The following is a 57,671-nucleotide window of genomic DNA, read 5'->3' on the forward strand; positions in this document are numbered from 1 at the left end:
ATCCACGCCTATCTGCCAGCCTCCGCCTCAATTCATCATATCTATTTACGCAACGCCGCTGGCTTGCGTCCCGACTGGAGTTTGCCCCAGTCTTTACAAACATCACAGCCAGCAGTTAAGTCAAAAGTGTAAATTATTTAGGATATATAAAAAACAGCACAAAATAAGTTACTACGGCGATGATGAGGCTGCTCAACCTGTTGCTATTGGCAGGAAAGTAAGCTAATCGTCATTCATTTTTTCAGAATGATTCGCTTCTAGTAAGCAGCCGCATCTCTAGTTTTATATAACTTATAATGCTCATTAGCTTATTATTAGCTTTTTGTAATCATTTCATATACAAAAGCTATTGCTCTTAAGTAGGTAGGCACGAGAAAACCAATATATGTTTATTTTTGTAAAAACAGTGAAATAAGGAATTTGTAAGGTATCTGTCGAATTTAGATTTCGTTACATACTTGGAAATTTTCTCGCACACTTACTTATCCAGAAATTTTCCGTCTAATAACCACTTAGATCGTAGAACTGTTTGGGAATAGTAAGGAGAATAGTTCTTGAAATAACATGCGGAGAGTATGTATGGGCATCTTCCTTGCAATCTTACTTTTTGTAGGGTTCGTTATCCTTTTGATTTCTATGAGTAAAGATGTAAATACATCTAATCCACCACAATCCTCTACTACTCCAAGCTCGTCTTCTAGCTCTCCTGCTCTAGAATCATTCTCTAACAAAGCAGTTAAAGCAGATTGGAACACATCAATTTTTGGAGAAGATGCGTTGAGGAGGGGTAATGGGCTATATCGACAAGGAATAAATATATATCAAGTTTCACCGGAAACTGCTTCTCAATATTTCAGAGATGCTTTTAACTCCATTCAAACTCTTGCTAGTAGATACTCGAATAATCCAATCTTTTACCTCAATATGCTGGAGTGCGCTATGGGGTTTGATTACGATGTAGCTATTGTTAGTGGGAACAAATTTTTTGAACTGGTAGAGTATGGAAATTTTACTATTGAACAGATGGCTACAATCTATGATATGTCTCGTAAAATGTACAAACTATTAATTGCACAAGGACAATTTGAAGCAGGCAAGCGTTTTGCGAGTAAGACTGTATCTGTTGCTAATGAAATACTGAAATAGACTTATAATGCAGGGTTAGAAAAAGAGAGAGACATCGCAGCATATTTTTATGGCAATCTTTCTGAGGGAAATCACAATGTTAAGCGTAACATAACACATGGTTTAGATAGTCCAGAACCTTAGTGTAAATTCGATATAATGAACGAGCCTGAAATGCTTAGAAAAATTCAAGGTTGGGCAAGAGAGGCTCTCAACTCAGGCAATTATGGTCTAACAGCTTCAGAGTTCATCAATCAAATCCAATACTTCTTGTTCAACTACTCTGGAACGAAGAATATCTAGAGCATCCTGATCTGCCAGTTCAATAATCTCTGCGAGACATTGTTGCAATTATTGAGCAATGTTAGGTTGCCATTGGCGTAGTTTTGTGTCAAGTTCTTAGACTAAAGCATTCATTTCAAGTTTCTTTTACTCTTGAGTTCCTGAAACTACTATCAAGCTATTCGTTGCATTCGGTTGAAATTCACTGGAATATTCTGTTTGAGTGAATTCATCAAACAATTTGAAAAACTGATCTAGTGCAGTGTGTTCATCTTGGGAGAAAAATAAAATAATCTGATCCCAAGTCTGATTGGAAGTTAAATTAAATCTCTGCTGAATCCAGGTTTGAAATTCTGAAAATTGCTGTTCTTGTTGTGTTTGAGGGATTCCTATCTGGCGACGAGCAAAGCAGTAACCTGCCAGAAAAGTGCGGAGGTTGGAAATGGAAGCTCGTCCTAAATACATGGCAGGACGTTTCTTTATATTGCAGATTAGGTCATATAAATCAACCATCTGTCCCTCTAGCTTAAAATTCGATTTCGGTGATTTGGAAATTGCCGCCTAAATCTTGGGCAGGGCAGTATAGGTTATTAATCCAGTCTACTCTTGAAATTCCTTCGGGGTGGATGTTGTCAAAGATGAGTTCTTGTCCATCAATTTCAACGGCGATCGCTTCATGTCGTCCGTTAATGGAGATATTTTGTCGGAGGCGTTCATGGTAAATGTTGCAGAAGGGATCTTCTCTACTACCTGTGAACAGGCTAATCTGTTTACCAGAAATGTTTTGATCAATTAGGAATTAGCGCAAGGCGATCGCACAGGGAACACATTCAAAAATCTGGAATTGTGCAGCGATCGCACTCAGTTGACTATGAACGCTAGCCTTGCTCATGATGTACTTTTGTCAATTCCCCAGTGCTAGCTATTAGTGGGCGATCGCTTTATGCAACAACTCTATTCTTTGTGGTGATCAAACCGAATTCCTAAAAAAATGTCATAAACAAACTCAAAAAAGTCCTTTTTTTGTAACAATCCTGAAGTTTGATAACAGCCTTTTTTATCTAAAAGTGGCTTCATCACATAGTATGCAGGCTGGTAATTATACCAAGGAATAGAAGGCCACAGATGATGAATTAAGTGGTAATTCTGTCCCATAATCAGGATATTCAGAATTGGGTTAGGATAAACGCGAGCATTTTTCCAGCGATCGCGCTCCGCAAAAGGACGATGGGGCAAATAGTCAAAAAAGAATCCCAGTGCTATCCCCACCACGAAAGCCGGTATAAACCAAAAATTGAGAATATAACCCAAAAAGTGGTATTGCACTGATATATAAACAATTACACCGACAATCAAGCGGCTGATGAACCATTCTAGTAGCTCATATTTACGCCACAGTCGCCGTTTAAAGAAAAACACCTCGTGGTACAAAAACCGCACTGCAATCAGCCACAGCGGCCCACCTGTAGATACATAATGATCTGGGTCGTCCTTGGGATGGTTGACATGGCCATGATGCTGCAAATGCACCCGCGTAAACACTGGAAAAGCAAAAACTAGCATCAACGCACTGCCATGCCCCAACATCGCATTCATCACCCGGTTGCGATGGGCAGATTGGTGACAAGCGTCGTGAATTACAGTCCCAGCACAATGCAAGGCAATAGTGTTAACACAAAAGCACAACCAGTGCGGCCATTCCCAAAGCCAGTAACCAAAGCTAGATAACACCAGCATTGTCACAGCTACGAAAAACAGCAGTAGCGTGCGATTGAAATCACCAGGAGGCGCTAAAAATTCCTTGGGTGGGATTGTCAGTGGCTTTTGTGCCTCCGATGCGATCTTCTCTAACATTGACTCCTTCTTAATCAAACATTACAAATATACGATAAAGATGAGGAAAGAATAAATTTTTGTAAAGTTTTGTATAGCAATATTTATCTACAGCTTTGCATATCAGCAGATGAATAACGCTATGATTCCAGACAAAGCCTAGTCTTTACTGACAAGTAGGGGATGAAAATTCGCAAGAAGTTGATCGGATAAACTCCTTTGTCGGGAGGATGGATACAAGATTGATGTACTATATCTAGTCTATCCCACAACCCCCACTCTCCCATAAACCCTCTCTAACTGCTTATATCTATTGATATAGCAGTGACTGAAAAGGAGATGCCACTCAAGTTACGATGACTTCCCAGATAGCTCCCTAACTTCAGCCCCTATGCAATTAAGAGATTCTCTGCGCCGGACAAAAATTGTCGCTACTATTGGCCCCGCCACTAGCAGTCCTGAAATGCTCAAGGCGATTATTGAAGCGGGAGCCACGACGCTGCGGCTAAACTTCTCCCACGGAACTCATGCCGACCATCAGCGTAGTATTCGCTTAATTCGGCAAACCGCCTTTGAACTAAATCAGCCAGTGGCTATTCTCCAAGACTTGCAGGGTCCAAAAATTCGCTTGGGGAAGTTTGACAACGGGTCTATAGTTGTGGCAAAAGGCGATCGCTTCACCTTGACAAATCGTCCGGTGGTTGGTACGCACGAAATTAGCTGCGTCACCTACGATTATTTAGCCGAAGAAGTCCCAGTTGGCGCAAAAATCCTCCTCGATGATGGACGAGTAGAAATGGTTGTGGAGGAGATTAACCGGGACAAAGGTGATTTGCATTGTCGCATCACCGTGCCTGGAAAACTTTCTAATAATAAAGGTGTAAACTTTCCCGGCGTTTACCTGTCAATTAAGGCAATGACCGACAAAGACCGAGAGGATCTGATGTTTGGTCTGGATCAAGGCGTAGATTGGGTGGCACTTTCCTTTGTCCGCAATCCGCAGGACATGATCGAAATTAAAGAGCTAATTTCCAGTACAGGCAAGCAAGTGCCAGTGGTTGCCAAAATTGAAAAGCACGAAGCTATTGAACAAATGGAGGCGGTTCTGGCTTTGTGTGATGGCGTCATGGTTGCCAGAGGCGATTTGGGCGTGGAATTGCCAGCCGAAGATGTCCCTGTACTCCAAAAGCGGCTCATTGCTACAGCAAATCGCTTGGGGATTCCCATCATCACCGCCACCCAGATGTTAGACAGCATGGTGAGCAATCCCCGTCCCACTCGCGCGGAAGTGTCGGATGTGGCAAATGCGATTCTAGATGGCACAGACGCTGTAATGCTCTCCAATGAAACTGCTGTCGGCGACTATCCAGTAGAAGCAGTGGCGACGATGGCACGAATTGCCGAGCGGATGGAGCAGGAGGAAGCCCAACACTCAAACCTACGTTCTTTGAGAGATACCCGGCGCTCCATTCCTAACGCTATTAGTCAAGCTGTAGGTCAAATTGCCGAACAACTAGGCGCAGCGGCAATCATGACGCTAACGCAAACTGGGGCAACAGCTCGCAATGTCTCTAAGTTCCGCCCCCAGACACCGATTTTGGCAGTGACACCCCACGTGAATGTGGCGCGGCAGCTACAGATGGTGTGGGGAGTAAAACCGCTGTTGGTGCTAGGATTACCTTCCACTGGTCAGACATTTCAAGCTGCGATCAACGTGGCTCAGGAACTTAAGTTACTGTCTGAGGGAGATTTAGTAGTAATGACTGCTGGCACACTCCAGGGAATTTCCGGCTCCACAGATTTGATTAAGGTTGAGGTGGTGACGGCAATACTAGGTCACGGAATTGGACTGGGACAAGGTTCAGTGAGTGGTCGCGCCCGGGTGGCTAATACTGGTATGGATGTTAGTAACTTTAATCCGGGAGACATATTAGTTGCACCCCGCACTAGTGCCGATTTTGTTGAGGCAATTCGGAAAGCTGCCGGGATTATTACCGAAGAGGAAAGTCTCACAAGTCATGCAGCAGTAATTGGCTTGCGTCTCGGTGTGCCAGTGATTGTCGGCGTGAAGCAGGCAACGCAGGTGATTCGGGATGGAGCGATTATAACGCTGGATCTGCAACGGGGTTTGATTTACTCTGGGGCGGTGAGAACGCCTTAGCACTGGCGACTGGGGACTGGGAAAAAATTTTCCTAATCCCTAATCCTTTATCAAACAGTTGCGATCGCTACCCCAAGCCATCCAGCAAAGTTTTGCTGCTGCATGGAGTCAGGATGCTCAACAGGTTTTACCTGATATTGAGTCGGACGTGGTGAGGCGAGGATGATGGAATAGGTACGCAGTTCGTCTTGGTGGAAAACTGTGACTTCAATTGTATCACTTGGTCGGTAATCTTTGAGGCGATCGCTTAAACTATTCCCCGTTACTTTAATCCGATCAATTGCTAACAACTCATCACCTGCATCAATTCCCCCTATTTGTGCAGGCGAACCAGCCTGCACAAACTTAATGATTTCCCGCCCATTCTCTGTATTTATTCTTACACCCAGGTAAGGTTCTTCCTGCTGATCAGCTACCAACTCCAAGCCAAAGGGTTCTAAGTACTGATTCAAGGGCAAATCGTCAGTGCCATCAATGTAGCGTTTAAAGAAATCAGTCAAATCGATTCCTGCAATAGATTCTATAACTTCCTGCAACTGTTCTGGAGTATAGCCAATTTCAGCTTGCCCAAATTGCTGCCACATTTTCAGCATCACGTCATCGAGGGAGCGCTGATTATCGTGAGTAGAGCGAATCAGTAAATCCAGCAACAGGGATACCATTTCTCCTTTTAAATAGTAAGAAATTTGGGAATTACCGCTATTGGCATCCGGGCGATAGAGTTTTATCCAGGCATCAAAACTCGACTCGGAAACGGGTTGTACTTTGCGCCCCGGTGTCATTTCATATCTGGTAATTTCCTTGCCCAAGTTATTCAAATACGACTGAACATCAAAAATTCCTGCCCGCAAAGGAATTAACAAGTCGTAGTAACTAGTAGTACCCTCACAAAACCACAATGATGGTGTGTAGTTTTCCTGGTCGTAATCAAAAACCTCTAATGCTTTGGGGCGAATTCGCTTGACATTCCACAAGTGAAAGAACTCGTGTGCTACCAATTGAATAAAGCGATCGTACTTATCCTGAGCGCGAAACCCAAAACGCTGGTAAATTAAGGAGCAAGAGTTTTTATGCTCCAAACCGCCAAAAGCTTGGCTAAATAAATGTAGTAGAAACACGTATCGTTCATAGGGCAAACCGCCGAACATCTGCGCTTCTACCTGGACAATTTTTTGGATATCAGCAATCATCTGCTGGGCTTGGAAATTTCCCTGTCCCCAAATTGCCAGTTCATGGGGCTTTCCCAAAACCTCAAATTTATACAATTGGTGGCTACCAATCTCAAACGGAGTATCAACAAGAGTATCAAAATCACCAGCCAAGAAAGTATTCGTTTCCTCACCAACGGGTGGCAAGGCAGTAGTTACCTGCCATTCTAGGCGTGGCGGTACGATAGTGACGCGAATGGGTTGCTTCTCCCAGCCCGTTATTCTAAAAAATAGTGCTGCACCGTTGAAATAACCGTGGGTAGCATCTAGGTGATTTGTCCGTACCGATAGCTCATTCGCAAAAATGCGGTAACGTACAGTTAATTCTGAAACAGCCTTTTTATCTACCTGCCAGTGATTTTTACTGATCTTCCGCCAAGGTAAAGGTTTACCCTCTGCAAAAGCCCCAAAATCCTGTAAATTCTTGGCGTATTCGCGGACTAAGTAGGAACCAGGTGTCCACACTGGTAGCTTTAAATCGAGAATCGGCGAATGGTAATCCATAAGGCGTAAAGTCACCTCAAACAGATGGGTTTCTGGTTGAGACATTGCCACCAGGTAATGAATCGTTGGCCCGGTTTCCTGAACATAGATATTGGGACGAGTTGCTGTTGCTTCAGTCATCTTGTGTGCTGAGTTAATACTCAATGGTTAATGGGATTGGTGATTTCTCCTATCATGACAAATTCGCCTTTTAACTTTTGAGTTCAAATCAAGACGGCGGCTATTTGCTGCGGCTGGTAGTCAGAACCAAGTTTATTGGCACAAAAGCCAGTATCCCGTACTTGATTTGGTTCAATTATTTTTCCCCAGTCCAAAGGAGTCACTAGATACTGTATCGCTCCTTGCTGCTTAAAATCTGCGTTCCAAGAGTTATTAATCTTAGCTTGATTCATCTGAAACGCCAGTTGCCAGTTGTTAACCTTGATATTGCCCTGATTTGTAATTTTAAACCTGACACAAAATCCGGTTTCCCAGTTGGAATAGATGTCAGTAGTAACTTTTAGTTGGGCAGCACCAGTAGGAGATGGAGAGACAGAAGGAGTAGGAGTTGGGGAAACAGGAGGATTACTCGGTTGATCTGGCTGTTGAAGTTGTACAGATGGAAGCAGTTGGGACAGTAATTGCTGCTTGGGTAGATCAACACTTTGCCAATCATCTAGTAAAATTCCGCCTGTATCACTACTATTAGGATTCCAACTCCAGTAAGTAAAGCTCAAGTTATTTTTTTGAATGTATTTCACAAACTCATTTTGCCAAATTCCTTCTTGGGAATTTAAGTCTACTTTTCGTCCCCCAAACTCCCCAATTAAGATGGGAGCAATATTCTCACTAGCGATATAGTTAAATCCTATTTGCCAGCGTTCAATTAGATTTTGAGGGAAGTTAGAGGCAGAAAAGTAGGGCTGATTGTACACCCCAGCGCCGTACTCATGAGGAGAATAGACTAGCTTATGAGAACGAGATAAACGTACCGGGTAGCGTTTCACACCTTCTAAATTTCCACCATGCCAATGCTGTGGCAGTTTTTGACCGAGGACATTCTTTTCCACTCCTTCAACGACAATCAGCCAATTAGGATTAACACTGAGAATCGCATTGCCTGCGCGTTCTGCTGCTAATCGCCAGTCAGTATTAATGTTGTTATCACCCCAGCTAGCTTTGCCGTGAGGTTCATTTTTTAAGTCTGCGCCAATAACGTTAGCTTGATTTTTGTATCTGATGGCTAACATTTTCCAAGTATCGATCCAGTCTGCTTCCGTAAAGCCGTCTCCATACCACAACTCTGGAATTTGCTGGTCGTTAAGACGGTGGCTGTCGAGCAGAATTAGCAATCCTTGACGTTCCGCTTCCTGAATAAGTAAGTCCATTACCTCCAATGGGGTTTTACCTTGAAGTTCTTTGTTGCTGCCAATTCCAAAGTCAATGCCACTTACATTAAGCGATCGCAATCCTGCCACAGAATAAGGTAACCGGATGAGGTTATATCCCAAGCTTTTAATCTGCGCCAGCATTTCTTTATAATCTCGTTTCCATAAACCGTCAGGGGCGTGCGTATCAGTCTCCATGCCAAACCAGTTAACACCTCTGGGCAATACAACCTTGCTTTTCGCATCCACAATTGTTCTACCAATTGTTGAAAGTGGTAGCTCTATTGGCGTTGCAGCCATAGAAGCATCTAGTTGAATATTAGCAGGTGCCTTAGTCAAAATAATTACTAAAAATACTACTAAACTTAGGCAAAATATCAGTAATTGCTTATGTAACCTCAATCTTCTTGGTTTATTTTTATGGATAACTTGCATACTATTACTTTTATTGGAGGATAATATCTAAGTCAAATTAACAGAAAAATATCTAATGGTTTCTACAACAGAATAATTTTTACAGTATCTTTACGTAAAAAGTATTTTTGTAAATCTGATTTTTAGCTGACGAGAAATGTTCGTAGTCTGATTAAAATGCATTTATTTTCCAGCTTTTTGTATTACTTAATTAACCTTCCATACGTTTAACCATCCTAATAGTATTAGAGCAATATTTAGCTACTATTGTTTCTGTATCCGCAAAAATTGGATAGTGGAAATCAAAAACGCTAAAATCTTTGACTGGTAATACGGATAAATTTATATCTATGTTTTGCATTTCCCTTTATACAATCTACGGTAGTTACTTAATTTACAGAAAATTTACGGAATTTACTGACTTCTTCATGAGTTGTCTATTGAAAACATCTCGTATCGAGAATAACTTAGATATTAAGGCAGTACAGATATTGACTGACCGGAAAAACTCTATACAAGTTAGATGTTACAAGCGGTAATTAAATCTTCTGCAATCTGTCCATAGCCTTTTATTTAACAAAAGTTTTCTGAATATGACACTTTCTGCACTGCAAAAATTCTTAGTACTACCTGCGATCGCTTCTCTAAGTGTATTTTCTTTAATGTCATTTCCCCTTGCTACACTAGGTGATAAGCAAATAGCCATCAAATTTCAGGAAGAACCTATTTTTGACGGGAAACTTAGAGATATTGCTATTCCTTACGTAGTTTTTGCAACTGTACTTAGTATAGGGTCTGGAATTTCAGCACTTGCTTTTTGTGGTTGGCGAAATTCTTCTTCCAAATCAGCAAAAATTCAGCAGGAATTATCTAATCTAGATCTGCACTTACAGCAAAAGGAAGCATTACTAAAAGAATGGCAAGTTTCCGAGCCTCGGTTGCAAGTTTCTGGATTAAGCGCTTTTTTAGATGACGAGATACCTTTTGATCAAGCTTTCAGTTCAAAAAGCTTTGCAATAACTGGATCTCAACCTGTTGAAGCGCAAATGCCGATGCACACACAGCTGATAAATCCTGTACCAGAGGTTGCAACTAAACAAAATACTACCACCATGACAAATGTTGCTGCTACTTCTGCGTTTGCATCCGACCAAACTTTCCTTAGCTATGCTCAAGAAAATCCGAATAGCACCAAAGAAGTTGCTGCTGCTCGTGAAGTAAATCAAACAGTAATCATGCCATCAGAATTTGAAGAGTTGCAAAAACAAATTAAAGAGATGATGTTACAGATGCAGGTAATGCAGGACAATTTGCAACTAACACCTCAAGCAACAAATGCTGAAGTAGAATCCCCAGCTAAATTTCAGATATACTATAATACTGTTCTTTAAAATCTGCTCAAATCTGTTTATCAAAGAGCAAAAACTGAAGAAAAACAGGTTTAATGTTTATTACCTACATCTTTGCGTCATAGACAAATAAAAGAAACAAGGGATTAGAGAAGCAGAGGAGAAGATTTAAATCACTCAACAGCATCGGAGTATAGAGCAAGTGCCTTTAGGTATGAATTTCCTCTCTGTCTCTTTTGTGAAGCTTCTAAAATTACCACAACTCTCTTAATGAGGACAAGCACTTTTCTTTACAGACAATGCCCACTCAATTAGTGGTTATTGGGTAATTAATATCTGGATGCCAGCGCTCATATTGAGGCTGGTATTCCAGTTTTTATCTATCAAAAAGAGAGCGATGGAGGGCTACAGTACCCCGTCCTTAATCAAGTAGGAAGTAGGGTAGGGGTACATAGATATAGACAGGATATTTTATAGGTTTGATGCCCATCTTAATTCTCACCTGAGAAACTCTGAAGGAGTAACATAGGCATTCGTTTGCCTATTTTTAACTGATGGAAGTAGGGTAGTTTTAGAAGCTATCGATTGCGGCGGGATTTGATATCGGTTTCCCCAACCACCATTGAAGTCTTCCGGTTGTAGACGAGGTGGTATTGTTTTCCCTATAGGTAGGGGTATTGTTAAGGTTTGGCTAACTTGTAAATATTTTTCACCTTCGTTAGTAAAACGAATCAACTTGCTTTCAATCTTTTCAAGCTTTTCTAGCTGTTGATTTTCTGACTTTAACTTTTGAGAGTTTTGATTATCTGGCTGTTCCCACTGACTAGCAGGATCGAAAATAGCTACAAATGTAACGCCACCTTCTGGAAACAGTCGTATTTGTGCTGGATTTGCTTGCCAAACTTCTTGGAAACTACCATCGGGTGAAACTTGCCACAGATTTAGCGCAGCCTCCCATTGTCCCTGTTTCACTTCCACAATTTGACGAGCCAGAATTGAACGGTTAGTATTCGTATCTGAGTTCAGCAAAGCTTCTGCTTGTCCTGATACTGGACGCAAATAACGCACAGCAACCACTGTAATCTTGCTAGATTCAGGCAGATTGGTACTACCAACGACGTTGTATACACCTTTACTTGATATAGGTTGTACATTTCTAATTTCCATCCCCACCTTTTCTTGTGCTTTTTGAACACAGCCATAACTGGCAGCTAAAAGCATAAGACAAATAGCTGCCTGGAGATTAGCAGGAGATAAAGCTTTAAAATTGGGAAAAATAATCTTTAAATCAAGATTTTTCATCATAATAGGCAGTTTTTTGGGTTTCTTTCCCAATAAAATCAGTTTTTTACCTATTATGCCCAATTTATTTTCATAAATAACAAGTTTTATCGACTCCTAATTGAATTAATTGAAAATTACAAAATTTATTGTGTGTAGTGGTTACTACCCATTTAATTTGCTAAAGTGGCGACATTCTATAACCTAAATATGTAGTTGTTACCCAACTAAGCTGATGAGGCAACCAGTATTCGATTGTTATAAATTTACTTTTTCAATTCAGTACCACAAGGTTTATCCACTGCTTTGCACTGTCGTCATCTCGATTTGCTGGGTACTGGCAGTGAGCGAAAAGTCTTCAGCTCAAATCAACCCATCTCAGTTACAGAGTAGCGACTACCAATTGGGCTTAACAGAACCCCTACCAGTACCTAAATTACCTGTCAAGAAGAGTCAATCGCAGTCAGGGTCACAAACATTGACTCCTCCACCCGTAACGACTGGTGTCGCAGTTGCACCGGTCGCCAATCCAGTGGCCAAAGTTGTGGAACCCAAACCAGTCAACAATCTCCAACAACTGGAGAGTGTCTTCATCCAGCAGCAAGTAACTGGAAAAGCCCCGGCAGCAGCACATAGTTCTGTTGCACCACGAGTGGCAGCAGGTGGGGACACTTCTGACCTTAATTTAGGATTGCAGGGACAGATAAACGGCCCGGAGCCAGTAACTAGCTCAGTCGTAGCTCCACTGCCACCGCTCGCCAACTCGTCTGCAACACAAGAATTCACTGCACCCGCAGCACCAACTTTTAATCAACTACTCAGTTCCCAAACAGCCCCCCTGCCGCCACTTCCCAACTTGCCTGCAACGCAAGAATTCACTGCACCAACAGCACCAACTTTTAATCAACAATTACTCAATCCACAGACAACACCATCAGTCCCTAGTCCAACTCCCACACCAAGCACAGCAGTATCAGTAACTACTCAACAACGCCGCCAGCTCACTAGCAGTAGTTTAAGGGAACCCTCTTTACAATTCCAAGGAGTTTATATCACCCAAGGCAGCGACACCTCAGCCCGGGCGAGACTTACGGGAGTCTACCCACTTTCTCCCCAAGCTTTAGTTGGGGCAACTCTGGACTTAACAAGCCAAGGCAGCAGCTTGGATGACTCCCGAAACGAGGGTTTGAACATCAACGAGCTTTATTTGGCGACTTCACTAGCAGGAGTACCTAATCTGCGATTAGTGATCGGTCAAATAGATTTAACGTCTTATTTTGATAACAACAGCTTTGCTAAAGATGGGGCCAGTCAATTCTTTAATCCGGTGTTTCAAACCAACCCAGCACTGGCGGCGACAGGGATTAGTTCACGCACTGGTTTGTTAGCCGATTGGAGTATCACCGACAATATTGAAGCCAAAGCAGCAGTCTTTTCATCAGCAAACAAAATCGGTGAATTTTCTTTAGATGGATTTGCTGGAGAAATCGGCATCCGTTATGGCAATGCGATTATTCGTGGTACTTATGCCAGCGATCGCGACGCTGGTGTTCGTGATAGCTTCCTCGAAAGCTTTAGCATTCCCAGAGGTGACAATCAATTTGGCCCTGAAGCAAACGATCGCGAAGAAGCATATGGTGTCAACGCCGAAGTCTTTATTCCCAATCTGAAATTAGGTTTGTTTGGGCGCTATGGTCGTTACGAAAATCGCACTTTAGGAGAGGGTGCAAATACTTACGTTTTAGGAGCTAGTTTTTTAGATCTGTTTACCCCAGATGACAAACTAGGAATAGCTTATGGACTTCCTCTCTCTAACGATCGCCTCCGTCGTGGAGACCGTCCGAATGTATTGGAAATGTTCTATGATTTTAAATTTATTTCCAATCTCCGGATAGGTTTTTCGGTTCAGGCACGTGATGATTTCTCCGAAACAGTCTTCGGGATCAGGGTGAAATCAGATTTTGATGTCACTCCCAGAGGGAGAATTGCTCAATGAGTCAAAGCAATATAGATAAAAGGCAAAAGGCAAAAGCTAAAAAAATTAAATATCGTTCTCTTTTTACTGGTTCATTTTTCCTTTTAACTTACTTATTAACTGTGCCGCCTTTGGGCAGCATTGCCCCTGCTCAAGCACAGAACTTATCAGCATCGGCACAAAAAGGTTTTGCATTATTAAAAAAAGGCTGGATTAATGATGCGATCGCAGCCTTCCAGCAAGCCCTCAAAAGTCAACCGCAATCTTCGCCAGTTAGGTTAGGACTAGCGATCGCTTATCGCAAGGCCGGACGTATTCCTGAAGCTTGGAGTGCTTATCAACAAGTACTGGCGGTAGACCCCAATAACCAACTAGCTTTAAAGACAGTTGGTCTACTGGCTACTTATCGTTCTGAGTGGAACTTAAAAGGAATTGAGGCTCTAACAACTTTATTAGAGTTAAATCCTAATGACTCAGAAGGTCGTGGTTACCGTGCTCTACTCTACTCCTATCAAGGACGATTAACCGAGTCCCTGGCAGACTACCAAATCGCGCTGAACAACAACCCCACACCAGAGGCAGTCGTTGGTGCGGCTCAAACTTATAGTTACAGTGGGGATTTTCCGAAAGCACTGGAGTTATTTAACCGCTATCGCTCCAGTGGCAAAGCCATTACAGGCTATGCAGCAGTAGCCTACGGTCGCAGCTTACGAGAAACAGGCAATCCTGGAGGAGCAGTACAGGTGTTAGAAGCGCAGTTACAGCGCTCCAATAAACTTGACTCAATGGGGATTGAAACTCGTAAAGAACTGGCTGTAGCATACCTTGTCAATCAACAACAAGCCCAAGCGTTGGCAGTCTTAGATGTATTACAGGGCAGACCAGATGCGATTTTGCCCTTAGCGCGATCGCTCAATGAAATTCGCAAGTACACCAATAACCCCACTCTCACCCAGCAAGTTTTTAATCTCTATCGTCAAGCCCTCCAAACCGATCCCAACCCTTCTCCCAAGCTACTGCGGGAAGTCGCTGATGTCTTTAGTGGGTTTCCTGAAGGACGACAAACAGCGCTGCAATTGTATCAACGGGTGGCGTCAGAATTTCCCAACGATCAAAGTTTGCTGGTGCAGCAATTAGCTTTGGAAAATCAGTTAGGTTTACTCGGTAAAAATGACTTGAGACAGCGTTTGGCGACTGTAATGCAATCATTGCCGAGCGATCGCGTGCAGTTGCAACAGCTAGCTAATGCCTTAGTGAACATTGATCTTCCCGACCCAGAATTTTTACCTGTATACCAAAATCTTTTACAAATGGGGGTTAACGTACCGTTTTTGAATTTCCGGGTGGCACAAATGTATGTGCAGCGCCAAGATTTGAATGGCGCAAGGCTTGCCTTGGCAGCTTACACAGCTACCCCCGCAGGTGCTAAAGACCTCGCACCCCAGTTGCTAGCAGCAGAAATTGAGCGTCGTGAGGGTAGTCTGGAAGCTAGTGCCCAGCGTTACCAAGCTGTGCTTGCTAGCAAGCCAAATAGTAGCGATATTATTAATGCTGCTTTGGGCGGACTGGCTGGAGTACGACTGCAACAAAAGCGTTTTGATGAGGCTGTGACAGTTTATGACCAATTGATAGCTGGCAATCCTCAAAATTTGTCGATTCAACTAGGGCGTGCTAGTATCGCCTATCAAGCCAAGCGAATCTCCCAACCAGAAGCAGAGGCAGTTCTCAACAATTGGTTAGCTACACAACCTGCAACCAATACTCCTCCAGAACTATATAGTTTGTTAGAAGCGCTGCCTGCTGATCCGCAAAGAGAAGCTTTATATAGTTACCTACTAGAAACTGACCCTACTTCCATACCACTACAACTGCGCTTGTTACAAGTGATAGCAAAACGTAATCCAGCCCAAGCACAAGCACGGATGAAGCAGTTGATTGCTCGCATTCCCAACACTCCTAACTCATCCCAGTTGCAGGCAGAGTTGGCTCGATCTGTAGGTGATTTGAATTTGGCTAGCAGTACCTATCAGAATATTTTGGCGCAGCAACCAGATAACATCGATGCCCTAGCGGCTTTGGGCGGAATTCGCTTTGAACAGCGCCGCTTTGAATCGGCACAGGAGATTTATGCTCAAGTGTTGGCACAAAAACCGGAAGACAAAGACGCACGCCGCGCCCTGGCTGGATTGAATGCGATTTTAGATCAGCCTTTGACAGCATTAGCACAGCTAGAACGATTGCAACTAGAAACAATCGCCGAAGGAGGAACCGATAGTGATGCATCTCGGCAAATACAGCAAATCCAAACAGACTTTTTGCTCCGACGAGGATTTCAACCCCCTTGGCAAGACTATCAACGTCGAAACAGGAATTAGCGCTCGCTTAAATTTCTTCATGAAAGTTAATTTTGAACAACTACAAGGGAACAATAAGGGCAGGAAAATGGTACTCTCACAGTCTCCCTATCGGCTAATATTTTACAAATCAAACTGTTCTTAGGATGTGGCACTTCCCAAGAGTGGCAGCTATTGCCAGCCTAATTGGTTTATCTGCCTGTGTCTCTAGTTACTGGGCAGCAAAACCGAAAACACCGGATGATCGAACTCCGGTAGCAAACGTCCCCACTGAAGGTAGTAGTCAAAATCTGACTGGATTGTTAGCTGATCTTCCTGAATCTACCCCCAACCGGGAATTACTAGCTCAAAGCTGGGATAACTACCGCCAAAGATTTATTCAGTCAGACGGACGGGTGATTGATTACCAAGCAAGCGATCGCTCAACTAGTGAAGGTCAAGCCTATGCTTTGCTACGAGCAGTACTGATTAATGATCCGGCAACTTTTGCCCGGACTTTAAACTGGTCGGAAAATAACCTCCAGCGCCAAGCGGGTGGTAAAGGCACAGATACTTTGTGGGCTTGGAAATGGGGACGAAAGAAAGATGGTAACTGGGGTATCATCGACACCAACTTTGCCAGTGATGGAGATATAGATGCGATTACTGCCCTAATTTTGGCATCACGGCGTTGGCATCGACCCGAATACTTGGAACTGGCAAAACTTAAACTGCAAGATTTATGGAACCTGTCCACTATCTCAGAACCACAAGGTAAGCGCTACCTATTACCAGGGCCTGTGGCTGCATTTGTCCCGAATGCATCTACCTTTTACCTGAATCCCTCTTATTTTGCTCCTTATGCTTTTCGGATCTTTGCACAAGTTGACCCCCAACATGATTGGTTGAGTTTGGTAGACAGCAGCTATGAAGTGCTAGAAAATTCGGCAAAGCTTTCTAGCGTAGGTTTACCCAGTGACTGGGTAGCTCTAAATACCAAAACAGGACAATGCCAAATCCTCCCAGCATCTAGCACTCTGAAGAGTTTGTATGGCTTTGATGCCTATCGAGTCTGGTGGCGTTTGTCGTTGGATGCTGCCTGGTTCAACTCACCCCAAGCGCAACGCTATCTAGCGACATCCACTCAGCACCTGCAAAAACTGTGGAGTAAACAATCGAGTCTACCAGCACGCATTGATCTCCAAGGCAAACCATTAGTGGATTACGAAGCTACATCCCAATACGCCATGTTGTATGCCGCCATGCAGTTGCTGGAACCAGCAATAGCTCAAGAACTGCTTGTGAAAAAAATACTGCCTGAATACAAGCAGGGAATTTGGGGAGACCAATCTGCTTATTATACCCAGAATTTGGCTTGGTTAGGATTGCTACCTCCAAAGACAATTCCCCAGCGACTGCTTAAATGACATTTCCTGACACTGAGTTAGAGCAAGGGCTTCCCAAATACCCTTTACTGCCAGCAGACTGACTCTGGTTGATTTCGTTTAAAAAATCGGATGGGATGATTTTTAAGTTCTAAAAGCAACTAACTAGTTATGGTTTTTACGTAAAAGTTTTGAGTAAATTAACACTAAAATCACGCTCTACCATGAAGCAGTTGTTTCATCTTTCCCAAATTAGTAAAAAAGCAATTATTGTTACTTCGTGCTTTTTTTTGTTTCCTAGTTCATTATTCAGCGCTCAAGCTCAAACCAAAGGCGATCTGCAACAGCAAGTAACTTTATTAGCTCAAGCAACGACATCAGAAAATAGTAGTAAAGCAGACTTAAAAGCTCCTACTGCCAAGAACCTGGCAACTTACATTTTAGAATTTAATCGTAGTCCGATTGTGGGCAACCGGATGCGCTTGCGTGGGGTTTACTCAGAAGGTCGTCTTGCCTTTACTCGTCCTCGTGGCTGGAAACTAAATCGGGGTAAGGTACAAGCTTTAATCCGTTTTCAACACTCACCAGCACTGTATGCCAATCGCTCCAACCTGACCGTGCTAGTCAATGGCACCAGTGTCGGTAGCGTACCACTTAACCACAAAGAGTCCCAAGTAGGTCAAGTCCTGTTCAATATCCCACCAAAGCTGATTCAAGACTATAACGAACTCATATTAGTGGCACAGCAGAATAACACCCTCGAATGTAGCGACCCTAGTAGCCCCGACTTGTGGACAGAGATTCTGCCAGATTCCAAATTAATCTTGAACTATGAACGGCAGCCGACTCCCCTGAATTTCAGCCGCTATCCTTATCCTTTCTTTGACGAACTCGGCTTAGAAACTAACCAAATTGCTTACTTGCAACCGAGTCAAGTTAATCAATCCTGGTTAACAGCAGCAGCTCGCTTACAAGCGGCATTGGGGAGAATCGCAGATTTTCGCCCGATTCAGACGAGCTTGGTGTCTGATGTTGCAAGTGTGAAGGCAAACGATCACTTGGTAATCATTGGGACTCCAAATGAGCAACCATCTCTAAATACTTGGAAGAATTTGCCCCTGAAAATCATCAGTAATCAAATTATTGATCGTGATAACAACCCTGTACCTGATGAAACAGGGGTGTTAATGATCACTAAAACTGAAAAGAGCGGGGTTCCAGTTTTAATTGCCACTGGCAACAGCACAAAAGCTGTGGAAAAGGCAACCCAATTTTTATCACAGCCAGACTTGCGGAAAATGGGGACTGGTCAGGTAGTTTTTGTCAATACCCTCAAAGAAGGTTTGACACCAGGACTCCGCCAGTGGCCTCGTTATTTGCCAGAGCAAAATTCTTTTAAACTGGGCGACATCAAAACCCAGGTAAATGGTGAGCCGTTTAGTGATGTCACTGTACGGGGAATGGGAGCACCACCAATTGAAGTTGATTTTCGCGCTTTACCAGATGATCGGTTTGTTCGGGGTAGTTCCATGAATCTGGTTTACAGCTATGGGCCGCAGGTTAATCCTAGAACTTCTGCGCTCGAAGTTTTACTGGATGGAGTTTTCATTGGTGGGGCCCGTCTTGATTCTGAGTCGGGAGAAACTCACAAAAACCTCAAAGTCAATTTGCCGGAAAACTTGATCAAACCTAACTCGAAACTGCAAGTTTTTTTCCGGATGAATCCTAGAGAACCGTTTGACAAACAGAACTGTCTTCAGCCACCAGATCAACAACTTACAGGGACGGTGCATTCAGATACTAGCTTCGACCTGAAGCGGGAAATCTCTACACAACTACCAGACTTGAACCTGCTGAAATTCGGTTTTCCCTTTACTGCACCACAGGATTTGTCCCAGACGGCGATTGTAGTGCCACAAATCCCCTCGAAGACAGATGTTTTAACCTTGTTAGCCTTTAGCGAACGCTTAGGAAGGCTCAGTCAAGCAGATGCCGTCAAACTAGAAGTTTACACACCAGATGCCTTGCCGACAAAAGTTCGTAAAAATGACCATTTGGTAGGAATTGGAACGCGAGAAGAGTTTCCTTTTCCTGAAGTGTTTAATTCCAGTGGCTTTAACTTGAGTCAGGCATTTTCCCGCTCTTCTGCCTATGCTGTGGTTCAGACCCCACAGGACACACAAGGCATGATTAAGCAAATTATCTCTCCTTGGAACAGCGATCGCGTCGTTCTGGCTTTAACATCTCAAACTGAAACTGGTTTAGAGCGAGTGCGACAAGTCCTCAATCAAGATCCGTGGTTCTTCCAACTCAAAAAGGATACGGTGCTAATTAGTAGTGATCAAAAAGACCCAGTTTCCTCCGATGCTGATGCCTATCAACTACAGTTTTTCCAAAGCGCCCCGAACACTCGTCGTTGGGAAAATACCAGTCTCCTCAGTAAGGCATCACGCTTTTTACAAGAAAATTGGCTATTGCTACCTGTAGGCATTTTGAGTGTCTCTCTAATTCTTTACGGCATTGTTCAGTTGTATCTCAAGCGGCTAACTGCTGACAAAAAGTAGACACTCTCGGTTACGTATCGCCAATTTTAAATTTCAAAATTTAGATCCAAAATGTCTTCCCCAGATACATCGCCTCGGAAATCACGCGATCGCCAGCGCTTCAAATTGAGCAGTTGGCTGATTGATATTACCCCCCGATTTTTTGACCGCACTCTCCAAAGGGTGGGTGTGAAACACTTTAAATGGTTCATCCTGCTGCTATTGTTGCTCTCAGTGCCACTGATTGTTACCCCAATAGAAGTTTGGCAGCAGGGATTGGTAGCAGTATTTCTTGTGCTACTTGGTCAACTGATCATACACGCAGAGTTTCAAGAGGACTCTTCAGAAATCAGCCAGTATTATCATTTATTTCTCCTGTGGCTGAGTATGGTAACAACGCTGCGTTATTTATACTACCGCACCAGCTATACCCTCAACTTTGATGGTTGGCTCAACAGCATTGCTTGCCTATTATTGTTCGCAGCTGAACTTTATGCCATCCTCACCTTAGTACTGGCGTACTTTCAAACACTGAAAATTCAAGAACGCCAACCAGTTAATCTCACAACCATTCCTGTTGAGGAATGGTACAAAGTTGATATCTACATTCCCACTTACAACGAAGATGTGGAGATTGTTCGTAAGACTGCCGTGGCAGCCTTGGCCTGTGATTATGCTCCTAATAAAAAACAGGTTTATGTCCTTGATGATGGTCGTCCTGAAAAGTATAAAGAGAACGACCCACGTCGAGAACAGTTTAGCGCCAGACGGGAACAGCTACGGCAAATGTGCCAAGAACTCGGCTGTATACACATGACACGGGACAATAACGACCACGCTAAGGCGGGTAACATTAATGCTGCCTTTTACAAAACTGGCGGCGATTTAGTGTTGATTTTGGACTGCGATCATATCCCATCACGGCAAATTCTCCTGCATACAATGGGTTTTTTCTTCGATCCCAAAGTATCGTTTGTCCAAACTCCCCACTGGTTCTATAACCCCGACCCCTTCGAGCGTAATTTGGTCACCAAAGGTAGAATACCCGCAGGTAATGAACTGTTTTATAAGGTACTGCAAAAAGGTAACGATTTTTGGAATGCCGCCTTTTTCTGCGGTTCTGCAGCATTAATCCGCAAATCCCACGCTTTAGAAGTTGGGGGAATTGCGGTGGAAACAGTGACGGAAGATTGCCACACTGCCTTGCGATTGCATTCGCTGGGTTACAAATCTGTCTACTACGACAAAATTATGGTGGCTGGTTTAGCACCAGAAACGTTTTCTTCTTATGTAGGGCAACAAGTGCGCTGGGCAAGGGGGATGGCGCAGATTCTGCGATTGGAAAACCCCGTTTTTAATCCGAAGCTGAACTTGACAGTTGCCCAGAGGATTTGTTATTTCAGTGCGACTTCACACTTTTTGTATGGCTATCCGCGTCTAATATATGCGATCGCTCCCCCGCTATTTTTATTATTTGGCATTAACTCTGTCCAAGGTTTGGGTTTAGAAACTCTAGCCTACGCCCTACCCCATATTCTCCTCTCGCTTTTTACTAACTACATCATTTACAAAAACGTCAGGTTCTCGTTCTGGAACGAAATTTTTGAGTTTGCAATGGCTTTCCAGGCTGGGTGGGTGACCATGTTAGCACTGTTTAATCCCAAGCTAGGTTCATTTAACGTTACCGACAAAGGAACGTCTATAACCAAACGCACCTTTGATTGGGAATCAATGCGTGGTCTTTTAGTGGTAACAGGACTTGTTGTCTCTTCCTTGCTGGCTGTTCCCTATTGGCTGCTGCTACGTCCTGAAGATTGGCAAGCAGTCTTAGTTAACACCATGTGGTCTATTTTTAACCTGGTTTTACTGATAGCTGCTTTGTTGGTTGGCTTTGAACAACCGCAAGTACGTTCTGCCCACCGTTTACAGCGTCGTCTCTCCATCTTAATTACCAGTAACAGTCAAACAATCATGGGCAAAACGGTGAATATCTCGGAAACTGGGGCATTAATTTCCTTAGAAACCTGGCCTAATTTACTGGAAGAAGTGGAAGTTGAGGTGATGGGAGATTATACTGCTAGCGCTTCTCTAACGGCGCAGATTGTCCGAGTCTCCCCTATTAATGATACAGAAACGCTTTTAGCAGTTGATTTTGTGAAGCTCAACACGGCCCAACGCGATGCTTTAACTCTAGTTTTGTATTCTGATGTGCAGGAGTGGTATTCTCAAAAGGGACAGTATGTAGACCGACCCATAGCTTCCCTTGGATTCCTCGCTACGAGTCTGACTCGGGCCTTGGGTGACATCAAACAAACTAGCCGTAAAAAGGTACGCAAGCAGGTAAATAGCAATAGCCAACTCTACTGGGATGGTAACTTCTTTTTTGGAGTAGCTACAGAACTAGGAACAACAGGTTTGCGCTTGGAAATAGAAGATAAAAAAGCCGTGTCTTCTCACAAAATGCTAGGACAACAGGATTTGCACACAATGCAAACTGTTAAACCATTAGTTGGTTTACTGTTGAATGAGGATGGGGATAATGTCTCATCTAACCGATTCGTTGCCGAAATTTATGCAGTAGAAGAAGAGGCAAGTGGCAAGATTGCGATCGAGTTAATTTTTCCAGAAAAATTCAAAGAACGCCAAGACACCAAAATTAAACAACTGTTGCAGGTTCTGTAGCAGAAGTACTTGACTAGATTTTGATTAGCGCAAGCTCCATTTCAGTCCAGATGTTGCTTGCGCTTGGGAGTGTTTTAAACAGAACTAGCCCTTTCAAGGTAATCTGTGAGAGATTAAAATAAAGCGCATTTTGTCAATCAGTTAAAATACCTAAAATCGTCTTATTGAAGTCTCATTGAAAATGATAATCGTGCAGGGGTGAGGGTTGTACTTGACTACGAATTTTAGATAAAAGATTTTAGATAAAAGATTTTTTGGTTCATGCCCCGCCCCGGACAACTCTTGGAGACGCTAACGCGAACGTCCCGCAACGCTTTTGTGGGCGGAACAAATCCAAAATTCTCAATTTAAAATTCGGCTTGCCCCATACCCAATCTTAGCGGGGTCAGCATTGAGCGAACCCAAGAGCGTCTCTGAGAGTTGCCGAAGTGTCAATCCAAAATTGTTAATTCCATTATCCAAAATTAATTGACCCTTGCTTAATGCTGGCCACCCTACAGGATCTTGCTACAGACTTTTCTCCATTCCACAAAAAAAATGTAGTGCATTCAATTAAGAACCGCTAGCAATCACACTTTGCCAGCCAAGTTCATCAACTGTTTGAAGTTCACAAGATAAGTGGTGTTGTTGGCGCTGTCAATGTTAATCCACCCTTTTTCATGCAGCTTTTCCATGATTTTGGTGGTTTCTTCAACACCGATTTCTGTCACCTCTGCTAAATCTTTAAAGGGAATGTTAAAAATTTCTCTTCCTAAATCTGATTCCTGACCATAATTTTCGCCTAAAGTCACTAGGGTATGGGCGAGTTTGACTGCTGGTGGTGAAGACCGCATTTGTAAGCGCAGGTTAATTTGCCGCAATCGCCGCACCATCAGTTGCAACATGCGGTGATGTAACTGCGGGTCTTTAAACAATATTTGAATAAAACGCTCTCTGGAGATACTAAGCAACTTCACGGGTGAAAGGGCAATGACATCGGTTGAGCGTGGAGATTCATCCAAAATTGCCATTTCTCCAAAAAAATCGCCACGGCCAAAAATTGCCAGAGCTACTGAATCTTCCCCGACGGTACGCCGGACTTTGACCCAACCAGAAACCACGAAGTAAACGGCGTTACCCCAGGCATCTTCCATCACAACAGCTCGCCCAGATGGGTATTCATGTTCAATTGCAACGTTGAGCAGCCATTCCAAAGTCTGTGGATTGGCTGTACTCATTAAGGGGAAAAGTTCACTAAAAACCTCAGTTAGCATGAAATATTTGCAAAAAATGGATTCAAGAGTGGGAAACTAACTTTGCTACTATAAGTTTGTTTAAACCGTAATCTTACTCAGAATATGATCGCAAAATCTGTATTTATTTGAGATGAACCTCTAAGGTTGATCGGTCTAGGGTTCCATTACAACATAACAATTATGTATGTGATCGAAATCAGCAGTTTTACTGACAGATTTATATATTTGGCGTTTGTTGATGGATTGCTATATAGTGCCAGTATTTTGATCTGTTTATCTAAATTTTTTACTAATTCATTCAGGGCAAACAAAGCCTCTAATTGCTGAAAGTCAAGGCTAGGATTCAGTAAAAGCCGTTTTTGTAGTTCATGTAACTTGAAGCTTAGTTGCTGAGAAATTCCTTAGGCATGGCGAATCATTTAATTCACCCTCTGAAGACAACATAGATTTAATTATTTAGTGTTCATTTATACAATATTTTACCTTTAATTTAGTAAGTAGTTAATAAATTGGACTTTGTTCGATTGTTAAAATTTAAATTATATATACCTAAGTAGAAGATGAATTTCAGATGTGGATTGGGGATAATATTGAGTTACGATCTGCTGTAGTAAGTGAGAGATGAGGGGATGAAGAGTCTCCAGGAGCAGAGGGGAGGAACTTGTGATGAATTCCCCTCTGCTCTCCTGCTCCTTATGTCCCACGGTTTGAATTGATCAACTAGATGCCTCACAGCCTACTCCTGAGTTCTTAAAGCTTGGGCAGCAAGATAGACTTTTGTCCATTCGCCTAGCACTTGATGGGTTTTGAGTTTTAAATTTTGGGCTATTGCTTCTATTGAGTTACCCGCTCTTTGCAAATCTAGGATCTGCCGCTCCAGAGGAGTCAATTTTTCATAAAGTTGCTGCCATTGATTTTGTGTTAATCCCAAGTTATGTTCTTGTAAGGAAATTGAGAGCCAGCTGTCTACGAGTTCTGGTTTACCTTTAAGAGCAAAAACCCGCACGGCGTGGTAACTAATTTTTTCTCGCAGACGGTATACTTCTTTAGTCTGCTTATTTAATCTGTGGGCGATCTCTTCCTGGGACTTACCTTGCAGATACAGTCGTAGCCACTCCACTGCGTCTGTTCCGAGATTTTCTTGTAAATAATTTTCAAATTCTTTTTGTACTGACTGACGCAGCACTTGTTGTTCCTCTAGTTGTTGTGCTTGTTGATATTCTGCGATCGCCTGACTATCCACTAAGTTAACTCGATTCTCACTGTCTTCTGTGAGAACTTCTTCCGACACCAGTCTAATTAAGTCACGGCTTGGCACTTGAGTTAAGCCACCGCGCTGAGTGCGACGCAAGTAATTTACAAACCGATAAGCTAATAGGGGTTGATTGCGTACTGGCCGCAGACAATATTCTTCTACACTGGCAAATAGCAGAGCATCCCCCAATCGTCGATCGGTTGTATATTTGGCAATATCAGCCATTTGCTGTTGCATGTGGCTATCGCTTTGCAGTAATTCTTGGAGTACTTCTTGCAACACATCGATCACGCTACGCTGGCGATCGCGGCTAAGGGCAACCCAAGTCTGAATTTTATTCCGTAATGTCACTAAACTTCCCAGTCGCGTTATCAAGTTGCGATAAGCACGCTCTCGCCCCAGCCCCAAGTAGCGTTGACGTAAAATCCTCCAGCGATATTCCATCGCTTGCTTGGCGATATCTAGTTCCTTAGGGTTAAACAGATCAAACCGTTTTGAGTCAGATCCAAATAGCCAGAAAATAATACTTTGCCTAGCAGCTTCACTTTGTTCTGGACATTCCGCAGCCAAGCGCTTTCGCCAATCTAGAGCTAGTTTTTCCACATCCTTTGTCATAGCGAGATTGCGCTCCTCGAAACTCAATTTTGAAGTTTGCATCACAACCCCCATTTGTCCCACCTAATTGTTTAACTGGCAGCTGCCCGGATTTCATGAGTTTCATGAAAACATCTCAGTGATTCCACTTTTATTACGTCTTAATTCACTAAAATTATGCAAAAATTTTTGTATTGGTGTTTTGCTTTCAATTTCAAAATGCCCCAAACCCATGAAAATCAAGCATTTCTGCCAATTCTGTAAATTTAAATTTTTTGTAAAGTTATGTTTTTTAACTGAGAACAGAAATCTGCCTCCTAGAGTGGTGAGGATACACCTTTGCACGAGAAGGGTTGCAAAAATCTGATATTTTGTAACCGAGCTGAGGAACGAATCTAATTTAACTCAATGTCAGACGTTATTTCACTCGTATAAGTTTCAACCCTCTATAATTTCTTACGTAGTTATATATTTAGTTCTCTTTTATACTATATTATTTTAAATAAGAATTTATAAGCAGAGTCTCATATCTGCTTCTGAATTCTTTTTTGATAATAAATTTTGGATAAATCCGATCGCTATAGCTTGGAATTAGCCCCAGTATGCCACATAGCGATGTCTACGACGGGCTACGCCTACGCTATTCTAGTAGTAGGGATTAAAAATCTCGCTTATTTATCCTCTCTAAACTAGCTTCAGCCACAACTGTGCCTCTAAAATTAGCAAGTTATTCTTAAAACCTTTACATTCCCAAAAAGGAATAGTCAACAGTCAATCTTGATTTTGACTATTGACTCTGATTGTTGCTTTCCCTTCTGGTTCAAAATTTAACTTATGCAAAATCTAAAAACAGTAAGAATGCAATCCTCTAAAGTTTTGATAGTCATAAGCCTCGCAAGAGACTTCTCTTTAAATTCATTGATGGGGATTCTTCGTTTGGAATTTTGAGAGAAGTCGGAGCACTGGCTTCCAGCGAGTTGAACTTGGGTGATTTTGAATTCTCTGTTCGCGTAGCGCCTTTGCAGGAAAAGGGGTTGACTTTATCGTCCGTTCGATGATCTAACAATGGGACTTTCTACAGATTCTCGATACTGTTGGACTTGTTCTGTGTAAGCAATTGGCAGAACAGCTTCAACGTTTTCATGGGGACGAGCAATAATTACCCAGGATTCCAGGGTACCGCCATAAACATTTTCTGCGGCTTCAATACCAGCAGCCATAGCTGTCTTTACTTCAGAAACATCGCCACGAATATTAACTGTAAAGCGAGCACTACCTACTCTAATATAACCAACCAGGGTGACTCGACCAGCTTTTAGCATAGCATCTGCTGCTGCTAGCACCGCAGGAAAACCTTTCGTTTCAAGTGCTCCAACTGCCTGTAATGACATTATTAATCTCCTGTATAAATAAACGATATGGGGGCTACAAGTTAATTGTCCGAAGCTTCGCTACAGAATTTGATAGCAAAATTGCTTAGAACATGCGGAAAGGTTCTGATTCTTCAGTGAAATGGATTGGTAATATGGTTTCAACATTTTTCGGAGGATTAGGAACGATGTAGTAGGTAATTACTGCACCAACCTTGACTTGCTCCCCAGCTGCGATTCCGGCTTCAACAGCTCTTTTTACCTCAGCAACGTGTCCCCGGACGGCGACTAACAAACGAGCGCTTTCAGCTTGACCATAGTACACAATTGTGACTTCGGCAGCTTTGACCATTGCATCTGCTGCTGCTAAGACACTAGGAAAACCTAAAGTTTCAATTACGCCAACCGCCATTGGCATGGCATTAGCTCCTGGATTAAGGGATAGGCGATTTTAATTGTAAGTGGCTTTAGTCCCAATTTTGACATTTTAGAAAACTTTCTTTGATACCAGGAATTCTGTGGGAGTGGGGAGTGGGGAGTGAGGAGTTAGGAGCAAAGCCGGAGACGCTCCGCCTCCGGTTAGGAGTTGGGAGTTAGAATGTTTTGATAGCCGCTGGTCTATGTTTTATATATTATAAGTAATATCTCAGCGTTTTAGTTTGTGTAATTTTGTTGTTTAATAAAATCAGCGATGCGTGGAAGTAAGCTAGTACGATAAACTGAAATTTATGTTTCCGAATTTTCTTCCTACATCTGTTGGGCAACTGACAGAATCTGCCTCGATCGCACTAGCTCGGAGTATTCAAACAACTACTCTCGCTACTCCTTTAACTAATCAACCAGTTACCACAACCTATGTCAAGCAAGGGAGTGGTGAAACTCCTATTTTATTAATTCACGGCTTTGACAGTTCCGTATTAGAATTTCGTCGGCTTTTGCCACTACTCTCTGGAGATAATGAAACTTGGGCAGTGGATTTGTTGGGTTTTGGGTTTACAGATAGACTCTCAGAAATTGCTTATAGCCCAACTGCGATTAAAACCCATCTTTATTATTTCTGGAAAAGCCTGATTAACCAACCTGTAATTTTAGTAGGCGCTTCGATGGGCGGTGCGACGGCGATTGATTTTACGTTGACTTACCCGGAAGTGGTAAAAAAGCTGGTGTTAATTGACAGTGCTGGTTTGACAGGTGGTTCACCATTAAGTAAATTAATGTTTCCCCCGTTCGATTATTTAGCAACTCAATTTTTGAGTAATCTTAAAGTGCGCGATGTCTGACGACAAGCCGCTCCGCGTCTACGCGTTTCGCGCATTGGATATAAAAATCAAAGTCTTGCCTCTATTGATGCGCTCTGTTGTGGTGCATTACATCTACAAATGCCCAGTTGGCATCAAGCTTTGATTGCTTTCACTAAAAGTGGTGGTTATAGTGCTTTTAGATTTCAAACTTTATCACAAATTTTACAACCAACGCTAATTTTGTGGGGCGATTCCAAACAGTACTCTCGTCTGGATTCAAAATTGTGGTCATCTCCCACACTTGGAACAACCACAAATTACCGCGCAGCATATTTTAGACTTTCGAGTTGAATTGTAGTTCAAACCCAAAAAATCTGATGCATCTATTGCAACTTGTTGGGTGTATTTGGGGAGAACGTGTCAAGACAACACAACTATCAATAATTTTTCTGTAACGCCCAACTGTAAAGTTTTTCATCTATTGCTAATGGCTTGTGTCAGAGCTACTATTTTTCTCTTTAATAGTGTTACTTTCACATAATTTTAGGGAACTCTGTAGCTAGAGCGATCGCAAAGTTTAAAGCAGTTTGTTACCTAGAGCATCGATTCAGCAATCAAAAACCTAAGCCCCCAAGCCTACAAGGGTTGGGGGAGCAAAGATTAACTGACTCTAGTCAAGTAACCACATCTCATTAGAACTATCAGGATACTCATTTGGTTGATTTTGAGGTTGATTTTGAGCTAGTGTTTCCGATGAACGATGTGATTTTTTGTAATTAAGTGGATTGTAGTGGTCTTTTACTGGTTGTATAGCACTAGTTTCTTTTACAACACTATCAGCATACTCACCTGGTTGATTTGGAGCTAGTCTTTCCGATGGCCGATGTGATTTTTTGTAGTTATATGGATTGTACTGTTCTTTTACTGGTTTTATCGCACTAGTTTCTTTGACAACAAGTTTAGAATTATCCTCTGCTGTTTGTTTTAAAGCATTAATTTCTTCTATCAGATGGGAATTTGCTTCTGCAAGTTGCAGTGCTGTTTTTTTGGTTTCGTCAAGTTCTTTTGTTACCTGTTGTACTAATAATTTGTGTTCGGATGCTAATGTTTTTTGTTTAGATAATTTTGATTGCAAATCAGCAATTTCCTGCCCAAGAGATGCTTCATTTTCGTGGCTTTTTTCCAAATTACTTGTCAACTCTTTGACAGTTGCTTCTAAATCAGCCTTAGTGGGACTTGTGCGCTTAATAGAAGTTGACTCAGCAGTCTGTGCTGAGGATTCCTCATCAGACGAAGCCTGTTCTTCGGCAATTTTTTCTGCTGTAACTTCGATCGCAGATTCACCTTCTAGGGGTGTAAATTTTTGCGCCTCTTCTTGTAATAAGTCAGAGAGACTTTGTTTCTTAACCATTATTTTCTCCAATCACGCTGTAGTTCATCAGCTGCGCGGCGATAGTCTAACTCCGCCTCCCGTGCGTTTCCTCCTCGCCATTGAGTAATTGCTACACCTTCAAGTGCCGCTCGTTCATGAGCTTTATAGGCACGGATGAAGGTATTAAAAGCAGGAATACCTAGCCGAGTCAGAGTGTTTTTCGCTTCTAGTGCTTCCCCGATACTGCGCGTATCAACTTTGGTGAGCAATACCCGATGGGGGGTTCCCAAGGGGATGACGGCTTCCTTGACTGTTTCCACGAGGATGGCTAAATCCATTGCGGCTGGGGGTGTAGGCAAAACTAGATAATCTGCGATCGCAACTACCGTCACTAATGCTTCAGAGCGTAGCGCGGGAGGCGTATCCACCACTACTAAATCGTACCCTGTTATCCTTCCTAAATCACCTAAAAGTGTGGGATCGGTTTCTTGAGATAGATCGAATCCCATTCCCTGCTGACTGCGCCCAAACCACCAACTGGCAGAACCTTGAATATCTGCATCAATTAGCAGCACCTTTTTTTTCTTCGCAAAGTTTGCAGCCAGATTGACTGCGGTAGTCGTTTTACCGACTCCTCCTTTACCGTTGAGAATAGCGATGATTTTTGGCACTGCTTGCTTCCGATTCTGCCTCTTGAGTGCTGAGTGCTGAGACGCGATTAATCGCGTCTGTACAGGAGTTAGGAGTTATTATTCTCCTTTTTGTCCCCCTGGTCTCTAGTCCCTAGTTCCTAGTTCTTAGTCTTTAGTCCCTAGTCCCTAGTTCTCAGTTCCTGGTGATGAAACTTTTTCATTAGGACTGCCTTACAAGAATATACCGCTTTATGTGACCCTCAAGAACATGAAAACTCGTAACAATAAAATTCAGAAGCCATCAACTCCACAAAATTTTATGACAGCAACTTACAATTTGCCTGATGGGCCTCAAATGCCGCGCTGGCTGAGGATGATCAAGTTTATTAGTCAGCCAGTGAAATATATGGATGATTTTGCCAAAATCTATGGTGACACCTTTACTATCAGGAGTAGTCGCGGGGATAACCATCTTGTGTACTTTAGTCAACCCCAAGCACTTGAGCAGATTTTTACTGCCGATTCCAGCCATTTTGAGGTTGGGAGGGGGAACATAGGACTAAAATTTTTACTTGGCGATCGCTCCTTTATGTTATCAGATGGCGATCGCCACCAGCGGCAACGGCAACTATTAGCTCCTCCTTTTCATGGCGAAAGAATGCGGGCTTATGGTCAAGAAATCCGTAAAATAACCCGACAGGTGAGTAATGAATGGCAAATTGGCAAGCCTTTTAATATCCGTGAGTCGATGCAAGAAATCACCTTGCGTGTTATCCTACGGGTTGTATTTGGTTTGAGTGAAGGACAGCTTTTTGAGGAACTGAGGCGATCGCTAAGTGACTTGCTAGACTTCATCACTTCGCCCATAATGTCCAGCGCCTTCTTTTTCAGGTTTATGCAAAAAGATTTCGGTCCCTGGAGTCCGTGGGGTTGGATTTTGCAACAACGGCAAAAAATTGATCAACTGATTTATGCTTTGCTTCGAGAACGTCGGGCTGAATCTGAGCAAAATCGCCAAGATATCCTGAGTTTGATGATGGCTGCTCGTTACGACGATGGTCAAGGGATGTCAGATGAAGAATTACACGACGAGTTAATGACGCTGCTAGTTGCAGGACATGAAACTACCGCTTCTGCATTGACATGGGCTTTTTACTGGATTGACCATTTACCAGAGGTGCGTCAGAAGTTGCTACAGGAACTTAACACCATTGGAGTTAACCCCGATTTGAGTAATCTAGCTAAATTGCCCTATTTGACAGCAGTTTGCCAAGAAACATTGCGAATTTATCCAATTGCCATGAATGCTTTCGTGCGGATTGTGAAGACCCCAATTGAAATTATGGGCTACGAATTGCGAGAGGGAACGGCAATAATCCCCAGTATTTATTTAGCGCATCATCGGGAAGAAGTCTATCCACAATCCAAGCAGTTCAAACCAGAACGCTTTTTACAAAGGCAATATTCACCATACGAATATTTACCCTTTGGCGGCGGTAATCGTCGCTGTATTGGCATGGCATTTGCCCAGTATGAAATGAAAATCGTCTTGGCAACTATTTTGTCAGATTTTCAACTTTCGCTGGTGAACAAACGTCCTGTGCGTCCTGTGCGTCGTGGTTTAACTCTAGCTGCACCTGCTGGAATGCAGATGGTTGCAACACCTCAAGTTAAGCGTGCAAATACACCAGCCCTAGTTTAGGTAAGTAGGGGAGGCAGTTATCAGCGGCGGCTTCCACCGCTGATAACTGCTATTACATTACATTAGACGGAACCTCGTAACGCACCATCCATCATCTTGATCTGTCGCGGTGCCATACTCTCCGTGCTAAACACACCCTACGATTAATGGATATTTTTTTAATTGAAATTTATTAACAGCGATCGCCCGGGATTAGATTACCACCAATTATTATTTTATTTATCAATAATTAAAAAATATAGCGCCAGCCTAATAACAGGCTGGCGCTGGTTTCTTGATTTAATTTACAGTTAAAAATATTTAAATGAATTTACTAAATTTTCCTGGCTCATTGTCCGCAATGTTATTTAAAATCAGGCGATATCTACGACGGGCGTAGTTATTGAAAATTAGGTATTAGGAAAACTATTCTCTAGTGCCCCGTCTCCAGTTCCTAGCCCTCAATCCCTAATTGCCAGTGAAAATGCTTAATCAAATTTGGTTATCACAATTACAAAAACATCGAGCGATTGCAGTCATCCGCGCCCCTAAAATCGAAGTGGCACAGCAGATGGCAATGGCTGTAGCATCTGGGGGAATAAAGTTGATCGAGATTACCTGGAATAGCGATCGCGCTGGGGAATTAATCAGTCAACTATGCTTAGAATTACCAGATTGTACTATTGGCACTGGTACGCTATTCAATGTGCAACAGCTACAAGAAGCGATCGCATCTGGGGCGCAATTCCTCTTTACACCCCACTTTGACTCCGCAATGGTTCAAGCAGCACAAGAAAAAAATGTACCCATTATCCCAGGAGCGCTGACTCCAACAGAAATTGTTACCGCCTGGAGTCAGGGCGCTAGTTGTGTAAAAGTGTTTCCCGTGCAAGCAGTGGGAGGGGCTGATTATATCAAAAGTTTGCAAGGGCCACTCGGTCAGATTCCCTTAATTCCTACTGGCGGCGTCACTCTGGAAAATGCCAAAGAATTTTTACAAGCCGGAGCGATCGCTGTAGGTTTGAGCAGTGAATTATTTCCCAAAAAGCTTGTCACAGAAGGAAATTGGGAGGCGATCGCATCTGGGGCAAGAAAGCTGATGCGACAGTTAGGTTAACTTAGAATCAAACCATCAAAAGTTCACGTCTATTAAAGTAATAGATAGGGAAATAAAGGTGAAAACTGATAAGTTTCTCAAAACTTTATAATTAGAGTGTGAGTGTATCTAAAATGAAAAAACTGATTTATTCTGACTGGGTACGTAGCTTAAAAATACTCCTCACTGGTACAGCACTGTCCTTAAGTGTTTTTACTACTACTGGAACGAGTGAAGTTTGGGCGAATTCCAAAAATCAAGTGATTGCACAAACAATCCAGACATTACAACAATCGGATCAGCGCTGGATTCAAATTAATCTTTCAAAGCAACGATTAATAGCTTGGCAAGGTGACAGAGTTGTTTATGGAAGTGCTATCTCCTCTGGCAAAAAAGCTACTCCTACTCTTGTTGGTACTTTTAAGGTTCAATCCAAGTTCAAAACTACACAGATGCAGGGAGAAAACTACAATGTTCCCAACGTTCCTTATGCGATGTTTTACCAAGGTAGTTACGCTATTCACGGAGCTTATTGGCATAAAAGTTTTGGTACTCCAGTGAGCCACGGCTGTGTGAATCTTGCACCTAAACATGCAAAATGGCTATTCGAGTGGGCATCGGTAGGGACACCAATAGTCATCCAGAAATAGTAGGTGAAGCAGCCAAAAGGCAATTTAGTACAAATCATAAATAACAACAAATCAAGACAATTGAATGATTCCCAGCAATATTTTATGCTGGGAATCTTCGGAGTCGGAATTACTAAAATTGAAATAAAATATAGAAGAGGGCATTCAACGATTTGCCCAAAGAAATAAGCGTAAATCCTGATAATTCCTGGGTGAAATTCCAAATGCAAATATGAATTCGGGGAAAATTTGCATTTAGGCATATTAAATGACATATTTTTTGTAAAGGTTGTCCTTTGTAATTAGTCATTAGGAATGTGGATTAAACAAAATGCAAAACTTCTGTTTCGTAGGGTGCGTTATGCCCTTGGTTAACGCACCATCCCAATATTTTCGGTGCGTTACCGAAGCCGTAACACTACGAAAGTTGCTCTTTGCTCTTTATTTAATCCGTGTTCCTTAGTGAATAACAAAGCACAAATGACAAATGTGCAAATTGGACACAGATTAGCTTAGGACTTGTCTTGAGAAGCATTAGCGGATGAATTGCGTAAATCCTCTACAGGAAGCTAGAAGTCGCTCTGGAAATTTGTAGTTTTCCAGAAAACTACTTCACTTCATGATTTTTGCGTAGTTTAGAAGATGAAGCATAATGCAAACCTGGATTCGCAGTGGTGGGATTCGTTCTTCAGGAACTTTTTGTACAGGCGTGGCGCTGATGATGGTGACTTTATTCTCTTGGTCATCACCGTTAACAGGTACACCCAATTCGACTACAGCAACAGCCACGTCAGTTGATGAAAACGGCATCACTGTATTTAATAATATCAGGCAGACATCCCAACCTCGTTGGATTGAAATTGACCTGTCAGAGCAACGCTTACGTGCATGGAAAGGTAATAAACTTGTTTATTCATACCGCATTTCTGGAGGTAAGCGATCGACTCCCACACCCATAGGTAGATTTCGGATTAATTCTAAGTATCGCACTCACCGAATGCGAGGCAATGGCTACAATATTCCTGACGTTCCTTACACAATGTATTTCTACAGAGGCTATGCCATTCATGGTGCTTACTGGCATAACCGTTTTGGGACTCCAGTCAGCCACGGTTGCGTAAATTTACCCGTTAAGCAAGCTCGCAATCTTTACAACTGGACTACTTACGGGACGTTAGTGATGGTGCATAAATGACGATGAATTGACCATTGCGGCAATTCTTACCTGGATGTATGGACAGGTGCGTTCACGGAGACGCGAAATTTCGCGTCTCTACACCACTGCTAGACTAAAAACACATCTTCGAGGGGTTCAGGAGCCATGAGTTGAAGCTGAGATGTTTGAGGAATCCTTGATGTGGCGCAAGCAGCGCGAAAAGATTTCTCTAGCTGATGTTTTCAAAGAACTACATCAGATCGCTGCTGAAGAAGATTATATCCTCGAAGTACCCTCCCGCCAAGACCGTCCCAACCCTTTCGCTGATGTGATCGATGATTTTTCTCTGTGACACTAACATTTATTATAATTTTTGCTTGTCTGGCAATGCTAAAGACCTGTTTTTACAGGCAAGCGCTTGTTGCTGCAACAGCTTTCTTTCGTCTTCTGTCAGTTGCACAGAGTAAGTTTTTTGCCGGCCCATAGTACTAAATGGTTAAGGGATGTTTATGTATGCTTACCCTATCCTCAAAAAGTTTCCCTTGTCAATTAGCTACAAACTTATGCAAAGCTGAACTTAAGTATTTATACTATTAGTATATTTATTTATCTATGTATTTAGTTTATCCCTATTTTTCTGACTTCTCAACAAAAAAGCGCACCTTAAGTTATAAAGTAAATGTGTAATTACTTATTTTTCAGTAATAATACTGATTTACAAGGCAAGTAGCTAGATATACGATGCTTATTTGACAGCTAATAGCGGCGACAACCCTGTTGAATTATAGTACTCCTATTTGATTTTGAACAACTAAGCTGCCTAGAAGCTTGACATACAAACGACAGATTGATCATTGCATCGTTTGCCTAGTTTGAGTACTCACTTGCAATAGTATAATTACCAAGACTGTTAAATACGGATATTAGTTGCTACTCAATCGTTATATTACATGAATGATTGCTAGGGTGGTGAGTACAACAATATTTATCAGGACTTTTGTGATGAAAACATTCAATAAACAATTGCTTTTAGGCTTGACAGGTACTTGTTTGGTATTTGGATATTCCAGTTTATTAGCAACAGAAACTTCTCGGCAAAGCCTGTCAACCTCAAAAGATGAAAAGTTGTTGGCGCAAACAGACAAAGACAATGTTAATAATTATCTTTATAAAAATAAACGAAAAAGTTATGATTTCCTTAAAGCAAACCTAGATGAAGCTATTAAGGATACACAATTTCCAAATAATGAGAATAAGGTAATAAAAAATCTTTGGGTATTGGAAAAAAATAATAAGCTTAATAACTTGAGAGAGAATGAAAATAGTAATGAGCAAAAAGTTTTAATGGTGTCTTGGATAGATGGAACAAAGCCATACAATAAGCCTTGGAAGACAGAGAAAACTTATAAAATACAGCGTGATACTTGGTTAACAGTACCTGCTCAAGTAAAAGATTTTTGTAATAGGTGTAAAGGTATAAATATGAAAATTCCTGGCAAAATGATGCTTTCGCTAAGATTGGAGCAATATTTAGGCTTACTTTTAACGCCAGAAGATAAGAAAACTCATTTTGTAGAAATATTGGTCAAAGCCAAAGATATAGAAAGGCCATGTACAAACTCAGATATTAGTATTTCTAGTTGTACAAATTTTGATCCTAATAGGCTTGAGCAGGAAAGTTTTTTGTCCAAACAATTCCATTTAACTCATTATTTCAATAAACAAAAAATTAATAAACTGTATCCATTTACAGGGTTAGGTTACACATATGATTGGGGGAATCCTAGAACATATGTAGGGGCTACTGAATTTATCATTAAGCAAGGAACAATTGTAGAAGTTTCCTCTGTAAAATCTACAGAAGAATACTGTGAAAAGAACTCTCTTCTAACAACACTTTCGCAAAAATCAAGAGAGCTTTCCTTAGTGGAGGATTTATGACTCAAAAAGAATTGACAATCACGACGCGTAAGAAACTCCTGAAAATCTTGGTGATCTTTGTTTTGGCAGTGGCAGTTACCTTTTACGGGGGTCGTTACGCGATCGCCGATGAACCGCCACCCGATGCCTCGATCATCTGTGCACAGCCTAGTACGCTAGAAAAGAACTTGCGAGGCAAACTGGGCAATAAACTGCTCACATACGAAGGTTGTCCAGAAGAAATGGGCGCTTGGTATATGCTGCCGATGCCCAAAAACGAAAGCGAGCGGATGCAAGCTGTTCACGCAGCGCTATTACCCAACAACAAAGTCCTGATTGTCAACGGCAGCAGCAACCGCAACCGTGTTACAGCGCAAGGCAAGATAGAAGACGGTGTTAATACTAAAAATTACGATGTCGTCAATAACACCTCTATCTTCGATCCCTCCCTTTCCGATCCGTTAATCGAGAACCCAAACCTAGACTTCAACAAATCTCCTTTCCAGCGCATTGACTCACCCCTGGCAGAGATAAACGGCGAAAGCAATGACCCTTTCTGTTCCGGTCATTTACAGCTGCCCAACGGGGATGTGCTATTTATCGGGGGTAGCCGACTATACTACCCAGGTGTACGCTTCGCCGGGTCAAAACAAGCCAATATTTATCACTGGCAAGAAAAGGACTGGCAAAAAGAAGACCAAAATACAAAGAGGTGGGAAAACCTGGGTTTAACCCAGGATGGTCACTGGTATCCTACCCTGATTCCTCTAGCGGACGGGGCGATCGCTTCCTTCTCAGGATTCACAGCTGATCCCTTGCAGATTGTTAGCACTCTAGTGGAAATCTACGATCCCAACCTGAAGACTTGGCAGTCTATCGATGTCAAGAATCTTCCCAACAATCCGTTTCTAACTCAGATGAATGACGAGAGCTTCGGCTCTGACATCATAGACCTCTACGCCCGCATACTACCCACCAAACAGAAAAACCGATTTTTAATCACTGGAGATGGCGGTGGTAAAAATGAACCCAAGATTGCACACGCAAGTACCCATAGCTATTTCGTGACGTTCAATAAAGATCAGGGCGGAAAGTATTCCATTAGCTTCGAGCCAGGTCCCGACAGACTGGCAATCAACAAGGTCTATGGCACTGCTGTCCTCGACCCCAGTTCTCCTAACGGGGATGTCCTGTTATTGGGTGGGATCATGGGCACCAATAACATTGGTATTGGCCCTGGAAAAGACGTTATCAAGGGAGCAAGCATCACTGCTAGCCTAGAGCGTTGGAAAGCACCACAAGACACTAGCACTAAAGGTTCGTGGGAGATCGATAAGGACTTCTTAGCCAAAATCGATGAAGACATCCTGCTAAATACTGAGGACATCGTAGATGGCAAGGTGAAGAAATTTCCACTTAATTATAAGTATGTGAAACAGTCTTCAAGATTGGGTCGCTATGGCAAACGAGCTATGGAACAGGCGGTGATTCTACCCACCAAGGAAATTTTGGTGGTCAATGGAGGTAACTACGCCGAAACCCGTCCGGCTTACAACCCCACCCTGTTGATTCCTGATCGCACCAAAATCGGACACCAAGGTTTCCGCACCAAGCTGATGAACCCGGATATCGAACCCAGGCTTTATCACAATACGGCTTTGCTGTTGCCGGATGCACGGGTGTTAGTCATGGGTGGCAACAACTCTCGTGCCGCCAGATTTGATATAGACGGAACTGTTCGTCTGGATACCAAGAACGATTTCGCCTTTGTTAACAAGGGCACTGATGGCAATAGCGGTGAGATATGGCAACATGCGATCTTTTACCCGCCCTATCTCTTCGGAGAGAGCGATCGCCCAGAAATTGCGATCGCTCCTGAAAAACTCCAATACGGTGCGTCTCAAACTATCTCTGTGAGCAATGCTTCTACAGATCAACCAGGTTCTATAGTTCTTGTAAAATTGGGATCTGTCACCCACTCCTTTGATAATGGTCAACGATTGGTAGATATCCAAATCGACAAAAAACAGATTAAATACTTGAGTGCAAACGAGCAACAACAAGGTGGTTTTAAATACAACGCTAGCATTCCCTTCACCGCTCCCACCAACGACCACTTTACCCCACCCGGCTACTACATGCTGTTCTATCTCAATAGTGCTGGAAAGCCTTCCCACGCGAAGATTGTGCAATTAGTAGTAAATAGCTAATTGCCTTGTCGTTAATTCTTCCACAGGGGAGATATTTGTAGTAGTTTTTTAAACTCACTAGTTATCAAATATCTCCCAGTCCGACTCTTAACCAGACAAGTTTAGATAAATCTGAAGTCAGGAGTTAGTTATGACTTGTGAAATCAAGGAAATTGACATCAACCAAATCGTCGAAATTGTTACCCCTTTTGATAAGTTTGAACATGAACCACTGTTAGATGAGATACAGGGCAACATCATCAAATCACACGGACGAAACCATGCTGTTTATTTGTTCTTGAAATTCGAGGGCGACATTGAAGCCGCCAAGCAATGGATTGGCAGTTTTACTCACAGGTATGTCACCTCAGCACTAGAGCAAGCCGAGCAGGGAAAGCTGTATCGGCAGAATAAAGACGTACCAGGCAAAATATTTGCCAACTTCTTCTTGACAAGAGCTGGTTACATGCGCTTAGGGTATGCCTACCAGAATCTGCCCAATGAAGATGCATTTCGGCAAGGGATGAAAGATCCCAATATGCAGAATGAACTCGGCGACGATTCCAATCAATGGGAGGATGGTTTTAAAAATAATGAAATTCATGCTTTGGTCTTGCTTGCAGCTGATAAGATAGTAGGCCCCAGAACCCAGGAAGCAAAGCTTGAGGAGCAGAAAGATCAGAGTAAGCTGCGTCAGCAACCTGCTCTATTGAAAAACAAAGTAGCGGCAATAAAAAAAGAACTGGATGCGATCGCCTCCGTTGTCCACGAGCAAATAGGTTACGTCCTCAGAGATCAAAATACTGGAGAAGAGATCGAACACTTCGGATTCCGAGATGGAGTCAGTCAACCGCTGTTTCTGAAGCGAGATATTGAGAAGGAAAGAGAACATAGCGACTTTTCCAAATGGGATTCCCGCGCACCCTTAAGCTTGGTTTTGTTCAAAGATCCCTTGGGTACAAAACACGAGAGTTACGGTAGCTTCTTGGTGTTCCGTAAACTGGAGCAGAACGTTAAAGCCTGGAACAAAGATGTTGTAAAAAACCTAGCTGATAAGCTGAAAGGTTCGGGACAACCAAAGCCAGATTTAGCGGGAGCATACACTATGGGACGCTTCCAGGATGGAACACCAGTAGTGATTGATCAGGCATCAAGCGGTAAAGTGCCTCAAGATAACAACTTTAACTATCAAGATGATCCGCAAGGTTTCAAGTGCCCCTTCCACGCCCACACTCGCAAGGTCAACCCCCGTGGGGATACATCAGTCTTTGTATCAATCCCTCTAGAAGAGGAGAAGATGCATCGGATTGCCCGTCGGGGAATCAACTATGGCATCCTCCCCAGCGAAGAGCCAGAAAACAACGCTGGACTGCTGTTTATGAGCTTCCAAGCCAGTTTAGCAAACCAGTTCAACTTCATGCAGAAGGCATGGGCTAAAGAAAGGAACTTTATCAAGCGAGATGTGGGAACAGATGTAGTCATTGGTGTAGAAAAGAAAGGAGACGACAATATAGCCGTCACGGAGACATACAATTGGCCAACTAACTGGGGCGCCCAAGAGCAGACTGAAGCTGACTTTACGCATTGGGTAACTATGAAAGGCGGAGAGTTTTTCTTTACCCCCTGCATGAGTTTCCTCAAGTCGCTCGCTCCCGAACCCAGCCGCAATATTGAATTTCGGGGAGTCCCTAAACAAGAGATCGAAGCTGCTAAAGGCGTAATCGCTGAACTCCAGAATTACAAGCAGAGGAACTGGGCAATTGGTCTAAATGGAGATACCATTGAGCCGGACAAATTCCTCACCTTCTTCAACCAGCGAAAGCTGCCATTCAAGTTTTATTTACAAAATCAAGTTGGATTGGGTGAATCCTCTGCCTACGATGATAATATCAAAACCCTAAATAAGTACATCGAAGATGTAATCAACCAAGAGAGTGACGCCTGCGAGTATAAGATCGCTGAACTTGAGGAATACAACGTTCTAAACTGGGCAATTGGTCTAAACGGAGATACCCTTCAGCCGGACGGATTTGTTAATTTCTTTGGCGAACGAGAGCTACCATTCAAGTTTTTTGTGCAAAGCCAACGTGTTTCATTGGGTGATAAATCTGCCTACGATCAGAATATCAAAACGCTGAATGACTACATTAGTTCCCTCAACAGGAAGGTTCCCTCAACAGTAGGTAGGTTCTAACGGGGTTTACTTCATCCTTCAGAGAACTTTTGTGAAGTGCGATAGCTAATCATGTAATCGCTTTGCTTATCGCACTTCACTCTATATCGCTCAATTTTTTATTTCGTCATAGGCGCGATCGCTCCCTATCCTGGATTTCTCTCAAGGGGGAGACGCTCTTGCTAGCAAGATCCCCGTAGGGGTACAAGTCGGGGAACCGCTTGGGTGCTGTGGCTCCCCAACCTACACCTAGATTCATAAAAATCATTAAAAATAAGGCTTTCGGATTTTTATCTAGCGAGAGTGATAAAAGAGGGTTAGTAAGACTCCAACCTAACTCTGGTGTACTTAGTTAAACAGTTAAACGCCCAGTAGTCTAACTCAACTGTGCCACAAGTTGATTTTCCAACAGTGTATCATTCGTTAACAAGTCTTCAACGGTGATTCGCAAAAAGCCTTGCTCATCAACTTGAAAGAAAATTTTGATCCGATCGCTTCCAGGATATCCAGCTGGTGTCAGTTGGGCAATTGTTCTCGCGCCTTCTTGATCGTTGAGGGATTTGACGCTGGTTTCACTATTGTCCAGACGGCGAGTAATTAGGCGATCGCCATCAAAATAAACTTCGGTATTGCCTGTATCTGCTCCCAATTCTCCCATAATTAATTCAATACTAGGCTGATTTTCCACAGAAGCGCCTAAGACTAATTCCACTGGCTGATTCATTGGGTATGCTTGTCCAGCTTTAATCAGAGAATGCCATTTGTGGCGCTGGTTGCGGCGATCCCAGTAGCGGATACCATAACTGTGATACAGAAAGTCTTTAATTTGTATCCCTTGAGTTAGCTGTAATGCACCTTGAGCGATCGCTTCAAAGGGACGTTCGCAACGGATTTTTTCTGGCTCAAAATACTGTTTTATCCATGTCTGCACTGCTGGTAATTGCACTGTCCCACCAACTAACAAAACTGCATTAATATCTGGAAGTTCTATCCCTTGGCGTTTTGCTTGCTGCAATAGTGTTGTCATTGAATCATCTAGTAACTCAAAAAATGCGTGTTCTTTGAGGATATTTTCAAAAGTGTCGCGGTTTAGTTCCAGTTCATAGCTTTCAAATGTCTCATCGTCAAAATAAACTTCACTAGCTTGGTTTTGGGTTGATAGCTGAATTTTTACCCGTTCCGCCAATCGTGTTGTCAAGGGACTTATCGTCAGTTCTTTAGTTTTGGCAAAGTAATCTACCAACCAATTATCAATATCAGTACCGCCCAAATTTTGCCCAGCTTTCGCCAAGACACGGGCAGTTTTGACTTTTTGTTTTGAATCTTCAGCCAGGGACTTATTACCCCACTTGAGGATAAATCCCAGCGGCTTTGTGGTTGCTTGCACGCCTTGATCCAACCGGACAAGGGATAAATCCAAAGTACCGCCACCAAAGTCAATCACCAAGAGAATTTCTTGATCTGCCAAACCATAACCCAAGGCTGCGGCTGTGGGTTCATCCAGCATTCGCACCTGTTCGACGGGAAGGGCTTGACACACGTTCCCCAACCAATGACGATAAGCTTCAAAACTGTCTACAGGTACCGTTAAGACTAAGGAATCTAACCCCCCTTCCAGGGGCGCTAGTTGTTCAATCACCTTGGTGAGGAACCATTGCCCTACTTGTTCAAAGGTGACAATTTGCCCATCTAGTTCGGGTAAGAAACCTTGGATATCTGCACCAATACCCCGTTTGAAGCTGCGGAAAAATCTAGTTTCGCCCTTGAGGTCAAGGCCGCGATCGCGTACTTGTTGCCCGACTAATACTTTATTTTGGGTTGCGTCTTCAACATAAACCAAGCTGGGAATCAGTGGCGGATTGAGACTTTGTTTAATTGATAAACCTGGTAGATTCAGGGTTTCTGGCTGCTGGGTTACGGGGTTCCAACGAGCAATGACTGTGTTGCTAGTACCAAAATCGATTGCGATCGCCATATTTTATATTTATTCTCTCGCACGAAGACGCCAAAGTTACTTTATTTTTGATTATTCTCTATAAGCCACCAAGAATGCAAATGCGCCCAGACGCTAACTTCTTTGCATTCCAACCCAAATATCGATTCAGTCCGTTGCAGCGAAGTGTTAGCACAGTTAGACAATTGGCTTGTCAGAAAGCATGGAAATCATTAGCTGTAAGCGTAGGAGGTGTTGCAAGGGTCACGAGTTGTTCCCCACTACCAAAGCCTAATGCTGCTCCATTTTCGTTATAGATTAATTTTCACCGAACTAAGTCCGAAATCACCAATTTTATCGGTCAGAGCGTTTCCACTTTTTTGGTCAGGTGGTTAAGAGTGAGAAGTCCCAATTCTTATATTAGGTGAATTCTAGTAATAAAATTACCATAGCCGTTGGTTTCGACTTCGCTCAACAAACTGAGTAATCGAGAGTTGAGCGAAGTCGAAACTCGTCAACATAGGTATTTTTTTTATCAGAAATCACCTTAGTTAATTGGTCCAATCTCAGGTAATGAACAAGCACCATCTGTATTAAATATCAAGTCCCAGAAATCTTTTACCAGAAATTTCTCTTGTTGCTTTAAACAAATTGCATAGTAAATTTGCCTTGTAGTTAACAAGCAATGTTGAGTTATTTTAGCCATATCAATACAATTGGGGGGAAACGGTTCTTTACGCTGTTCAAGTGATACCCCACAATACATATTAGCAATAAGTATGCCTTTTTTCTTTTCTGAACTATCTTTAAACAGAGCATCTTGTACCCATTGATGAAGCTGGCGTACATCAGTAAGTGCTAGAGATTTAGTCCTACCTTTAATTTCCAGTATCGCTTTTCGACCTTTAGGATCTTCAAGTAACCCATCTTCTCGATTTTCTCCTACAAGAGGGTCGTATACTGTAGCGCCCAATTCTCTTAATGCATCACGTACAATAGGCTCTAACCCATCAACCCCTTGTTCATAAAGGAGTTTACGAAATCGTGTTGCAAGTTGTAACTCTTGTTCAGCTATAGTCAATTCACTCTGTAATCTTTGTATCTCATTTATATGATGCGATATTTTTGTCTCAATAAGAATTTGGTTAGGGAGTTTGTAACTTTCTATCCAAAGTGGAGAGGCTTGTTCAAGTTTTAAACCATAGCGATTAATTAATATTAGATTAATAGCATCATAATCTGATATTTTTGTAGTAATAGGTAACCAGATAATGTCTCCAGATTCCTTAATGATCTGCTCATGATTTTGGGGGTTAAGATTATATCTGGGATCAATATATAGGGCAATTAAATTAACTTTAAAAGCTATTGATTTGTCATAGCGTGTTTGAGCTATAGGAGTTATCTTGACTTGTAAATCATTGGCATATGAACTTATTAATGGTAGATAATTTGATAATTCATATTTGAGTCTGAAATAATCATCTATATGAAAAAACCATTGTTCTACTTGCTGAAAATAATAATCAAAAGCTGGATCGACGTTCCGAATTGTTTCACCTAAATCTTCCACTGTATTTAATATAATTGGTAGCCACCAATCAGATAATCTATAATTAGGATTGCCAATCTTAATATACGGCGCTCCTATAGCAATAACTTCACTTTCACTACTGAAAATAAGCCGTGCAAACTGCTCGATTTTAGGCAATAATTCCAAATTTATTTTTGCTGCATACTTTTGTTCCATTAATGGTACAAAATTAAGAATAACTGTATCATAATCAGCAACATTTAAAAACAAGGGTAGTTCGTGCCAATTATATGCGGTAACTAAACGCGAGTGCGGGGCTGAACCAATTACTAGAATTCGCTTATCCATCTGTTCACTATCTTGTTGAAGGTTTGTCTTACCAAGTATCGTAAACTCGTTACCATGTCATCTGTGTAATTGAGAATAGTTTCACCAAGAGCGATCTATTGTGGGATCGCTCTTGGGTGATTTTAGTAGCAGTTCAGTAGTAATTTTAAGCTTTTACTCTTATGGTGCTTGAAAGTTTTGCTAACTAGATCAGCAACGGGAGATTCGTGGAAAACTAGAGCTTGTGCAAGTGCAAGTTCGATTTTTTCCTGAAGTTATGGAATTTATTCAAGAGGGCGAGAAGCGACATCCTAAGCAAAAGATTGAACTAGGCCCGAAGGGAAAAAATGGCAAGCCTACTTACGTAGATTACATTGTTAAATTGCCTAAGCGATCGCTGGAGGAGTTTTGTCGCTGGGTGTACCGCTTCATGGGCAATGCTCAGTTCATCTCTCCTCAAGTCTCTGCTGTAAGAGGGGAGGTAAGGCTTCATGCTAGACGAAAGTCTAAGTGGAGGCACTGCCCAATTAGTATACAAACCTGATCTAATCCGGTACGCCGGGTTAGTGGTAAGTAGTTCATGCTCAATCTTCACGCCGTAACTGCCATGCTGCACCGCAAGCTGCCCCAGCCCCAGCTAACAATCCGGTACTCATCCCTTGGATAGTTTTTTGGATTGGATCTTGGATTAAACAGTCACTTGTAACCTTACTGTCTTCCAAGCAGAGACTACTTTCTGCCCAACCGGCAGTACCTCCTAAAATTACACCAGTTATACTACAGGAAATAACTAGCAGCAAAAGACGCTGGGTTTTTCTAACCATAGATAGATGTGTCAAATATTAGAGATAATGATTAACTCTCAATTACTTTACACATTCTTGCTAGCAAATGTCAGCTGCTTTCAAGAGAACTGCTTACTATTCAAAACCTAGACAAGGCTTAAAAAATCTGATTAGACATCGCAAAAGTTAATTTTGCCTGTAATTAAGGATACAAATTACATTGATAAATCGTATAGATCATATTTTTACCTCTTTTGAGGCACTAATACAGGTAGTTGACGGACGCTTGCTACGAATTTGGCGTGTTGTCCAACAGTCAAAACATTGAACTGACTGGATATAAGTTCCAAACTTTTGTTTACTACTGCTAGCTTTTTGTAGGTGGGAACGCTCATTCCAGGAAAGAATGATAGTTCTGGTACATCCTCTTGACTTAAAAAGTCTGTAGGATGGAGTAGCAAAGAAGGCTGGATGCGTGTCATTTTACACAAACACAGAGCAATTCGCAGGTAGAGTAACGCCACTTCCGAAGAAAATGTACTTAGATACATTATGTAACTGAAGTGAATTGGCACCTTAAAAATTGGCATTGTGGTAACGGGAATCTCAGTGAGTTTATCCTTACCCATCTGCCACTGGTAAGGTTTCAGAGGCTGCAAACCGTCTTTGAAACTGCCAAACAGGGCTTTCCGTTTCTTGCGTTCTTCCTTGCTCAGTTTACAGGTCATCAAATAATACGCTCGTGCTATGGGCCCCAAAAATGTGGGAAAAGTCGAAGCATCATATTCGTATCCCCGTCGTGCTAAGACTCTCAATACCGCAGGAGAAAAACTGTATCCAGGCCCCCGGAAGCCAATAGGATGTTGATGAGTGACGCGCTTGATATGTTCTTCAGCCAAGGCCACCTCTTGTTCAATCTCGTCCTCTGAATACAGATGTAGCCAAGGATCATGGTAAAATGAGTGATTGCCAATTTCATGACCAGCGCTAGCGATCGCTTCTAATGCCTTGGTGTTCTTTTCCAGCGCTGCATCCTGACCCACAATGAATACTGTGATTGTCAAATCCCATTGCTGGAGAATATCTAAGAAACGAGGGACTGCGATATCTAAGTAAGAGGGGAAAGTCTCCCAACCCAAAGCGCCCTGATTTTTTAGATAAGACCAAATATTATCCAAGTCTAAAGAAAGACTGGCTATTGGTTTGTTTCTTGGTCGCTTCGTTTTCATTATGAGTTTAAGTATTTGGACGATTTTAAGCGTAATATTTAAGTAAGTCTTAGGAACACCGATTCAATCTTCAGCAACTTTAGTCGGGTGTGTTAGTACGGGGAGTCCGACACCGAAAGTATTGAGATGGTGCGTTATGTATTAGACTAACGCACCCTACTAAACAGAAATTTGGGATTTTGTTTAATCCACATTCTTTAGCGATGTCTATGACAGGCTATTCGGCGGCGCACCAGCTACAGGACTTATAAATTAGGATCAGCATATTTTCTAGATTCTGATGTTCAATTTATATCATCACTTTCAATAAAAAGCGATTATACAAAAAATTTTCTCAATATCTTCAAATATTGATTTGCTGCCTCTGAGTCAAACACATTGCAACTCCCTTTTCATAGTAAGCTGCCTCATTAATAAAAATCGGCCAAACGGTAGATGTCCCCTGATAAACAATTGTTTTATTTTCAAAGCTTAAAAATATTGGATCTCTTGGGTTCAAGGCTTGATAATCCTTGTCCTGAAGTTCTGGATGAATCATCCCAAAGATTGTCCCATCCTGTTTTTTTGGATAGTCCACAACTGATAAATGGTCATAGAGAATCAACGTTTCCTTAGTTGATGGAATTTCACCCTGATTAAACCTTTCTAGATAGTCGAGAATCGCATAAACAAGTTCCTGTGTTTGTTGGAACAGCGTCGCTTTTAAGATACCTTGGGCAATGGGGCCAACCTCGATCGCAAAGCCTAATTCGCACAGGGAATTTACAAATGGGTTTTCTTCAACTGATTTAAAAGAGCAGCGATAAACCCTAACCAAAGGATTAATCTGGCTTAGATAAGCAGCCAATTTCAAATTTAAGGGATGACTGTTTACCAAAATAATTGTCAGACCCATATTAGCTGTAGTGCTGTGCAAGTCTAAAATGAAATCTGCTTTATCTACAGTTGATGCTAGTCTATTTTGGATTAATTTAGCTTGCAATTCTTCATAACTGCTCAGAGTCGGATCTTGTAAATCTTGCTTGAGAAAACAGCGATTTAAATCCTTCTCTACATATCGCCTCCCCACCGCAAAAGCGTTAGGATTTGCTAACAGAGCAACTGTCTCAAAACTTGGTCTAGTAATCAAGTCGGGAAACTGGGCAAATTTTTGGATTAAGTAGGCCCCCGTAAACTCATTGCCATGAGTTCCACCGACAATTGCAACTCGATTAATCTGGTTCACGATTACACCAACTTTGGAATGCAGCCATTGAGGTATCAGTTTTCAATCTACCTTATGAGGCATTCACCGAAACAGTGCTAAGTGGGAAGATTCATAAGTACTACTTCCTACTCAGCCCTCAGCCCTACTGAATTTGCCAATGCGATCGCGACCATGTGGTTGATCAAGATAAGACATATCAGGCCCATTGGGAATTATCCCGCCTGGATTGAGTGGGAATAAGTTACCGTAGTAGTCCTGCTTCACACTCTCTACATCGCAGGTGTCAGCTACACCTGGAAGCTGATATAGATCACGTAAGTAAGCTCCAAGGTTCTGATAGTCTCGAATTCGCTGCCTATTGCACTTAAACAACCCATAGTAGGCACTATCAAACCGAAATAACGTCGTGAATAAACGGACATCTGCGAGTGTGAGATTGTCCCCACACAGATATCGACTATTCTGCAATGCTATGTCAATCTCATCGAGAGTTGCGAACAGTTCATTACAGGCTTGATTGTATGCTTCTTGGGTTTGGGCAAAACCGCAGCGATACACACCGTTATTTACCGCGTGATAAATCTTTTCATTCCACCAGTCAATCTTTTCTTTGAGTGCTTCTGGGTAGAGATCGAGTGGGGGATTATTGGCAAACTCGTTAAACTGAGAGTTCAGCATGATGATAATCTCTGAACTCTCATTATTGACGATAGTTTTTGTTTGGTTATCCCATAAAATTGGAACTGTAGAGCGTCCACTGTAACCAGGTTCTGCCAACTGATAAAATTCAGCCAGTGTGCGACAACCTTGTTCTTCCTCGTTGAATATCCAACCGCCTTCAATGGGAGAAGGAGAGACGATACATATTGATATTACCGCTTCGAGTTTTTTGAGCGATCGCACTACCAAGGTTCGGTGCGCCCAAGGACAGCCCAGCCCAACATAGAGTTTGTAGCGTCCCTCTGCTGGTGGGTGTGGATTTCCCTCTTCTTTACCGATGAACTTCCGAAACTGGCTATGAGGACGAATATACGCTCCCGACTGATTGCTAGGAGCAAGCTTTGACATCATGATCTGCCACATACTCGTCCAAACAAACTTTCCCAGCCAGATGATCAGCTTGGGAGGGAGTGTCTTGCCCTTTTTCTTTGGGAGATTTTTCTCGTTATCCATTGGAGTTGAGTTGCTCATGGCAACAATCTTGCTTTGGGAGCGATTGACGTTACCAGTGTTTCTCCTAAGTAGGTTTCCATACTTACAACCCACTCTGAGTTTTACTACTTTACTTTACTACGCTTTGCCTGAACTTTGTATCATGCTGATTGCGAAAAATTTCTCAGCTAATCGTCTCAAAGGAGCGATCGCCACATCTAAAACTGAGTCTAAGCATTGTTTCCTAAAAAACCTACTTTCCCCAGTTTAAACCGCGTCCACCTTAAAAACTGTAGTTCTTTCGGTATGAAAAGAAAAAACCCTCATCCCCCAGCCCCTTCTCCCAATATTGGGAGAAGGGAAGCCGGAAATAAGTCCCTCTCCCAAGTAGGGAGAGGGATTTAGGGTGAGGGCAAAAACTACGGTTCTCAACATAGATGAGGTTTAATTTGTGTATCTGCTGTAGTAAATTACCAATTAATTTAGCAAAGGTCTTAATGCGGATGTCGTGAGCCTCTTAATTATATTAAAGATAATTAAGTATAAAATTATACTAAAAATAAAAACTTAAGATTATCAATAAGTAATAGTGTTTAAAACCTAGTCATAAATCGAGGTCGGAAAGACAATTTTTAAGCCAGGGATATCCAATGGCAAGCTGTTTGGCGTTTATGCATCGGATTTAAAAGCATCGTTCAGTCTTACCTCAAAAACCCAGTACAAAGCTTAATTAGATACTCTACAGCATGAATAATTGACAGTGTAATTACTATTGATTAAACAGATTTAACATTATCTTGTTATAAAAAACATCACATCTTAACATTAAATAAGCCTAAAAAAGGATAAATATAATAGTGAAATTACTGAAATAAAGAACAAAAACATAAAACTTACGTAGGAATAATTGTAAATAAAGTGACTCAACCTAATAATAAGACTGACCTTCAAGAGAAAACGGATGTAGGGACTTTCATCGCTCAGGCTACTACCACAGACAAATGGCAAGTATTGTCGTACAGTTCTCCAATCCTACCTATGCATGCCGCTCTACTTCGTACTGGTAAAATATTCTTTTTCTGCGGTTCAGGTAATGATCCGGCTCGGTTAAATACTCCTTATGACAGTGTGGTTTGGGATGTGATTAAAGGAACCTTTTCCCGTCAAGCGCCTCCATTGGATGATAATAATCAACCTATTGACCTTTTTTGCGCTGGTCACTCCTTCCGTTCTGAGGGTCTGTTAATGGTTGCGGGTGGAACTCTGCGCTACGACCCATTTTGTGGTTCACCCTCTGCTCTGATGTTTGATCCGATTACCGAACAATGGGTCAAGAAGCCATCAATGAATAATGGCCGCTGGTATCCTACTGTGTTAACACTAGGCAGCGGTCGGATCTTTACACTGTCTGGACCGGATAAAGATGGCAAGCTCAACAGACAACCAGAAATTTATTCTGTTACATTTCCAAATGGTTGGAACGCTTTTCCAGCAACTAGTTCTATCCCAGAATACGCAAATTTATTTTTACTAAGTAATGGAAACATCTTTTATTCAGGTGCTCAGATGGCCGGCAACAATGGAGTAGCGCCAATGATACTAACCGTACCAGGAACATTTACGCAAACTATGACAGAAAAAGTGGTGCCAGGACTGCAAAACCCAGATTTCGGTAACCAAGCTACCAGTGTGCTTTTACCACCAGCACAAGACCAAAAAGTCATGATTATCGGTGGGGGTAATAATACTACAGCAACAAACAGGGTAAATATTGTAGATTTAAAAGCTACTAACCCAACTTACGTAGCAGCAAAGTCTCTAAACTATGCTCGGATGCATCTGAGTGCAGTTTTGTTGCCCGATCGCACAGTGTTTGTTTGCAATGGCAGCAAAATGAGTGAAGATACAAAACAATCAATGCTGCCAGCAGAAATCTACAATCCAGCCACAAATACCTGGACAGTAGTAGCTAAACAAAATGTCCCCCGCGTATATCACTCGGTGGCCTTGCTCCTGCCAGATGGTAGGGTAGCCACAGCTGGGGGTAACCCCGCGCGGACTGTCAATGAACTGCGATTAGAAATTTACAGTCCTGCGTATATGTCGCGATCACGACCAATCATTCAGAGCGCTCCTCAAACATTGAGCTACGGGCTGCAATTTACGATTCAGACACCCCAGGCTGGGAATATTAAATGGGTTAGTCTGATTAGACCAATGGCACCCACTCATTCCTGCGATACAGAACAAAGGTTAGTGGATCTACCGATTAATTATCGGAACCCTACTTCTCTCAAGGTCACGGTAACAAACAATCGAAACATAGCGCCACCAGGCTGGTACATGCTTTTTATTAGTGACAATAATGGAACACCATCAGTAGCAACCTGGACGCGATTATTTTAGCCTTAGAGGATATTTTAAAAGGGTCTTTTGCTCTTTTAGTTAGCACAGCAATGTATCTCAGTACATGGCTAAAACCTTGATTTATCATCGAAGTTAACCCAAGTGATAACAGCAAAATTATAGCTTTTAGGACTTTTAAAATATCCTCTTACACGTTGATGTTCAATACACTGCATTTTACTCAATAAAAGTCATTAATTCTAGGAGTAGAAATATGAATTACAAGGTATCACGTCGAAAGTTTGGTCAGTTGGCAGTTGCTGGAACTATAGTATCTGGACTTAGTTATCTAACTAACAAAGCCTTGGCGCAAACACCAAGTTTTAAAATTATAGGTATAGGTTCTGGCTCTATCATTAGCAGTGACCAAACGGCTATTCCAGAGGTAAACACCACTGAATTAGACAGCACTGCCTCAAACAATGTAGTCACAAATATTAAGCCTGTAGGGCTAGGACTAGTTTTGCAATCCTTTGGTTTGCAATCCTTAAATACAGGAAACGTTCAGCTTGTAAGTCCACTAATCTCTCAGATACTTGCCCAGCACGGTACAGCTTTAGTAAAGTCTAATGATGCATTGAATGTCTTCACTTCTTTAAGCGATGGCACACTTGGCGATCGCATTAGAGATTTGACTAACGGGATATTGAGTGGTATCACTTCTTCAAGTAATGGCACACTTAGCGATCGCGTTAAACCTTTAGTAGAGGCTAATGAGACATTGAGTGGTTTCACTTCTTTAAGCGATGGCACACTTGTTGTAGCCGTTACTCCTGTTAGCGCTAGTAGGAGAGAGAGGACACCTACTCGCATTACATTTTTGAGTACACCTGTAAAAACTTTGATAATCTCAGGACTTAAACAGAGTCAACAGCTTGGGAGCTTGGTAGGCACTAATGATGGGCGACTCATCGGTCTAGTAAATAAGAAGAACGGTACACCGCCGATCAAATTGGTAGATATTGACCTTCAAACAGGAGAAATCAGTGTTATTAGTAAAGTAAGATTCCCGAACGATGAGCGAGTCAGCAATCTAGCTGAATGCCCAGATGGAAAACTCTATACGTCCTTAGTTGGACCAGGTGGTGAAACAACTCTGGTGCAGCTAGATTCAAATCAAAAAAATCCGATCAGACTGGCACAATTGAAACTTAATGGTAAAGCATGGGATAATGGCTTACAAAGCTTAGTTTGCTCTGCAACAGGTCAACTCATCGCTTTTGGAGCGCTGAGGTATGAGACACCTAATGTTGTGTATAGCGTAGATAAGAACAGTGGAAACATGACTCGGCTACAAGACTTTGACGCTGCTCAGATTACGCTTGCTCGTGGGTAGAAGGGATTGAGCCGATATCTAGCAAAAAAGTGCCAAGCCCTCATCTTGCCTTGAGGGCTTTTTATTGACATTGATTGGTACACCTTATTATTAAGAATATTTTGAGTATTTTAATTGATTGACAAAAGGCGATTTATTCTAACTTCTCACAGAGGCCCTTTCCCCAAGAAACGCATCAAATGTAAACCTATCCGGTAGCGAAGTTTGTGCGCCTGGTTTTGTTGTCGCCAAAGCACCTGCTGCGGCACCCCAAACAACTGCCTGCCGTAAAGAAAGTCCTTCAAAAAGTGCTGCCGTTAAGCCGCCATTAAAAGCATCGCCAGCAGCTACTGTGTCAATCGCATGAACTGGAAACGCCGGTACAAAAAACTTTTCCTCAGCAGTGGCACAAAAAACACCTTTAGCACCCAGTTTAATGATCGCACATTTCACACCCCGTTGTAATAAAACTCCAGCTGCTTTGGCTGCTTGTTCCTCTCCATCCACAAGAAAACCCACTAACTGCGAAGCTTCAACTTCATTCGGTGTGATAATGTCCACTAACGGGTAAAGTTCATCCGGGAAATCAGATTGTGCGGGTGCAGGGTCGAGAATTACGGTTATTTTGGTTTTTCTTGCGGCTTTAGCGGCAGCAACCACGGCAGTAATCGGAATTTCTAATTGTAAAAGCAGTGCTGTAGCTTTTGGTAATAAGTGGGACAATCGTTCTACATCTTCTTGATTGACACACCCATTTGCACCAGGAATTACAATAATTTGATTTTCACCAGCATGATTTACGGCGATGATGGCGACGCCAGAACTAACAGTCTCATCCACAAAAATATTGTCAATCTGCACACCAGATGCTTGCAAATTCTTGACAAGTTCCATACCAAAACTGTCTGCACCTACACGCCCCACCATTTGGGTAGGAATTCCCAATCTTGCTAATGCTACGGCTTGATTAGCTCCTTTACCTCCCGAAACTTGAAAAAAGTCTTCTCCTAGCAACGTTTCTCCTGCGACTGGCAACCGGGGTGTTGTTGCTACCAAGTCTATATTTATGCTGCCGAAGATGATAATGCTCATAATGCTTATTTTTGCTGCTCTTAAAGTTATTCAGCCTAATAAGTGGGTAGGAAATAAATAAACGTAACTATGTCATTGCGAATTGAGCAAAGTTAAGCGAAGCAATCTCAACGGTTTGAGATTGCTTCGCTTAACTTTATTTTGATCGCAATATCCCTCTTCTGTCACTCTTTGGGAGGGCAATCTTTAGAAGCTTTATTAGTCAAGCAATACAAGCTATCCTATTACAAAAACTTGGTTATTGTATTTGTTATTAAAAAAAAATCTTGCGATGCCTACGGCGCGGCGAAGCCATCGCTTCGCATACAAAAGCTCTAGAATTCAGAAATGGTAAAAGTTTTCCGAAAGTGACAGAACAGGGATAACACACAAAACTTTTTTCCACCCACTTACCACTGCTACCGATATTAGTGACAAGGAACCCACATAGTCTTAGTATAAGAACATTTATAGCTCAAAGAATTTAACGCTTTCATAAATGGCAAGGATGACCATTGACCAGTTACAGATTTTTCTGGCGGTGGCGCAGCAGATGCACTTTACTCGCGCTGCTGAGGCGCTTTACATCACTCAACCTTCTGTTAGTGCTGCCATTCAAAGCCTTGAAGAACAATATGGAGTGAAACTATTTAATCGGGTTGGTCGCCGCATTGAACTAACGCTCGCTGGCAAGATGCTACAAGTAGAAGCACAAAAGATTTTGACTCAGGTGGAGTTAACTGAGCGAGGATTGCGAGAATTAAATGACCTGAAACGGGGTGAACTCAGGTTAGGTGCAAGCCAAACCATAGGTAATTACTGGCTTCCGCACTTCATTAGCTTGTTTAAGCAAGAGTATCCTAACATCTGTGTGGATTGTACATTAGGTAACACTACTGAAATTAGCGAAGGAACGGTTACAGGATTGTTTGATCTCAGCATAGTGGAAGGGGAAGTTGAACCATCGGTTTTAGCTTCTCTGGAACAACAAATTGTAGGCGGAGATTGTCTACAAATTGTTGTCGGTCAATCTCATCCTTGGTTTGAACAAATGGCAGTTGAAGTAACAGAATTAACAAGCACTGCCTGGGTAATGCGCGAAAAAGGCTCAGGAACCCGTCAGCAGTTTGAGCAAGTGCTAAGACAGTGGGGTATTGAACCAACACAATTAAATGTAATTTTGTCAATGAAAAGCGGTGATATGGTTAAAGCAGCCGTTGAGAGTGGGGTAGGAGCTGCGGCGATTTCTAACCTAATTATTACCAAAGAACTACGTCTTGATATGCTTCGTTGTATTAAAGTTACAGGTTTGGCAAAAGACACTACTGGTATAGATCCACTCTCACGTCCCTTCTTTTTATTAAAGCATCGAGAACGCTTCCAAACCCGAATCTGCCAAGTGTTCGAGCAATTGCTAGTATCGGCTCAATCTACGGAATAGCTGTAGTTGTCAATGAACCTCTTTTTACTTTGATATTGACTGTAGCTGAATTTGCACAGGCATTCCCGGAATATCAGCCTTCAATAGTGCGATTGCTTCCAGGCAAAAATCGATAGCCTAAGCCTATGCTTTAGATAGTTAAGAACGTTTGCTTCTATTATTTAAACCGCCTAGAGTTAGACTAACCCCCTTGATAAGAGGTTGATATGAAACAAGATATTAAGACAAACAAGAGAGTGCAGATACCACAATTAAGTTCAGAGCAAAAGCTCCTATATCGAAAAATCGTGTTTCTCTTGGCGGCTGGATTTTGTCTAACTCCTTGGGCTTCACCACCAATAGCATTGATCTTAGGGATTTTTTTGGCGCTGACTCACGAGAACCCATTTCATCAGATTAGCCGCCCAGCCGCTAAATATTTACTAGAAGCATCCGTAATTATGCTGGGCTTCGGGATGAATTTAGCGGTTGTTCTAAAGGCAGGCGCAAGCGGTGCTTTGTTTGGTGTTGGCAGCATTACGGCAACCTTCATTCTTGGCTACTTTCTAGGGAAGTGGTTGAAGATTCCAATTATTACCTCTGCCTTAATTTCAGCCGGAACAGCTATTTGTGGTGGAAGTGCGATCGCGGCAGTTAGCTCAGTAATTAACGCAGCCGAAAGCGAGATTTCTATAGCAATGGGTACAGTTTTTATCCTTAATGCTGTTGCTTTGTTCGTGTTTCCACCTCTAGGACATGCACTGCACTTGACCCAGACACAATTCGGAACGTGGTCGGGTGTAGCAATCCATGACATTTCCAGTGTGGTTGGTGCAGCATCGCACTATGGTCAGAGTGCGCTATATACAGCCACAGCAGTGAAACTTTCACGCGCTTTGTGGATTGTTCCTATCTCAGCAGCAGCCAGCTATATTTTCCAACGTCAACAGAAAAAGCCAGGGGAAACTATACAACATAAACCCCAAGTTCCTTGGTTTATTGGTTTGTTTCTCCTAGCTTCGGTAGCACGAACCTTTATCCCGCAGATTGTTGATTGGGCCCCTTTAATCGCACACATCTCAGAAGCTGGTTTGACACTAACGCTGTTTCTGATTGGTGCCGGATTATCTCAACGGATGTTGAAAGCGGTTGGTTGGAAACCAATGCTTCAAGGGGTAGTACTATGGGTATTTATTAGTACTAGTTCACTGGCTATAATTATGTTAGTAGTGCGTTAGTTATAACTTGGAACAGTCATCCCAAAAGAGTTTGTAATAGCAACCAAACATTTAAACCTACGATCACAATAGCAACTAACCAGGCTAAAGATTTTAACCACAAGGGATTCACAAACTCACCCATCAAGCGGCGATTACTTGTAAATATCACCAATGGAATCACTGCAAACGGTAACTGTAAGCTGAGGATAACTTGACTGAAAACTATGAGCCTACTTGTACTCTTTTCACCAAAAAGAACGATTGTAATTAACGCTGGAATGATAGCAAGCAAACGGGTTATTAAACGGCGTAACCAAGAGGGAAAGCGAAATTGCAAAAAGCCTTCCATAACAATTTGTCCTGCCAGAGTTGCAGTCAATGTTGAACTTTGCCCAGAAGCAAGTAAAGCGATACCAAAAATAGCACTAGCAGCACTAACTCCTAATAATGGTGAAAGTAATTTATAAGCATCTTGAATTTCTGCCACATTCTGATTACCAGATAAATGAAATGTTGCAGCAGACACAATTAAAATCGCTGAGTTGATAAACAGTGCTAATGATAAAGCAAAAGTTGAATCAATTGTGCCAAACTTAATTGCTTCCCATCTTTTTTCAGTATTAGGTTGCCAATCACGGGTTTGCACAATTGAGGAGTGTAAATATAAGTTGTGAGGCATGACTGTTGCCCCTAAAATGCCGATAGCAATGTAGAGCATTTCTGGATTCTGTAAAATCTCTCTCTTGGGCAGATATCCCAACAAAATCCCCCCCAGATCAGGGCGGGAAAACAGAATTTCTGCTGCAAAACAGATGCCTACTGTTGCTACCAGCATTATTACCAGGGCTTCTGTATAGCGAAAACCTTTATGTTGCAGAACTAGCAATACCAGGACATCCAGCGCTGTGATACAAACACCCCATATCAAGGGAATACCGAATAAAAGTTGCAGGGCGATCGCACTTCCCAATAGTTCTGCTAAGTCACAAGCGGCGATCGCAATCTCACACAGTACCCACAAACAAAAGCTTACCCTTCGACTGAAATAGTCCCGACAAGCCTGTGCCAAATCTCGTCCTGTAGCAAC

General features: G+C 42.3%; 44 protein-coding genes and 1 pseudogene (2 of these 45 cut by a window edge). 24 read left to right on the plus strand and 21 right to left on the minus strand.

Annotated features, from left to right (window positions below; translation table 11 throughout):
• Together aroH and V7K49_RS32900 are read left to right on the plus strand one after the other, a co-directional pair.
• A protein-coding gene (gene aroH, locus V7K49_RS32895; RefSeq protein WP_335209403.1) for a chorismate mutase crosses the window boundary here: on the plus strand, nt 1–132 show its final stretch. The gene continues 282 nt to the left of window position 1, outside the view; only the last 132 of its 414 coding nucleotides appear in the window; the start codon falls outside the window, past its left edge; the stop codon is at nt 130–132.
• A 447-nt stretch (nt 133–579) separates the two neighbouring features.
• Nucleotides 580–1,146: a hypothetical protein gene (locus V7K49_RS32900; RefSeq protein ID WP_335209405.1), complete on the plus strand. Its 567-nt coding sequence runs from the start codon at nt 580–582 to the stop codon at nt 1,144–1,146.
• Nucleotides 1,147–1,554: 408 nt separating this feature from the next.
• Here V7K49_RS32900 and V7K49_RS32905 read toward each other — a convergent pair whose 3' ends face one another.
• The 3 genes from V7K49_RS32905 to crtR form a co-directional block, all read right to left on the minus strand.
• The gene (locus V7K49_RS32905; RefSeq protein ID WP_335209406.1) at nt 1,555–1,920 is read right to left on the minus strand and encodes a hypothetical protein; all 366 of its coding nucleotides are present in this window, start codon (nt 1,918–1,920) and stop codon (nt 1,555–1,557) included.
• Nucleotides 1,921–1,933: 13 nt separating this feature from the next.
• Complete coding sequence (locus V7K49_RS32910) at nt 1,934–2,200, minus strand: papain fold toxin domain-containing protein (RefSeq protein ID WP_334868322.1); 267 nt, start codon at nt 2,198–2,200, stop codon at nt 1,934–1,936.
• A 161-nt stretch (nt 2,201–2,361) separates the two neighbouring features.
• On the minus strand, nt 2,362–3,261 hold the full coding sequence (gene crtR / locus V7K49_RS32915; protein ID WP_335209407.1) for a beta-carotene hydroxylase: 900 nt from the start codon (nt 3,259–3,261) through the stop codon (nt 2,362–2,364).
• 370 nt (nt 3,262–3,631) lie between these two features.
• On the opposite strand from crtR, the gene pyk reads away from it, so the two are divergent.
• Nucleotides 3,632–5,401 (plus strand): pyruvate kinase, encoded by a 1,770-nt coding sequence (gene pyk, locus V7K49_RS32920; RefSeq protein ID WP_273766276.1) that lies wholly within the window; start codon nt 3,632–3,634, stop codon nt 5,399–5,401.
• A gap of 50 nt (nt 5,402–5,451) precedes the next feature.
• Here pyk and V7K49_RS32925 read toward each other — a convergent pair whose 3' ends face one another.
• Both V7K49_RS32925 and V7K49_RS32930 read right to left on the minus strand, forming a co-directional pair.
• Nucleotides 5,452–7,233 (minus strand): M61 family metallopeptidase, encoded by a 1,782-nt coding sequence (locus V7K49_RS32925; RefSeq protein ID WP_335209408.1) that lies wholly within the window; start codon nt 7,231–7,233, stop codon nt 5,452–5,454.
• An 83-nt stretch (nt 7,234–7,316) separates the two neighbouring features.
• Nucleotides 7,317–8,915 carry a cellulase family glycosylhydrolase gene (locus tag V7K49_RS32930; RefSeq protein ID WP_335209410.1) on the minus strand — a complete coding sequence of 533 codons (1,599 nt, stop codon included), beginning with the start codon at nt 8,913–8,915 and terminating at the stop codon, nt 7,317–7,319.
• Between the two features lie 572 nt (nt 8,916–9,487).
• Between V7K49_RS32930 and V7K49_RS32935 the strand changes: the two genes are divergently transcribed.
• Entirely contained in the window at nt 9,488–10,285 is a 798-nt protein-coding gene (locus tag V7K49_RS32935) for a hypothetical protein (protein ID WP_335209412.1), read from the plus strand.
• A 456-nt stretch (nt 10,286–10,741) separates the two neighbouring features.
• Here V7K49_RS32935 and V7K49_RS32940 read toward each other — a convergent pair whose 3' ends face one another.
• Nucleotides 10,742–11,548, minus strand: coding sequence for a hypothetical protein (locus V7K49_RS32940; protein WP_335209413.1), 807 nt, complete (start codon nt 11,546–11,548; stop codon nt 10,742–10,744).
• Between the two features lie 211 nt (nt 11,549–11,759).
• On the opposite strand from V7K49_RS32940, the gene V7K49_RS32945 reads away from it, so the two are divergent.
• The 5 genes from V7K49_RS32945 (at nt 11,760) to bcsA (ending at nt 22,442) form a co-directional block, all read left to right on the plus strand.
• On the plus strand, nt 11,760–13,520 hold the full coding sequence (locus tag V7K49_RS32945; protein ID WP_442948717.1) for a carbohydrate porin: 1,761 nt from the start codon (nt 11,760–11,762) through the stop codon (nt 13,518–13,520).
• On the plus strand, nt 13,517–15,874 hold the full coding sequence (locus V7K49_RS32950; protein ID WP_335209416.1) for a tetratricopeptide repeat protein: 2,358 nt from the start codon (nt 13,517–13,519) through the stop codon (nt 15,872–15,874). The genes V7K49_RS32945 and V7K49_RS32950 overlap by 4 nt, the downstream gene beginning before the upstream one ends.
• Before the next feature lie 125 nt (nt 15,875–15,999).
• Nucleotides 16,000–17,259: a glycosyl hydrolase family 8 gene (locus V7K49_RS32955; protein ID WP_335209417.1), complete on the plus strand. Its 1,260-nt coding sequence runs from the start codon at nt 16,000–16,002 to the stop codon at nt 17,257–17,259.
• A gap of 182 nt (nt 17,260–17,441) precedes the next feature.
• Entirely contained in the window at nt 17,442–19,781 is a 2,340-nt protein-coding gene (locus V7K49_RS32960) for a cellulose biosynthesis cyclic di-GMP-binding regulatory protein BcsB (RefSeq protein ID WP_335209418.1), read from the plus strand.
• A 51-nt stretch (nt 19,782–19,832) separates the two neighbouring features.
• Nucleotides 19,833–22,442, plus strand: coding sequence for a UDP-forming cellulose synthase catalytic subunit (gene bcsA, locus V7K49_RS32965; protein WP_335209419.1), 2,610 nt, complete (start codon nt 19,833–19,835; stop codon nt 22,440–22,442).
• Between the two features lie 569 nt (nt 22,443–23,011).
• Here the strand turns inward: bcsA and V7K49_RS32970 are convergent.
• From V7K49_RS32970 to V7K49_RS32985, 4 genes are all read right to left on the minus strand, one after another.
• A complete protein-coding gene (locus tag V7K49_RS32970; RefSeq protein ID WP_334868106.1) occupies nt 23,012–23,695 on the minus strand; it encodes a Crp/Fnr family transcriptional regulator in 684 nt (227 codons plus the stop codon).
• A gap of 718 nt (nt 23,696–24,413) precedes the next feature.
• Entirely contained in the window at nt 24,414–25,601 is a 1,188-nt protein-coding gene (locus V7K49_RS32975; RefSeq protein WP_334868109.1) for a HetZ-related protein 2, read from the minus strand.
• Between the two features lie 965 nt (nt 25,602–26,566).
• Nucleotides 26,567–26,917, minus strand: a complete 351-nt coding sequence (locus tag V7K49_RS32980; protein ID WP_334868111.1) for a carbon dioxide-concentrating mechanism protein CcmK — start codon at nt 26,915–26,917, stop codon at nt 26,567–26,569.
• An 85-nt stretch (nt 26,918–27,002) separates the two neighbouring features.
• A complete protein-coding gene (locus V7K49_RS32985; protein WP_273766297.1) occupies nt 27,003–27,314 on the minus strand; it encodes a BMC domain-containing protein in 312 nt (103 codons plus the stop codon).
• 310 nt (nt 27,315–27,624) lie between these two features.
• Here V7K49_RS32985 and V7K49_RS32990 point away from each other — a divergent pair.
• Nucleotides 27,625–28,495, plus strand: a pseudogene (locus V7K49_RS32990) (alpha/beta fold hydrolase).
• A gap of 312 nt (nt 28,496–28,807) precedes the next feature.
• Here the strand turns inward: V7K49_RS32990 and V7K49_RS32995 are convergent.
• On the minus strand, nt 28,808–29,548 hold the full coding sequence (locus V7K49_RS32995; RefSeq protein WP_334868114.1) for a hypothetical protein: 741 nt from the start codon (nt 29,546–29,548) through the stop codon (nt 28,808–28,810).
• On the minus strand, nt 29,548–30,180 hold the full coding sequence (locus tag V7K49_RS33000; RefSeq protein ID WP_335209420.1) for a ParA family protein: 633 nt from the start codon (nt 30,178–30,180) through the stop codon (nt 29,548–29,550). Before V7K49_RS33000 ends, V7K49_RS32995 begins: the two co-directional genes overlap by 1 nt.
• 280 nt (nt 30,181–30,460) lie before the next feature.
• Here V7K49_RS33000 and V7K49_RS33005 point away from each other — a divergent pair, with 280 nt between their 5' ends.
• From V7K49_RS33005 to V7K49_RS33040, 8 genes are all read left to right on the plus strand, one after another.
• Nucleotides 30,461–31,843: a cytochrome P450 gene (locus V7K49_RS33005; protein ID WP_335209421.1), complete on the plus strand. Its 1,383-nt coding sequence runs from the start codon at nt 30,461–30,463 to the stop codon at nt 31,841–31,843.
• A gap of 463 nt (nt 31,844–32,306) precedes the next feature.
• Nucleotides 32,307–32,939, plus strand: coding sequence for a bifunctional 4-hydroxy-2-oxoglutarate aldolase/2-dehydro-3-deoxy-phosphogluconate aldolase (locus V7K49_RS33010; protein WP_335209423.1), 633 nt, complete (start codon nt 32,307–32,309; stop codon nt 32,937–32,939).
• Nucleotides 32,940–33,052: 113 nt separating this feature from the next.
• Nucleotides 33,053–33,568 (plus strand): L,D-transpeptidase, encoded by a 516-nt coding sequence (locus V7K49_RS33015; RefSeq protein WP_335209424.1) that lies wholly within the window; start codon nt 33,053–33,055, stop codon nt 33,566–33,568.
• A 631-nt stretch (nt 33,569–34,199) separates the two neighbouring features.
• Nucleotides 34,200–34,742, plus strand: a complete 543-nt coding sequence (locus V7K49_RS33020) for a L,D-transpeptidase (protein ID WP_334975953.1) — start codon at nt 34,200–34,202, stop codon at nt 34,740–34,742.
• Between the two features lie 160 nt (nt 34,743–34,902).
• Complete coding sequence (locus tag V7K49_RS33025) at nt 34,903–35,055, plus strand: hypothetical protein (protein WP_335209425.1); 153 nt, start codon at nt 34,903–34,905, stop codon at nt 35,053–35,055.
• 650 nt (nt 35,056–35,705) lie between these two features.
• A complete protein-coding gene (locus V7K49_RS33030; RefSeq protein ID WP_335209426.1) occupies nt 35,706–36,644 on the plus strand; it encodes a hypothetical protein in 939 nt (312 codons plus the stop codon).
• Nucleotides 36,641–38,833 carry a galactose oxidase early set domain-containing protein gene (locus tag V7K49_RS33035; RefSeq protein WP_335209427.1) on the plus strand — a complete coding sequence of 731 codons (2,193 nt, stop codon included), beginning with the start codon at nt 36,641–36,643 and terminating at the stop codon, nt 38,831–38,833. Before V7K49_RS33030 ends, V7K49_RS33035 begins: the two co-directional genes overlap by 4 nt.
• Before the next feature lie 130 nt (nt 38,834–38,963).
• Nucleotides 38,964–41,006 carry a Dyp-type peroxidase gene (locus V7K49_RS33040; RefSeq protein WP_335209428.1) on the plus strand — a complete coding sequence of 681 codons (2,043 nt, stop codon included), beginning with the start codon at nt 38,964–38,966 and terminating at the stop codon, nt 41,004–41,006.
• A gap of 106 nt (nt 41,007–41,112) precedes the next feature.
• On the opposite strand, the gene V7K49_RS33045 is transcribed toward V7K49_RS33040, so the two are convergent.
• The 3 genes from V7K49_RS33045 to V7K49_RS33055 form a co-directional block, all read right to left on the minus strand.
• Nucleotides 41,113–41,244: a hypothetical protein gene (locus V7K49_RS33045; protein WP_335209429.1), complete on the minus strand. Its 132-nt coding sequence runs from the start codon at nt 41,242–41,244 to the stop codon at nt 41,113–41,115.
• A gap of 117 nt (nt 41,245–41,361) precedes the next feature.
• On the minus strand, nt 41,362–42,960 hold the full coding sequence (locus V7K49_RS33050; RefSeq protein ID WP_334868138.1) for an Hsp70 family protein: 1,599 nt from the start codon (nt 42,958–42,960) through the stop codon (nt 41,362–41,364).
• Nucleotides 42,961–43,465: 505 nt separating this feature from the next.
• The gene (locus tag V7K49_RS33055) at nt 43,466–44,800 is read right to left on the minus strand and encodes a hypothetical protein (RefSeq protein WP_335209430.1); all 1,335 of its coding nucleotides are present in this window, start codon (nt 44,798–44,800) and stop codon (nt 43,466–43,468) included.
• Between the two features lie 229 nt (nt 44,801–45,029).
• On the opposite strand from V7K49_RS33055, the gene V7K49_RS33060 reads away from it, so the two are divergent.
• The gene (locus V7K49_RS33060) at nt 45,030–45,323 is read left to right on the plus strand and encodes a hypothetical protein (protein ID WP_335209431.1); all 294 of its coding nucleotides are present in this window, start codon (nt 45,030–45,032) and stop codon (nt 45,321–45,323) included.
• A gap of 40 nt (nt 45,324–45,363) precedes the next feature.
• On the opposite strand, the gene V7K49_RS33065 is transcribed toward V7K49_RS33060, so the two are convergent.
• From V7K49_RS33065 to V7K49_RS33080, 4 genes are all read right to left on the minus strand, one after another.
• Nucleotides 45,364–45,603 (minus strand): hypothetical protein, encoded by a 240-nt coding sequence (locus V7K49_RS33065; protein WP_273766307.1) that lies wholly within the window; start codon nt 45,601–45,603, stop codon nt 45,364–45,366.
• A 206-nt stretch (nt 45,604–45,809) separates the two neighbouring features.
• Nucleotides 45,810–46,793 (minus strand): polysaccharide deacetylase family protein, encoded by a 984-nt coding sequence (locus tag V7K49_RS33070; RefSeq protein ID WP_335209432.1) that lies wholly within the window; start codon nt 46,791–46,793, stop codon nt 45,810–45,812.
• Nucleotides 46,794–47,136: 343 nt separating this feature from the next.
• Nucleotides 47,137–48,018, minus strand: coding sequence for an aspartoacylase (locus V7K49_RS33075; RefSeq protein ID WP_334868141.1), 882 nt, complete (start codon nt 48,016–48,018; stop codon nt 47,137–47,139).
• Nucleotides 48,019–48,129: 111 nt separating this feature from the next.
• The gene (locus tag V7K49_RS33080) at nt 48,130–49,191 is read right to left on the minus strand and encodes a glutathione S-transferase family protein (RefSeq protein WP_335209433.1); all 1,062 of its coding nucleotides are present in this window, start codon (nt 49,189–49,191) and stop codon (nt 48,130–48,132) included.
• Between V7K49_RS33080 and V7K49_RS33085 the strand changes: the two genes are divergently transcribed.
• The 3 genes from V7K49_RS33085 to V7K49_RS33095 all read left to right on the plus strand — a co-directional run bounded on the left by V7K49_RS33085 (nt 49,190) and on the right by V7K49_RS33095 (nt 52,894).
• Entirely contained in the window at nt 49,190–49,423 is a 234-nt protein-coding gene (locus V7K49_RS33085; RefSeq protein WP_334868145.1) for a hypothetical protein, read from the plus strand. The two genes, V7K49_RS33080 and V7K49_RS33085, sit on opposite strands and share 2 nt — an antisense overlap.
• A 647-nt stretch (nt 49,424–50,070) precedes the next feature.
• Nucleotides 50,071–51,558: a galactose oxidase-like domain-containing protein gene (locus V7K49_RS33090; RefSeq protein WP_335209434.1), complete on the plus strand. Its 1,488-nt coding sequence runs from the start codon at nt 50,071–50,073 to the stop codon at nt 51,556–51,558.
• Between the two features lie 214 nt (nt 51,559–51,772).
• Entirely contained in the window at nt 51,773–52,894 is a 1,122-nt protein-coding gene (locus V7K49_RS33095) for a hypothetical protein (RefSeq protein ID WP_335209435.1), read from the plus strand.
• 138 nt (nt 52,895–53,032) lie between these two features.
• Here the strand turns inward: V7K49_RS33095 and rbsK are convergent, their stop codons facing one another.
• The gene (rbsK, locus tag V7K49_RS33100; protein WP_335209436.1) at nt 53,033–53,965 is read right to left on the minus strand and encodes a ribokinase; all 933 of its coding nucleotides are present in this window, start codon (nt 53,963–53,965) and stop codon (nt 53,033–53,035) included.
• Between the two features lie 487 nt (nt 53,966–54,452).
• Here rbsK and V7K49_RS33105 point away from each other — a divergent pair, with 487 nt between their 5' ends.
• Both V7K49_RS33105 and V7K49_RS33110 read left to right on the plus strand, forming a co-directional pair.
• A complete protein-coding gene (locus V7K49_RS33105; protein ID WP_335209450.1) occupies nt 54,453–55,385 on the plus strand; it encodes a LysR substrate-binding domain-containing protein in 933 nt (310 codons plus the stop codon).
• 206 nt (nt 55,386–55,591) lie between these two features.
• Nucleotides 55,592–56,602: a YeiH family protein gene (locus tag V7K49_RS33110; RefSeq protein ID WP_335209437.1), complete on the plus strand. Its 1,011-nt coding sequence runs from the start codon at nt 55,592–55,594 to the stop codon at nt 56,600–56,602.
• Between the two features lie 16 nt (nt 56,603–56,618).
• Here the strand turns inward: V7K49_RS33110 and V7K49_RS33115 are convergent, their stop codons facing one another.
• Nucleotides 56,619–57,671, minus strand: partial view of an Nramp family divalent metal transporter gene (locus V7K49_RS33115; protein ID WP_335209438.1) — the 3' portion only. 255 nt of this gene lie beyond the right edge of the window; only the last 1,053 of its 1,308 coding nucleotides appear in the window; its start codon lies off the right edge, out of view; the stop codon is at nt 56,619–56,621.

It is taken from the genome of Nostoc sp. (assembly GCF_036919675.1).
GTDB lineage: Bacteria > Cyanobacteriota > Cyanobacteriia > Cyanobacteriales > Nostocaceae > Nostoc.

What these genes read in the sequence shown, in the direction of transcription:
- V7K49_RS33005 (WP_335209421.1), top strand. Translation starts at nt 30,461, where the DNA reads ATGACAGCAACTTACAATTTGCCTGATGGGCCTCAAATGCCGCGCTGG.
- V7K49_RS32970 (WP_334868106.1), bottom strand. Translation starts at nt 23,695, where the DNA reads ATGCTAACTGAGGTTTTTAGTGAACTTTTCCCCTTAATGAGTACAGCC.
- V7K49_RS32960 (WP_335209418.1), top strand. Translation starts at nt 17,442, where the DNA reads ATGAAGCAGTTGTTTCATCTTTCCCAAATTAGTAAAAAAGCAATTATT.
- V7K49_RS33105 (WP_335209450.1), top strand. Translation starts at nt 54,453, where the DNA reads ATGACCATTGACCAGTTACAGATTTTTCTGGCGGTGGCGCAGCAGATG.
- V7K49_RS32995 (WP_334868114.1), bottom strand. Translation starts at nt 29,548, where the DNA reads ATGGTTAAGAAACAAAGTCTCTCTGACTTATTACAAGAAGAGGCGCAA.
- pyk (WP_273766276.1), top strand. Translation starts at nt 3,632, where the DNA reads ATGCAATTAAGAGATTCTCTGCGCCGGACAAAAATTGTCGCTACTATT.
- crtR (WP_335209407.1), bottom strand. Translation starts at nt 3,261, where the DNA reads ATGTTAGAGAAGATCGCATCGGAGGCACAAAAGCCACTGACAATCCCA.
- V7K49_RS32985 (WP_273766297.1), bottom strand. Translation starts at nt 27,314, where the DNA reads ATGCCAATGGCGGTTGGCGTAATTGAAACTTTAGGTTTTCCTAGTGTC.
- V7K49_RS33045 (WP_335209429.1), bottom strand. Translation starts at nt 41,244, where the DNA reads ATGAATCTAGGTGTAGGTTGGGGAGCCACAGCACCCAAGCGGTTCCCC.
- V7K49_RS32900 (WP_335209405.1), top strand. Translation starts at nt 580, where the DNA reads ATGGGCATCTTCCTTGCAATCTTACTTTTTGTAGGGTTCGTTATCCTT.
- V7K49_RS33020 (WP_334975953.1), top strand. Translation starts at nt 34,200, where the DNA reads ATGCAAACCTGGATTCGCAGTGGTGGGATTCGTTCTTCAGGAACTTTT.
- V7K49_RS32945 (WP_442948717.1), top strand. Translation starts at nt 11,760, where the DNA reads ATGAGGCAACCAGTATTCGATTGTTATAAATTTACTTTTTCAATTCAG.
- V7K49_RS32905 (WP_335209406.1), bottom strand. Translation starts at nt 1,920, where the DNA reads ATGGTTGATTTATATGACCTAATCTGCAATATAAAGAAACGTCCTGCC.
- V7K49_RS33055 (WP_335209430.1), bottom strand. Translation starts at nt 44,800, where the DNA reads ATGGATAAGCGAATTCTAGTAATTGGTTCAGCCCCGCACTCGCGTTTA.
- V7K49_RS32940 (WP_335209413.1), bottom strand. Translation starts at nt 11,548, where the DNA reads ATGATGAAAAATCTTGATTTAAAGATTATTTTTCCCAATTTTAAAGCT.
- V7K49_RS33085 (WP_334868145.1), top strand. Translation starts at nt 49,190, where the DNA reads ATGGCAACAATCTTGCTTTGGGAGCGATTGACGTTACCAGTGTTTCTC.
- V7K49_RS32935 (WP_335209412.1), top strand. Translation starts at nt 9,488, where the DNA reads ATGACACTTTCTGCACTGCAAAAATTCTTAGTACTACCTGCGATCGCT.
- V7K49_RS32955 (WP_335209417.1), top strand. Translation starts at nt 16,000, where the DNA reads ATGTGGCACTTCCCAAGAGTGGCAGCTATTGCCAGCCTAATTGGTTTA.
- rbsK (WP_335209436.1), bottom strand. Translation starts at nt 53,965, where the DNA reads ATGAGCATTATCATCTTCGGCAGCATAAATATAGACTTGGTAGCAACA.
- V7K49_RS33110 (WP_335209437.1), top strand. Translation starts at nt 55,592, where the DNA reads ATGAAACAAGATATTAAGACAAACAAGAGAGTGCAGATACCACAATTA.
- V7K49_RS33070 (WP_335209432.1), bottom strand. Translation starts at nt 46,793, where the DNA reads ATGAAAACGAAGCGACCAAGAAACAAACCAATAGCCAGTCTTTCTTTA.
- V7K49_RS32975 (WP_334868109.1), bottom strand. Translation starts at nt 25,601, where the DNA reads ATGGGGGTTGTGATGCAAACTTCAAAATTGAGTTTCGAGGAGCGCAAT.
- V7K49_RS33015 (WP_335209424.1), top strand. Translation starts at nt 33,053, where the DNA reads ATGAAAAAACTGATTTATTCTGACTGGGTACGTAGCTTAAAAATACTC.
- V7K49_RS33080 (WP_335209433.1), bottom strand. Translation starts at nt 49,191, where the DNA reads ATGAGCAACTCAACTCCAATGGATAACGAGAAAAATCTCCCAAAGAAA.
- V7K49_RS33095 (WP_335209435.1), top strand. Translation starts at nt 51,773, where the DNA reads ATGAATTACAAGGTATCACGTCGAAAGTTTGGTCAGTTGGCAGTTGCT.
- V7K49_RS33035 (WP_335209427.1), top strand. Translation starts at nt 36,641, where the DNA reads ATGACTCAAAAAGAATTGACAATCACGACGCGTAAGAAACTCCTGAAA.
- V7K49_RS32930 (WP_335209410.1), bottom strand. Translation starts at nt 8,915, where the DNA reads ATGCAAGTTATCCATAAAAATAAACCAAGAAGATTGAGGTTACATAAG.
- V7K49_RS33025 (WP_335209425.1), top strand. Translation starts at nt 34,903, where the DNA reads ATGTGGCGCAAGCAGCGCGAAAAGATTTCTCTAGCTGATGTTTTCAAA.
- V7K49_RS33050 (WP_334868138.1), bottom strand. Translation starts at nt 42,960, where the DNA reads ATGGCGATCGCAATCGATTTTGGTACTAGCAACACAGTCATTGCTCGT.
- V7K49_RS33030 (WP_335209426.1), top strand. Translation starts at nt 35,706, where the DNA reads ATGAAAACATTCAATAAACAATTGCTTTTAGGCTTGACAGGTACTTGT.
- V7K49_RS32925 (WP_335209408.1), bottom strand. Translation starts at nt 7,233, where the DNA reads ATGACTGAAGCAACAGCAACTCGTCCCAATATCTATGTTCAGGAAACC.
- V7K49_RS33040 (WP_335209428.1), top strand. Translation starts at nt 38,964, where the DNA reads ATGACTTGTGAAATCAAGGAAATTGACATCAACCAAATCGTCGAAATT.
- bcsA (WP_335209419.1), top strand. Translation starts at nt 19,833, where the DNA reads ATGTCTTCCCCAGATACATCGCCTCGGAAATCACGCGATCGCCAGCGC.
- V7K49_RS33010 (WP_335209423.1), top strand. Translation starts at nt 32,307, where the DNA reads ATGCTTAATCAAATTTGGTTATCACAATTACAAAAACATCGAGCGATT.
- V7K49_RS32950 (WP_335209416.1), top strand. Translation starts at nt 13,517, where the DNA reads ATGAGTCAAAGCAATATAGATAAAAGGCAAAAGGCAAAAGCTAAAAAA.
- V7K49_RS33065 (WP_273766307.1), bottom strand. Translation starts at nt 45,603, where the DNA reads ATGGTTAGAAAAACCCAGCGTCTTTTGCTGCTAGTTATTTCCTGTAGT.
- V7K49_RS32980 (WP_334868111.1), bottom strand. Translation starts at nt 26,917, where the DNA reads ATGTCATTACAGGCAGTTGGAGCACTTGAAACGAAAGGTTTTCCTGCG.